Source organism: Peribacillus sp. B2I2 (assembly GCF_041261685.1).
In the GTDB taxonomy this organism is placed as follows: Bacteria; Bacillota; Bacilli; order Bacillales; family DSM-1321; genus Peribacillus.
Map to the genome: position 1 here is coordinate 1,789,419 of NZ_JBGCCB010000001.1, position 57,671 is coordinate 1,847,089.

Here is a 57,671-nt window from a genome sequence, read left to right on the forward strand (position 1 = left end):
ATGATTCCTAAAATATATACTCCTAAAATATCATACTCTTCTTCCATGGCTATGATGGTCCCGCTAATGGCGAATGCAATCGTACCTATGAAGCTTAATACTTCCCATGTCATATGAATGTCCCTCGATGTCTTTTCGATTTTGATGGTAAAGCCAATATGATTTTAGCATGTTATCGGAATTTTTAAAACGGGTAAAAGCTTTGTTTTCAGGAAATTTTTATATATTCACTTTTTTTGTTATGATTAACAAAAATCTTCGAGAAGGTGGTGCATGTGATTTGGAACAAACAATAAAGGAAAAGGCCGTGTTAATTGGATGTCAAACAACAGAGGCTAACGAACGTTTTGAATATTCACTCGATGAGCTGGCTTCATTGGCGAAGACGGCCAATGGTGAGGTGTTAATGACCATTACCCAGAAAAGGGAAAGCGTCGATCCGGCTACATATATAGGAAAGGGAAAAGTGGAGGAGCTTCGGAATCTGGAAGAGGAGCTTGAGCCGGATTTATTTATCTTTAATGATGAACTTTCCCCGAGCCAGATTCGGAACCTCTCGAAACAATTGGAGGCAAGGATCATTGACCGGACACAGCTTATTTTGGATATATTTGCTCAGCGGGCGCGTTCCAGAGAAGGGAAGCTGCAGGTTGAACTTGCTCAGCTCCAATATTTATTACCGCGTTTGGTCGGACAGGGGACGGAAATGTCCAGGCTTGGAGGCGGAATAGGCACCAGGGGACCAGGAGAAACGAAGCTGGAAAGCGACCGTCGACACATTCGTGGGAAAATAGATGAAATCAAGCAACAATTAAGCGGCATAGTGAAGCATCGAGAACGCTATCGTGATAGAAGGAAACGTAATAAGACCTTTCAAATTGCCCTTGTGGGATACACGAATGCAGGTAAATCAACGCTGTTCAACCGTTTGACGGAGGCGGATTCATTCGAAGAGAACCAGTTATTCGCTACACTGGATCCCATGACGCGAAAAGCCATTCTTCCTAGCGGATTTACCGTGCTGCTGACGGATACGGTTGGATTCATTCAAGATTTGCCGACATCATTAATCGCCGCATTCCGCTCCACCCTGGAAGAAGTGAAAGAAGCGGATCTATTGCTCCATGTGGTGGATTCATCAAGCACGGATTACTTTAATCATCAGAAAACGGTGCATGATTTGCTAAATGACTTAGAAGTCCCTTCCATTCCACAGCTAACATTGTATAATAAGAAAGATAGGATTCACGCTGATTTCGTAAGGTCAGGCAGTCGTGCTTCATTAATGATCAGTGCCTATGAACAATCGGACCTGAATCAAATCATGGAAGAAATTGAAAAGTACGTGATTGAAGAAATGGTCCCGTATTATGTTTTCCTGCCGTCGAGTGAGGGTAAACTATTATCACAGCTGAAAAATGAAACCATATTGCGCACTCTCTCCTTTAATGAAGAATCGGAAAGATATGAATGCAAAGGTTTTTGTCTAGCTGATCATCCATTAACCGGACAGCTGGAGAAATATTCATTATAAAGGGGAATTTTGATGTATCAGCAGTTAACAAATGGAGAAGTGTTGAAAAACATTGCCCAGGAAGTGGAAGCAATGATTTCTCCGTTACATAAGCAAGTGGACGAACGTATTGAAGAAAATCAATTTCGTGTATTACAAAGTTATCAAGCACATAGAGTGAGTGATTCCCATTTCATCCCGACTACAGGGTATGGATACGATGATATGGGCCGCGATACGCTTGAATTGATATATGCAGATGTTTTTGGTGCAGAAGCTGGATTGGTGCGCCCGCAAATTATTTCAGGCACACACGCCATCTCCACTGCCCTGTTCGGGATATTGCGCCCAGGTGATGAATTGTTATACATAACAGGAAAGCCGTATGATACTTTGGAAGAGATTGTCGGTATAAGGGGATCGGGTATCGGATCTTTGCGCGATTTTCAAATTAGCTATCAGGCCGTTCCGTTAGCGGAAACTGGATCAGTTGATTTCGAAGCCGTCAAACAAGCCATTCAGCCAAATACGAAGATGATCGGCATACAACGTTCAAAAGGGTATGCTACACGTCCTTCCTTTACGATTGATGAAATTAAGGAAATGATTTCTTTTGTTAAAAACATTAACCCGGAAATCGTCGTGTTCGTGGACAATTGTTATGGAGAGTTTGTTGAGACGCAAGAACCATGTCATGTCGGAGCGGATTTGATGGCTGGTTCACTCATTAAAAACCCAGGTGGCGGGATAGTGAAAACAGGTGGATACATTGTTGGTAAAAAGGACCTGGTTGAAGCTTGCTCTTATCGATTAACATCACCCGGAATAGGTGCGGAAGCGGGTGCGTCGCTTTATAGTCTGCAGGAAATGTACCAAGGATTCTTCCTTGCACCACATGTCGTGGGCCAAGCTGTTAAAGGAGCCATGTTCACAGCAGCCTTTTTAGAAAAAATCGGTATGAATACCTATCCTAAATGGGATGCTAAGCGCACTGATTTGATTCAATCCGTCCAATTTGATGACCGGGATAAAATGGTTGCCTTCTGTCAGGCCATCCAATATGCATCACCGATCAATTCCCATGTGACACCATATCCAGCCTATATGCCAGGATATGAAGACGATGTAATCATGGCTGCGGGCACTTTTATACAGGGAGCCAGCATTGAACTGACGGCAGATGGTCCGACAAGGGCTCCATATGTAGCCTACGTTCAGGGTGGCTTGACTTACGCCCATGTTAAAATTGCAGTATTGACTGCCGTGAATGCGCTAATGGATAAAAAACTGATTCAATTATAAATGTTGCATAATGGGAATCCAAATCAATTGGGTTCCTGCAAAAAAAACAATAGTCATAATATTTGAGTAGTTACAAATCATTTAACTTTTCTGAAAAAAACACGTTATAAAATGTAACATCATATTGACAAGTTTAATAACATGATATATGATTATTTTAAGATAAACAAAAGGAGGATGCTAAGAATGAGCGGCAACAACATTCGGCGTTCGATGCCTCTTTTTTCCATCGGAATCGTCATGCAGCTAACTGAGTTGTCTGCACGCCAAATTCGGTATTACGAAGAGCATCAACTTATTACTCCTATGAGAACAGATGGAAATCGTCGGGTTTTTTCTTTAAACGATATCGATCGACTGCTTGAGATTAAAGATTTAATCGAACAAGGAGTCAATCTGGCCGGCATAAAAAAGATTTTCACTGTAAAGGAACAGAATTTACCTAAAACTCAAGATTTAGAACAAGCGGAAAAAATAAGACAGGACCTTAGTGACGAGGAGCTTCGCAAGCTTCTGCGTGCCGAGCTTTTACAAGGAAGCAAGCATCGAACATCTCTTCGACAAGGGGATATGTCTCGTTTTTTCCAATAAAAAATATGATTTATGAATGATTATTAGGGGGAATAGAAATTGGCAAAGTTCACACGTGAAGACATCACTCGTTTAGCGAAAGAAGAAAATGTTAAGTACATCCGTTTACAGTTTACTGACATTTTAGGGACGATAAAAAACGTTGAAATCCCAGTCAGTCAATTAGAAAAAGCACTTGATAATAAAATGATGTTTGACGGATCTTCCATTGAAGGATTCGTCCGTATCGAAGAGTCTGATATGTACCTATATCCTGATTTAAATACATGGGTTATCTTCCCTTGGACTTCGGAAAAAGGTAAAGTTGCACGTTTGATCTGTGATATCTACAATACGGATGGAACACCATTTGATGGGGATCCCCGTGCTAACCTAAAACGCGTTCTTGCAGAAGCAAGAGAAATGGGCTTCACAGATTTCAATCTTGGACCTGAGCCTGAATTCTTCTTATTCAAACTGGACGCAGCAGGCGAACCTACTCTAGAATTGAACGATAAAGGCGGATACTTTGACCTTGCACCTACTGACCTAGGAGAAAACTGCCGTCGTGATATCGTGCTTGAGCTTGAAGAAATGGGATTTGAAATCGAAGCTTCCCACCATGAAGTAGCTCCAGGACAACATGAAATTGACTTTAAATACGCAGATGCAATCTCAGCTTGTGATAACATCCAAACATTTAAATTGGTTGTTAAGACGATTGCCCGTAAACATGGTTTACACGCAACATTCATGCCAAAACCATTGTTCGGTGTTAATGGATCTGGTATGCACTGTAACGTTTCTCTATTCAAAGGAAACCAAAATGCATTTTATGATAAAGAAGGAAAATTGGAATTAAGTAAAACAGCTGAGCAATTCATCGCTGGTATCATTAAGCATGCCCCAAGCTTCACAGCGGTAACAAACCCAACTGTTAACTCATACAAACGTCTAGTTCCTGGTTACGAAGCTCCTTGTTATGTTGCATGGTCCGCTAAAAACCGCAGCCCATTAATTCGTATCCCAGCTTCACGTGGAGTGAGTACTCGCGTAGAGGTACGTAGTGTCGATCCAGCAGCAAACCCATACTTGGCTCTTGCTGTTCTGCTAAAAGCTGGTCTTGACGGAATCAAAAACGACTTGACTCCTCCAGCTCCAGTAGACCGCAACATCTATGTTATGAATAAAGAAGAACGTGAAGAAGTAGGCATCGTCGATCTACCAGCTACTTTATATGCTGCATTGGAAACATTAAAATCTGATGAAGTAATCAAAGAAGCGTTAGGCGAACACTTACTTGAACACTTCATCGAAGCAAAAGAAATCGAGTGGGATATGTTTAGAACACAAGTTCACCCATGGGAACGCGAACAATATATGTCCATGTATTAATAGCTTTAAAGCCTTGGTATTACTGAGTTTCTCAGTTGCCAAGGCTTTTTTTATTTTTATAAAATGAAAGGGAACTGGCTGGTTGACCACATTTCAAACTATTTCATTTTCAACTGGGCATAATGTATAGCATTCCGGGACCTAAGACTAGAGCAGCCATTGTCACTGTCAAAAAAGGTGCAAAAGGCAATCTTACATGGATTCTCCAGGGTGCACTTTTTACTGAAGGATATAGCCCTGAATCACTCGATTCTATCTTTGGAAAAGGTACTGAAACTGCATTAGCTAACCAGAAAGCGCGTGATATTTCAGTTGATAGGAAGGCAGGTAAAGCTACTTTCACTGAGAATTGGTTGCTAGATAAGGCAAATTTTAACTTTTAAGTAGTCTTTCTGGACGATTCTTTTCTTTAAATAAATTCTGATATTTCATATTGCTTAAAAAAAGCATTAGGATAAAAATATAAAGGTAAAAACCTATATATTTTTATTAACCTAATGCTTTTTTACAGTAGAAATTTACTTAATTTTAGAGAAGTTTGAGGAAATTGTATTATAGTAATACATCCATTGTCCCAATGCCCAAGCATTAGCTACAACAGCAACAGGACCTGCAACGTTTTTAATAACTGTCTTAAGGGTTTGTAAAGAAATTATTTTGCCTGCAGTTAAACCACCACCTGTGAAAGCAGCGATTAACCAACCAGCTAAAGTTCCATTTTCTACACCTCTTATAGAATCAATCGCTCTTGCATGGGTATCAAATGTTTTAGAACTAAGTTTAGCTGTTTTAGTGCCGGATTTCGCATAGGTTGCAGTACCTTTGTTTGTAGAATAGTTCTTTTTATAGCTCATGTTTAAAACAGAAACTAATGATTTGTTACTTGCTGTAGAAGCAAAGGGTACAAAAACTGGGCCTGTATTCTCAATATTAGGCTCAGGCATTTCTTCATTTTTATAGATTTCTTGATCAGTTATTTTTTCATCTTTAATAATTGTTTCAAAATCTTGTAATAATTCATTTGTCTCTTCGTTATAAGATTTTGTATGGATAACTTTAGATCCATCATCCATAACCTTCGTTATTTCAATATACCGGATTTGGTTGCCATCGATTGATAAAATATAATCGAACTTCTCATCGGTTTCTTTAATTATTGTTAAAGATTCATCTAATACAGGTATTTCAGAATTGGCTGAAGTTTTACTTGGTAGGGCGACTAATACTGTACCAAGTAATAATATAAAACTCATGAAAAATGCAGTACCTTTTTTAAAATTCATCGCCTTCATTCCTTCCTTTTAAATATATGTACATATATAAACCTACCATAAAAAAGGAAAATAGGAATAAATATTCAGAATATTACTACTTTTTTCCATTATCATATTACTATTTACTTATATATGAATAAATAGAAAAACATAAAATCATGATGAAAGCTAAAAAAAGTATTATGCCTATAAGAAAATTAACAGTTAAATAAATTGCCGAGATATTTAAAAGCGCAATTAAAATAAATATATTTATCTTATCTTTAATTTTTAAGAAACATATAAAAATTAAAGATAAAATGAATAAGGAACTTGCTAAATAAAATATTGAATCATATTCTAAGTTATCGCTATACGTTAATAAAACAATCCTGTATAAAACTATAAGTGTTACTATACTAATTATTTTTTTCATAGATTCACCCTCCTTTTTATATGTAAACATATCAAGGTTAAAATATCATATATTATCCTAAAATGTTAGTTTTTGTGGTTATTTAATTAGTAATAAGTCCCACATCAAAATATAACTTGTCCAATAACTTTTTCACAATTCCCAATTCCATTGAAGTATGCAAATGGTGCTTTATCATATTTACTCCGCTCTTCACCTTCATGTCAAATTTCTTAAACGCGTGTCTTCAACATAAACTGCCTGTGTAGTAGTCGCTTTATTGGTTTTGTGGTTTTGCGCTTTTATCACCCATCTTGCTAAAACTATTTACAGACTAGGTATAAAAAGTCTGTTTTTTTATACTGTAGTAGATGATGAAGTATGCTCTTTATAACGTGTGATTTTTAAAACACATAAGCGGTCTTTGAGACAGCCGTAATACTGACCTTTATCATTAGTGAAGCCCTTACTCATTGAGTAGGGGCTTTTTTTATTTTTAGATAATTAATTTAGCTTTCTTTCCTAACTCCGTAATATCAATGTTATAAAACACCTAATCAATTCGAAAATCCTTACTAGCAGCAAAATTAGATTTAATCTGCTGAATCCATTCATATGCTTTAACTGCAGCTGTCTAATCTGGATCTTTTCTATAGTCAGAGGGTACTATAGGGAAGCTTCCACTCTTTAAAAATTTGTTTCTTTTGCATGCAAGTAAACCTTTATATTAATGTTCATTCATTTTGCTCTTTTCGGTTTAGTTTAGTAATTTATACATATATTTTAAATCAGTTGCTCAAAACATATGCGTTTATTTTGCCCACCATTTGCCCACCACTTCATGATATTTTACTCTTGCTCATTGTGAATCCATTTATGAAAAAGCTATTAAACAGGCATTTGTGATGTTTTATGATGCTTGATTATGCTAAGAAGTTTGTTCCGTACTCAAGTTCACCCATGGGAACGCGAACAATATATGTCAATGTATTAATATCTCAAACCCTTGGCACCTTTGGTGTCAGGGGTTTTTTATTTGTAAGGTAATAATTAATATGAATTAGAGATAGGAAGTTCACCCCTTTTTTACCCCACTTTCTAATTCTATTGAGTAATCCTCAAAATTACTAATTGTTGTATCCTTTTCGGTTTTTTTAAAAAAATTCAAACGGTTGATACCATTTCATTATTTGTGAGTGGATCATATAAAGAGAAAAAGCAGCTTCAAAATTTTTCGGTTATTAAAGCTGGAAAAATTAGTTTGGGTTCCAGTTGCAGGATAACAGTCAGCGCTGCAGTTAAAATAAAAGCAGCGATATGCGTTAGATACTTTGGTTCATTTAATGGTTAGCTTATCGTTGCCATAGCATCCGTTATAATAACTGGTGCAGGATTATTGGTAATGTTAAATCAAAAAAAACTTGGAAATCACCTGATGATGCAAGCAAGTATAGGCAATGTATTGGTTCAAGTGATTCCCTTGTTTCGTAAATTGGTTAGCTGGAATCGGGAATGTTGCTTAATAAGGGGAACCATCTTTTTTTATTTAGGCTCTGTAATGAATCTTTTGTTCTTCTTGAACTACCATGAAAATTAAAGACTAATAATAAGGGAAAAGATCAAATTAAATAAAAAACAAGCGTCAAATTTCCGAAAAAAGAGCAGCGCTCTATTAAAGATCTCCTAATATATCGGATTGAGCACTGGGGCCAAGAGTACTTATGATTCATAATGAAATCTTCGCTAATGAAAAGATTGATAAAACTGAAGGAGTGGCTCCTAATGAACAACAATCAACGTGAAATAGTGGGACAAAAAAAGTACAGTAAAATTACATAAATGCCTATATTATAATTATTAAGAGGCATTTTTTATTATGAATATACCTAATCTAATAGGTGGAATCGTTAAGTATAACGTAGTAAATAATATTGGTTGAATATGTAAATTCTATAAGATATACTTCTGTCGTGTGTAACTGCGAGTGTGCATACATATAAGGAGGGGATATAATGACCTTACATCATTACTTAGCTGCAGAAAAAAACTTCCTATGGGTAGCTTTGGATTAAACGCAACAGAAATAGCGTTAGAGAAAGTAAGACAACCCGGAAAGAAAAACAAAAACAAAAATAGAGTGTACAATAAAGAGACAGTAAGTGTTTATCAAACTGAAGATGTTTCTCTCGGTATTGAAGTCATTGAAGTGGGTAACGGCTATAAAGAAGTAAAAGAGCATTTTAATCATTCGTACGTTTACGAAATAGTAGGATATCTAGAAAATCCAGGAAAAAGCATAAAAGAACTTTTTAAATATGTAGATCAAAACATACCTGAAGGGGAATCGATTGAAGTTTATTCCTGCTTAGATGGTGAGGAACAAAAACCAAGGGACAACAAATTAGATGTTGTTATAAACTTAAAAACATATCAGTTAGGTAAGCATATTAAATTGGATAAAAAGAAATATCTACAACAACTTGGAGAATCTTTCAAGTTAGAAGACAAACAATATATTCAAGTAATTAAAAAGTGAATATAATCATTATTCTTTAATAGGGTAAATATTACATAAAAAAACTCGCAATCCATAGGGTAGCGAGTTTTTTTATAGATTTTTTTGTGCCGAATTGTTATTTAGTGGAAATTATTAATGTATTTTGTCTATACAGGCTTCGATGGACATGCATACTTTATCTATTAAGAATTTTACAGTTACTTTGTTTCCTGGGGCGCTAACTAGGCCAGATTTATCCCAGCTTAGCCTAACAGGCTCGTTAATTCACACATAGATGCATAGAATGGAGTATCGTCATCTAAAGAAGCAATATTGTCCTTTTTTATAGCAGAACCTCCAATGTGCTATATGCGTGGATATCAAAATAAAGTTCCTGATGTAGAAAAGCCCTTCTCTTATTATCGGAAGGGCTTCGAGATTTTTGCAATATATATTCCATTTTTCTTATTTGATAAAATACTGATAAGCCCGCTGTACTAACGACTCAATTATTTCTTGACGATCGATTAAGTCATCTTGATTTAACTTTAATGTATAAAGTGCGTTCTTATGTTCATAATCTAAACTTGCTGCATCCATCTGCTCTTCAAATTCAGGGTCACTTTCCATTTTAAACATAGCGTTTATAAGCCTTTTTTTTGGCTTAAAGAAGATGAAATTGTTTGAAATGCCACTCTTCTCTAAACCAATGTAATACTTATTATATTTTAGGTTATATCCATTATCGCATTTTTTAATCAAATTAAGGATTGAATCAGCTAAAGAAACAGTTTCTTTAGAAGCAGTAGCTTCCCAAAAGCCTCTATCAGTTGGTTGGTGAACAGTCTCTATTTCATCATCAATCTCTTTCATTAAACTTTCATCTAATACTTTAACAAAATGAAGACCTATTTTGTTTTCTATTTGAATTGCACTCATCTGCAAAGCAATAATTGGAATGTTGCCATTAAATAGGCTAATAACATTTAAAAATCGACTAGTTATGTTTTCAGCAATGATTACTGCAACATGTTCATACTGAGGATATCTTTTTCTTTCTATATCCCAATACTCTATTGTTCTAATAATGTGACTTTCATCTGTTTTACCAAGTTGTAATTCTATTTCATAAATTCTGTTCCCATTTAATTCCCTGAATAAAAAATCCAATCGTCCAGCCCTTGGTTGTTTTCGCTCTAGTTGTAATAATTCAACGTCACCTAACCCCAATAGATTTGGATTTTCTGCGATTATATTCTGTACCCAAGCTTCATTAATTTCATTATGGTTTTTTAAGTTAACTATATTCATATTCATATACTCCAATTTTATTATCTCCCTTATTGTTTAGAGTTTAATTCAAAACCTTGTTGTAATTAAACAGAGTTAACTGTTGGAACTGATAATTGAGTATTAATAAGGAAAATCCTCCTAAACTATAGATCTAACATTCTTAACTAACTCCGTAATATCAATATCATCGTTATAAACCACTTGATCTATACGAAAATCCTTACTGTCTGCAAAGTTAGCTTTAATCTGCTGGATCCATTCGTATGTGGCAACTGCAGCTGTCCAATCTGGATCTTTCTTAAAATCTGAGCTTAAAACAGGGAAGTTCCCACTCTGCAAAAAATTAGTTTCCTTTGCATGTAAGTAGACTTTGACATTAATGTTCACCTTTCAACACCTCAATGATATATTAAACGAAATTATATTATTCCTTTAAAAAAGTATAATCTAGGTTATCGACACCTTTATTCTCTTTTTTTACCTCATCAGCTATTCTAAATCAGTAGCTTCAGTAGGAATGTGAAGGTTGCACTATCTGCCTTTTCATTTGTTTCAACGATGACATAATCATTAGAAGTCTAACATCATTATTAAGCAAACTACAATAACAAGGATGAGAAATATTCCTTATAGCATTCTTATATTTTGTTTTAAAATTCATCCTCTCAGACCCCATGAAAAATAACTCTTGTAGTCCATAAGATCTCGAAAAATAATTTATAAAAATTAACCTTTTAATTTAATAGAAATAATGGCAATATTTCCTATTGTGTAATAATTTAACCATGGGGGGATTTATATGTATAAAAACATTAAGAAATTTGGCGCTTTACTTTTGTCTCTGCTCCTAGTAATTGGGGTGTCCTCACAAATACCATCAAAAGCTTTTGCAGAAGAAAAAGCTGAGGTCGTCGATGGGTCAGTTGATACTAAAGTCGAAGAAGGTCCATCATTTGAACCAATTGAACAATCTGAAATTCAACATGAAGTTAACAAAAATTTATCAGAGGAACAAATTAGAGAGAGATTTGAAAAAATTAATTCTTCATATGAGATACAAGAACCGTTTTCTGAAGAGGATACTGAATTTGTAAGGGCTTATGCTCAAAGTACCGAGTCAGTTGATGATACTGAAGCAGACAATGGTATCCAAACTATGTCTATGAAATTTGGTAATTCAAATAGTGAGTCTTTTAGTAAAACTAAAACAGCATATGGTGTTACAGTTAAATTCACAGGAACAGTTTATGTTAACATAGGATTAGTAAATAATAGTTACAGAGGGAAAACTAAAGCAGTAATTACTGCGGGCGGATCAAAAGTTAATAGCATCAAACTTGGAGTTACTAATTCTGCTTATGGGGCTGTAGGAGGAGGCGGAATCTATTTCGGCTTGGTCTACGATAGTGGAACTAGTAGCGCTACAAAAACACAAACTACATGGAATATGGATAAGACAGTTAAATATACTGGAGTAGCTGTTGTTTACACTTATACTGATGCGTATGTGCAAGTTGCTACTAAAAGTGGTACATTTAATAAATACGCATTTTAAGGAGTAGAAGACATTGCATAGTATTAATATAGTAAATGGTTTAATTAATATAATTATTCTTGTTATAGTGGTATTTATTATTGTTAAGATCTTAAAAACAGTTAGTAGAAAATTAAAGAAGAAAAAGTAGATTGTAAAGGTGAACTGAAAAGTTCGCCTTTTTCTTTAGTTTGTTTCCGTTTAGATTTGTTGTTTATAGAGAATTGAAGGGATCAGCAACGCCCAAATTCATGAAATGAATGCCAAAGATATCTCACGAAAACGCTAGTCATGTTGACCACATTCTGACCACTAAATAAAAATAAAAAGCTGAAATAACTTAAAATAAATTTGTATACAGGTTTTAGAAACCTTGATAAATAAGCTTATCAGTATCTTTTTGAAAAATTACGAAAGGCGAAGATATGTTCCGCACACAAGTTCACCCATGGGAACGCGAACAATATATGTCAATGTATTAATATCTCAAACCCTTGGCACCTCTGGTGTCAGGGGTTTTTTATTTGTGAGGTAATAATTAATATGAATTAGAGATAGGGGGTTCACCCCTTTTTTACCCCTCTGACTCAATTTAAATAATCCTCAAACTTACTCATGGTATCTTTCTCGATTTTTTTAGAGATATGAGCATATACATCAGCTGTAATTTGAGCGCTTCCGTGGCCTAAACGTTCCTGAATATACTTCATTGTGGCTCCAGATTCAAGTAGTAAGACAGCGTGGGTATGACGTAAACAATGTATTGAATTTCCGGAATAACGGCGCGTTTTAGTATCCGAGAAAAGGCTTTGGCATTTGCCTAACTTAGAGTGAATAAACAAATAGGAATCCTTGCCTTTTAGTTGAATATAAATAGTGTGAAACTAAGGGGGAGAAAAGGTGGATATATTTGATGAACATGCGAAAGTGCTAAAAAAGATGTTTGATAATAAAAAAGCCCAAAAAGAAATTATAGAGAAAATGGGAAACGGCATAAATTCAGAGTTGGAGAATCAGTTGCAAACATTAAAAAAGGAATACTACGTTTTGAGCAAATTAGAAAGAACATTTGATAATCGCTATGAATTTAATTAAATTTGGGCACCCATACATTTGGGTGCTTTTTATATGCAGGAAAACGCCTCCTTTTGTCGTATTGGTTAAACGAAGGGGATGACAAAATGAATGATGATTATGAGAAAATCGGTATTTTATTGTCCAATATGACAAACGAATTAGTGTCGAGTAGAGTGAGGGTTAAAGCTATAGTAGAACTACTAACTGAAAAAGGTCAAATAACCTACGAAGAGTATGAAAAAAGGTTTGAAAAAGTTTTTGAAAGAGATGCAAAGTCATTTAGAGATGATTTAATAAAAGACTTCAAGAGTAGTGAATAAAAGGAGAAGGCATCCATTAATCCGGGTGCTTTTTATTTGCAGAAAAGTCCTTTTTGTCGAATTAGGTAGGCAAAGGGAGATGATATTATCAGTTGGAATCAAGAGGACTTTGCAAATTATCACAACGCACCTTCTGCTTTTTACAAAGTGGAAATGAATGGAAGAGTGGATATTAGCATGAAACAAGGCCGAGATAAAAAGATAAGTTTACAACCTCACGGAATGTTTAAATTAGTTAAGGAATGGTTAGAAAGTGGGCATTAACTTTCGGCAGAGAAAAAACAGAACTAATTGATTTATTAAACCAATAGGCTATGTTATAGGTAAAGGTTGAAATGGGAATTTATGTTAGATTAAATAGGAAATATGAGGATTTCTACTACAACTAACTGTTCAGGATTGTTAAATAAGTTGTGTATAGCAAAAAAATACGGGGGGATGAAATGAAAGGCTTTTTTAGATTATTTATAGGAATGTTCTTAATATTTATATTAACAGGATGCATAGGAGAAGATTATGATGTTGGTGTTCCAACTGCTCATTTATATTCAGAAGACCTTGCTACAACTTTGCAATTAACAGAAGGAAATATCAGTTGGAGTTCATCAAGTGGAGATGTAGATCAAAAAATAGATGATATTCAAGAATTAGGATTATCACAAGAAAAAATGAAGGTTACTGCCAACGAAAAAGTTTCCTTGGATTTTCAAGAGAACGTAAGAAATGGTGGAGACATTTGGACTGACCAAAAAATAACAGTTGCCCTACTGAAAGATGAACAACGAATTGAACTCGAATTGCATAAAGATAGGGAATTTCAAATCCCCAATAACAAAGGGAGTTATGTTTTAGAAGTTGTATTCACAAGTTCAAGAGGTACTGCCCAATATGTAGGAAATATCTTAATTCAGTGATGTAGCCCTAAGGGGCAAAGAGAATTATAGGCGTAAAATCAACCAAGAACTTTAACATAGCCAACAAATAAAACGGCAAGTTCTTGTAGATAAAGAGAAGTAAAAAGAGATAGTTGGTCCTGAAGGATTGAAATTTGAAAAGGATAAGCTGCTAAATTCAAGTTCATTCGATCCATTAGCAAAAGTTAAAGAAACATTGAAAAAAAATCAACAAATTTTACAAGATAACATTAATAAGATTAAAAAGTAGGCATCCATTAATTTGGGTGCTTTTTTTATTGGGGTGAGAATGATGAGCCGTGATGAGAAGAATAAACCTGTTAAGAAGCCAGAGAAACTAACAAACTTAGTTGGAACAAACTGTAGGGGGTTAGAACTTCTATTATTCAAAGTTATTTTTCCTAATTTGATATTAGGATATAATAGTAATAAATGAATAATAAAAGGTGTGATTTTTCTGACGGAAGTTTTAGCACTAAAAAAGCAGCATAGAAAGTTATCTAGTTTGATAATTATCCAACGGACGATTCTTATTACAATTGGTGCTTTGCTAATGGCCACTGGATTGGAAATCTTTTTAATTCCCAATCATGTAATTGATGGAGGCATTACAGGTATTTCAATTATGCTTTCTCACATTACTGGGATAAAACTAGGAATCTTTCTTTTTCTATTGAATCTACCATTTGTATATCTGGGATATAAACAGTTTGGAAAAACCTTTGCTATATCTACTATATATGGGATTATAATGCTTTCCATTTTTGCAACATATTTTCATCCTATTCCACCCTTCACTGAAGATATCCTTCTTGCTACAATTTTTGGCGGCATTTTTTTAGGTGTAGGTGTAGGACTAGTAATTCGTAACGGTGGTGCACTTGATGGTACAGAAATACTTTCGATTGTAATAAGTAAAAAAATGCCTTTTTCTGTTGGCGAAATTGTTATGTTCATCAATCTATTTATACTTGGTTCTGCCGGATTCGTTTACACTTGGGATAGAGCTATGTATTCAATTTTAGCTTATGTAATAGCTGCTAAAGCCATTGACATTGTTATTACTGGAATGGAAGAAACAAAGTCAGTATGGATAATTAGCGATGAAGCAAGAGAGATAGGTGATGCAATCAATAGTCGCTTAGGACGGGGTGTGACATACTTACATGGTGAAGGTGCCTTTTCTGGAGAGGACAAGAAGGTTATTTTCTGTATAATTACCAGACTTGAAGAATCTAAGTTAACTACTATTGTTGAAGATATTGACCCTTCATCTTTCTTAGCAATAGCAAATATTGCAGAAGTACGTGGAGGACGGTTCAAAAAGAGAGATATTCATTAATTTATAAAATAATACTTATTAACAGAGCCAACATTTTGATGTTGGCTTTTTGTTTATGTTTTTTAATCTGTAGTAAGACTATTCACATGGGGATCCTCTGTAGTTCCTAAACATATATTCACAGAACTTGGTCAAATGCATAATGTAAATTGATTTATTTTTAATGAGGAGAATGTTCCCAATGTATGATAATTACTACAATAATCAAACGCCTTTATAAGACAAATATTATCCATCCAACAGGCACAAGAAATCGCGCTTCAGAGAGTGCATGGCCAAGTACTACATGTCGATATGGATATGGAGCATGGTGTTCTAGTATGCGAATTCTTTATTTTGACCAACCAAAACAGAATTTATAAGGTTGAGATAAATGCAAAGACAGGAAGGATTATGAAAGTAGAAGAAGAAGATCTGGATTAAGGAAGTAATGCATTGAAAATTTGCTTATAAAATTTGCGATAAATTAACAAAATACAAGCCGCCTCTTAATGAGGAATGGCTTTTTATTATGTATAAATAACCTAGGCATACAGAGATAGAGAGAGAATCTTATGGTAAGGGGGGAGGTTAGTTGAAAAAGTATACTTGATGATAAGAGAATAAAACTAATGCCCTTATGTCAATAATAAAAATTGACATGACACCAATTGGTGTCTTATAATAAGGACACCAATTGGTGTCTGATTTATAAAGGGGGGGTGGTTTTGAGCGAGAAAAATCAAGAGCGTGATGTTTATGTAGCCATTGCTGATCCAACAAGACGTAAATTGCTACGTTTGTTGGCAGATGCAGGAGAGTTACCTCTTCACGAATTAACCGCACAATTTCAAATGGGGCGTACCGCTGTTTCTAAACATTTGGCTATCCTTAAAGAAGCTGGTCTAGTTGCTGACCGGAAAGTTGGTAGAGAAACAAGGTATCGGCTAATTGCAGCTCCCCTACAGGAAATTAAAGATTGGGTATCCTTTTACGAGGAATTTTGGATGGGAAAAGTGGCATTTTTAAAAAAATTATTATCGGAGGAATGAATAATGGCAGATTTATCATTAGATTTTCAGTTTACAAGTTCAATCAATACAGTGTGGAACGCATTAACAGATTCGGATACTCTTGCAAAATGGATAATGGAAAATAACTTTAAACCAATCGTAGGACATAAATGTCAATTCCGAAATGAGCAGTGGAATTTAATTGTAGATTGTGAAGTATTGGTAGTGGATGAGCCTCATAAATTATCTTACACTTGGGTAGGTGGTCCGATAAACACTACAGTCACATGGACATTGAAGCAAGAGGATGGAATAACCTCCTTACACCTTGAACAAACTGGATTCGAAAAAGAAGATCAAGCATTCAATGGTGCAAAATATGGTTGGGCGAATATGACTGAAGAACTTAAAAAAGTATTAGGGGAAATGTAAGAACCTCGGAACCTGTTTTTTTTAGTTTAGCTTAGCTACAAATATGCCCGACCCAAGTGGTCAATATACGCATTTTTTAGCCTGATTTTAGAGGATTAATATAAAAAAGCCCTGTTTAACAGGGCAATTCTTAACCACAATCATCATTATGTTTGCTTTTTTATGCAACCTAATAATACGAAAAATAGCGGAATGACAAGTCACTATGCGATTCATTCAACTTTTTCTCTGAAATTATTATAACTTGTTATATTCCTCATCTGTTACTGGTTCCATCCATTCAGCAGGACCTGCTGATACATCCCCTTCAATTGCAAGATGAACAAACCAACTGTCGGCTGCAGCACCATGCCAGTGTTTTACGTTTGGAGAAATTTCCACTACATCTCCTGGATGTAATTCTTGTGCAGGTTTTCCTTCTTCTTGATACCATCCTCTTCCGCCAGTAACCAAAAGAATTTGCCCTCCTGGATGTGAATGCCAGTTATTGCGGCATCCTGGTTCGAACGTTACATTTCCAATCAGTTGTTTTAGATTGTCGGACGGTACAACAAGCAAATTGAGATAACTAGTACCAATAAAATACTTTGCAAAAGCCTCTGGAGCTTTCTCACCTATTGGGAAAATAACACTTTTACTTAAATCTTTTTCGTTTGCCATAATTCCGCTCTCCTTTTCGGTATGAACTGACAAGGTAATATTAGCCCCTTGTTATGTCATTTGATGATTTAATTGTTTCTTTCTTTTTTAACCTACTTGAACAGTTGGACGAATAATCATCTCATTTATACCTACATCCGAAGGTTGCTCAATTGCAAATGAAATTGCACTAGCAATTTTTTCAGCATCAATTGCCACTTTGTAAAATTCATCTAAGCCGGCTTTCATCTCAGGATCTGAAGTAGTTTCTATTAATTCGCTGCTGACAGCCCCTGGAGAAACATTGGTTACACGAATATTAGTACCACTCATTGCTTCTTCTTGACGCAAACCTTCAGAGATTGCTCTTACCGCATGTTTTGTACCACAATATACTGTTCCGCCTGGATAAATGTTATGTCCGGCTACTGAAGAAATATTAATAATATGACCTGATTTACGTTCTCTCATGGATGGAAGAACAGCCGCAATTGCATACAATACACCTTTGATGTTTACATCAATCATCTGATCCCATTCATCAACTTTTTTCTTAAACATAAAAGCTTGAGGCATAATACCAGCATTATTAACTAAAACATCAATTTTTCCAAACTGTTCAAGAGCATACGCAGCTAAATCTTCCATTTGTTCACGTGAAGTAACATCAGCTACTCTATAAACAACTTGACCACCATTATTTTGAATTTCTTCCTGTAATTCTTTTAAACGGTCTTCACGACGAGCAGCTAAAACCAACTTTGCACCTTTAGAGGCTAGATCTTTCGCGGTAGCTCCTCCAATCCCACTAGAGGCACCTGTAATAATGACAACTTTATTTTGAATATTAGACATATAATACATCCTTTCGTTCTTTTTATTTTTCTTTTAAAAACACTTGTTTAGCCACCAAAATGGCTGACATCGCTTTTGGCCAACCAGCATAGAAAGCAAGGTGTGTAATAACTTCGACCAATTCTTCTTCAGTAAGGCCGTTTTCTTTGGATTTGTTTAAATGAAATCCTAGTTGTTCTGTATTTCCACCAGTGATTAATGAAGATACAGTGATTAAACTTCGTTCACGAGGAGATAACTCTTTACGCTCCCACACGTCTGCAAATAGTACATCATCGTTTAATTGCACTAGTTTGGGTGCAAAATCTCCAATTAACTTCTGTGCAGGAGTAAGTTCTTTTTGATTTGACATATTTTATCCCTTCATTTTTTACTCTTCTATTTTGCCGAAGGTAGCTAAAATTGATGTGTTAGGAAAATACATATGGATGCGGTATTGCACATCTGTGTATAATTTATAATGAAAGTAGGTTGTCTGCAATAACCAATTTACTTCGGTTCGTGCGGTATTGCACAAATTGATTGAAAGTGTGCCTTATTTATCAAGAAAGATTGGTGACTCTAAAAATGTCTGTAGTGGATAGAAGAATACTCAAAACCCAAGAAGCAATAAAAAACGCTTTTATTGAGCTAATGTCTGAAAAAGGTTTCGATCAAATTACGATACAGGATATTTCCGACAGGGCCAATGTTGGTCGAAGAACCATTTATCATCATTACATGGATAAATTTGATTTACTGGATAAGCTCATTGAAGAACATATTGATGAACTTAGAAAACTCTGCGAATCATCAGCAGATTTGGACTTTGTTACCGCAAATCTAATCTGGTTCGAATACTTTGATAGCAATCATTCATTCTTTTCTACGATGTTAACAAGTAAGGGAGCACCACATTTTCGTAGTCGTTTCTTGGAGTTTGTTATCGAAGAGTTAAAGGGCGAAGTAAATATCATTGAAGGGAAAAATAAAGGATTAACAGAAGATGTTATTCTTAAATTCTTTGGGGCTGCAATTGTAGGGATAACGGAATCTTATTTTAGAAATGAGATTCGTGTCTCACCTCAAGCAGTGGCAGAACAAGTGGGGATTTTGCTAGAGAGAAACTTATAGTTGGGAAATAGAATGAGATTGTTAAGGATTGTACTTAAACTAAGAAGTGCTTTACTTTAATAAGGGAGTTGCTGGGCAGCGGTTAAGTGGAAATGATTGATGAACTTGAGTTTAGTTAAATAAAGTGTTCTTAAACTAACGAGTGCGTAAGCTTAAGATCGGAGCTGTCTTTTAAGGCAGCTTTTTCTTTATGCAACTATCCGGGCAGGATAGTTGAATAAGAAAATATTCACAAGTTGTAATGGTGTTATAAAATAGAGTGAATAAACGGTGAAAAATGTTTAAGTTATGGAGGCAATAAAATGCTTGGATTACCAAAAGGTGAGGTGTCTTTAGTTCCATGGACAAATAATTGGGAAAAGGAATTTTTATTAGAGAAAGAAAGGATTCAAGAGGTAATTGGTCAGAATATTTTAGCTGTTCACCATATTGGGAGTACAGCAATAAAACATTTAAGTGCAAAGCCAATTATTGATATTGCAATTGAAGTTAAGGAATTTCAAGATGGTGAAAAGTGTGTTAGGGCATTAGAAACACTTGGATACTCATATAAAGGGACAAATGTATTGCCAGATAGATACTACTTTAATAAAGGTGAACCAAGAACACACCAAATCCATATGTATCAAAGTGGAAATAAATATTTACTTGAACAGTTGGATTTTAGAGATTATTTGAGAAATAACGAAACAGCAAGAATACAATATAAAAAGCTTAAACAGATATTATCAACGGTTAATAAAAATAATAAACATAAATATGCAGATGATAAAACCAATTTTGTTAAGTCCATCTTAGAAAGTATAAAAAAATAATAGTATTTTGGTAACTCAACTAACGGGTACGTTAGCTGAAGATTAGAGCTGTCTTTTAGGCAGCTCTTTTTCTTTATGCAACTATCGGGGCAGGTTAGTTTATGTTCATTTTCCAAACTATATTTTAAGCCCTGAATACCTCTGAGTAAAAGACAAATGTTGATCCCTCTTATTGACTCTTTTTGGTTATTTAAAAGAAATTTTAACTGATCCGCTTTTTTTTGTTCTTACATAAAAAGGAAATGCCGATTCCGATTTAGTTAGAAACATAAGAGGATTAGGCACTGATTTAAGAGAAATAGGACAGCGGTCGCTTTGTCATCTGTAGCATAATGAGGATACCTCTACATTTATACATTACTTTTTATTCGGTATGAATAATACAACTCCGTTTTTTCCCTCGTTAACAAAATAGTGTTTATGTGGCTAATGCCATATTTAATTCAAATTACAAGTTCACTGTAAGCTGGAGTTTTGGTAATTATTCTGATTCTGGCTATTCTCCCTCGAAGAAACAAGCATATATACAACAAAGTACTGGGGATTGAACTTGATAGGGATAGTCAGGGAGGACGATTCCGAGTTTTGTATAGTAATAATTTGGAACGAATCTAGGAGGAAAAAGATGAAAAAACGATTATTAATATCCCTGGCTTTGGTCATGACCATCACTCTTTCAGCTTGCAACGGCAATAATGACAGAAATGGTATTTCCCAACAGGAACAACAATCAGAATCCAATCGTGAACTGGTTGAATTCCCTGAGAACTACGATAAGGGTGTAAACTATACGACTGTGCATCGTGGAAATGTCAGAGAGGAACTCTACACGAGCCGGGAAGCGATAGAAGCGGTGCAGAATGGGCAGCCAATCCCTGACGGCACCATAATCACTCTCGAAATCTATAGGGATGAAGAGCTTGGTGAAATTTTCGTGATGGAAAAGCGAGCTGGCTGGGCTGATGAGAACCCAGCTGAGATGCGTAATGGAGATTGGCTGTACCAGGAATTCAATGGAGACAAGTCGGTGGATTACAAGGAAGAAATCGGTCGATGCTTTACTTGTCACGCGAACCAGGAACGGGATGACTTCGTGAACACGATGGATGAAATGAAAAGTTTTGACCTTGGGGAATTTACAGGATCAAAGGATGGCAGTACAGCATCACGGACTGCAGGTATTCCCACCGAATACTGGGAGGTAAAAGCGGTAGACGATAAATTGGAGGACTTTCAGGATATATTGCATGGAAACAGCTTAATGGAAGAAGAAAAAGCGGGAATCATCCAGAAGGTTCTTTTGATGGTTCATTTTAAATAATAAGACATAGGGATTTAGCATCGACGGAAAACCGACCCAGGTATAAATAAATTAGAAAGAGGAGAACTTCTTGAATCCAAATATGTTAATCAGGCTGGTCATTGATCTTTCTATGACAGTTCTGATGTTAGTTGCAATGGCTTACCAGATTACCGGAAATACAATACATGAACTGGTAGGAGCATTATTGTGTTTATTGTTTATTACCCACAATATTTTAAATCGACGATGGTATAAGACGATTTTTAAGGGAAAGCACAATGTACGACGCATTCTAAGCATAGTGGTCAATCTACTTTTTCTTGTATCTATGGCTGTAGTAATGATAAGTGCTGTGCCCATATCTCCTGACATAATGCCTTTTATTCCTATAAACAATGACATGATTCTATTGCAGATACATGTTATGACTTCTTATTGGGGATTTATCTTCATGGCTGTGCATATTGGAATGTCCTGGGCAACAATTATCAATTCAGTACGTAAGATGACGGGAATTAAAAGCACCAGCCGTATCCGCGCCACTGCATTTCGTGTCATAGCGGTGTTGATTGTCGTTTATGGGGTTCAGGCTTCTTTCGAGAGAGATATGCTTTACAAGTTAACCATATATAATCCATTTGGTTGGAACCTTGATGATTCCTCCATGGGATTTTTAGTAGATCATCTAGCTATCATGGGAATATATATCAGTGGGACTCATTATGTTCTGAAATTTGTTCAGAAGCAGGATACAGGTTTAAAAGAGAGGAATATCAAATAGAATATTGGAAAAAGTTTAATAAACGCAAATCTTAATAATAAAAAAGTGCAATAATCCATAAGCGGATTAATGCACTTTTTTATGCATATTTTCCCTTCAGGCGGTTAATATCTTCTTTTGGTGGTAATCCGAACAAGCGGGAATATTCACGGCTGAATTGGGATGGGCTTTCGTAGCCTACGCGGAATGCTGCTTCAGTAGCATCTGTTGACTCGGATAATAATAGGCGACGGGCTTCCTGTAGCCTCAGTTGTTTTTGGAACTGAATGGGACTCATCGCTGTTACCTCTTTAAAGTGTCTATGAAGCGATGAAACGCTCATATTTGCAATTTCCGCAAGGTCTTCAATCCGAAAAGACTGGTCATAGTTATTCATGATATGGTCGACAACGCCGCCGATTTGATAGGTGGAACTTCCTTCTAACGCAATTTGCCCCAGAGTAAAACCATGCTGCCCTTGTAAAACCCTATAGATGATTTCCTTCGTGATAAGAGGTGCGAGTACGGGTATATCATTAGGATTGTTTAGCAAATGAGATAATCTGGTTACCGCGTCCAACAGAGCTATTTCTATTTGACTTACATACATGCCTCTTTTAGCATGTTCTTTCTGGTTAACAGCAAGTTGAGAATCCTGTAAAACCTCCAAGATTTGATTTGGTGTAAATTCGAGTTTCAGTGCCAAATATGGATTTTCTGAAGAAGCTTCTGTGACTATTCCGGTAATTGGCAAGTTAACAGAGGCAACAAGGTAATCGGCTGGACCGTATACATAGCGCTCCTGTGCCAGTAATACCTCCTTCTTACCTTGAACGATAATGCATAAGGAAGGCTTGTAAACTCCGTAATTTGGACCGGTAAAATTAGAGAAACGAGAGAAAAATAAAGAAGGAATAGCAGTCGGATGAGACCCATCCTTGCCTGTGTGACTCTCAATGAGTTGGGTGAGATCAGCCCGCTGTTTATAGATTTGTTCAGACATATAAACCTCCTTGTTTCCTTATTCTTTCTAGCTTCATTTTAATACATATTCCTCTGGAGTGTAAGTGACGTGAGAGGATTAGGCAATGATTTGGTAGGAATGCTATAAGGCTTTCTTATTTATTTATTGCATAATAAGGGAGTCAAAGTTCTTTTTAATATTTATATTTCCGCAATATAGATAAAGGAGTTGAAGCGCACCCTGAATACCTGAAAATATATATGTTAACTCTTTTCAGTTTTTTAGTTGGTACATCTCAATTTGCCATTTCAGGTATTTTAGACAAAGTAGCTGCTTCTGTGGGCGGCTCGTCAATACTGAAAATCTGTTGGTGCTGCTGCGGTCTCAGCATGATTGATCTTTTCTAGCTTTATGGATAACCCAATGAGATTTTCTTAATGCCACCAATGTGAACTTAACTCCGCATCGGTTGCGGATAAAATATAACAGCAAAGTGACAATTATAAAAGAGGGGGAAATATAAGTAATGCAAAAACGTAAATTAGGAAAAAGTGACTTAGAAGTTTCTACTATAGGACTTGGATGCATGGGCATGAGCCATGGTTACGGTCCTGCTTCGGACAAGAAAGATATGATTTCCCTGATTCATGATGCAGTTGACCGAGGTGTTACTTTTTTCGATACTGCCGAAGTATATGGTCCATATGTAAATGAGGAGTTGGTAGGAGAAGCGCTTGCTCCTTTCAAGGGAAGATTGAATATCGCGACTAAATTTGGTATCCAAATGGTAAATGGCAAGCAGGTGCTTGACAGTAAGCCGGAGCGTATTAGGAAATCAATCGAAGGCTCGCTTAAACGGCTTAAGGTTGACACTATTGATCTTTACTATCAGCATCGGGTGGACCCAAGTGTTCCGATTGAGGAGGTAGCCGGAGTAATGCAAGACCTAATCAAGGAAGGTAAGATAAAGCATTGGGGGCTTTCTGAAGCAGGGGTTGAAACGATTCGTCGTGCACACTCGGTTTATCCACTCACTGCCATTCAAAGTGAATACTCAATGATGTGGAGAAGTCCTGAAGATGAACTACTGCCTACCCTTGAAGAGCTTGGAATCGGCTTTGTTCCTTTCAGTCCGTTGGGTAAGGGATTCCTTACTGGGAAAATTAATAAGGATGCAACGTTCGGTAGTTCCGATTTCCGCAGCATTGTTCCTCGCTTCAAACCTGAGAATATCGAAGCAAATCAGGTATTGGTCGAACTGATAAAGAAGATTGCTGTAGGAAAAGATGCAACGCCCGCTCAAATCGCATTAGCATGGGTACTTGCTCAGAAGCAATGGATTGTTCCGATTCCCGGTACGCGGAAATTGGAGCGTCTCGAAGAAAATCTTGGGGCAGCTGATGTTGAGCTGACCCATGAGGAATTGAATGATTTGAACAATGCGCTATCGAAGATCGAGATTTCGGGAGACCGCTATCCGGCAGTATACGCAAACAGAGTAGGTAAATAAAGATATTCAATATGAAAACAGGAGGATTTAATATGCAAAACGTAATTTTGAACAATGGTGTTGAGATGCCTATACTAGGTTTTGGGGTTTTTCAAATACAAGATGAAAAAGAATGTGAACAAAGCGTTTATGACGCTATTATGGCAGGCTATCGTCTTATCGATACTGCTGCCTCTTATCTGAATGAAGAAGCAGTCGGCAGAGCAATCAAGCGGAGTGGTGTGCCGCGAGAGGAATTGTTTATTACTACAAAACTATGGGTTCAGGATGCAGGTTATGAGAGTACAAAGAACGCATTCACAAAATCACTGAAAAGACTACAATTGGATTATTTGGATTTGTATTTAATCCATCAGCCATTTGGGGACGTATTTGGTTCTTGGCGTGCAATGGAGGAATTGTACAGTGAAGGAAAAATTAGGGCAATTGGAGTTAGTAACTTCCAAATGGACCGTCTAGTGGATTTGATTGTCCACAATGAAGTAATTCCTGCCGTAAACCAAGTTGAAACTCATGTTTTTAATCAACAAATAGAAAGTGCGAAACATATGAAAGAGAACAATGTTCAGATAGAGTCGTGGGGTCCATTTGCTGAAGGGAAAAATAACATGTTCCAGAACGAAATATTAGTGTCCATAGCCGAAAAATATAATAAAACTGTTGCACAGGTGATTTTACGTTGGTTGACACAAAGAGGAGTCGTTGCGATTCCAAAGTCTGTTCGTAAGGAAAGAATCATCGAAAACTTCAAAATCTTTGACTTCGAATTAGGCCAAGAAGATGTGGAGAAGATTGCTAGGTTAGATACGAAAAAGAGCTTGTTCTTTTCTCATAACGATCCTGAAATCGTGAAATGGATTGGTACTCGTAAACTTGATATTTAACGCTCTCTTCCAAAGTGAAGTGAAGAAATAGTCGATTCCTTTTAGGAACTTCGGCATTTCTTCGTTAAAACATTAGGATAGGGGTTGTAGTTTGTAAATGACTGTACTTAAACTATCAGGTGCTTGGTTTATAGGGCATAAAGGAAGACCACAATAAGTGGTCTCTTTTGTTGGTTTAAAGTCAATAATGATTAACAAAACCTTGTTTTAAAAAATAATCTTAACCTTCTTAACTACTCTGTAATATCAATATCTTCGTTATAAATCAGATGATCAATACGAAAATCCTTACTAGCATAGTTACTTTTAATCTGCTTATTCCATTCGTAAGCTGCAACTGTCACATTTGGGTCTTTCTTAAAATCTGAACTTCCACTTTGCAAAAATTAGTTTCTTTGGCATGCAAGTACACCTTTATATTAATGTTCATTTTTTTTCCTCTTTTCCGTTTTCATTTAAATTAAAGTTATAATTTGTTCATTCGCACACCAGTAGTCCAATCGCGGCATTTACCCCATGATACTTTTTTTAATTATGCCGGATACCCCAATAACCCCATATTCATTAAGTGCAAATTACATTGAATGAGGGTAATAAAAGAAGATTCATACATATGTAACGAATGGAACTTTTCTTGGTAAAATTACTAGTGTGCCACTTTGTTAACGGCGAACTTGTAATATATTGTATATAATGGTAGATTAATGTAGTTGCTTCGTAGGAAGGGAGCAAGTTAAAAAGATTTTACGTTTATTGTATGTTGTTTTACTTATATCTGTATTTGGTTTTGGTTCAGAAACGGAATAGCAGAGGAAGTAAACGTAAAACAGATGATGAAGGGTCTTCATTAAAAAGAATCCTTTCTATATAAAGGATCGTTTCAATCGTAGCATCAAGTAGAAAAATACTTACACCATCTATTAGTTTTTCAGGCGAAGGGAAAACTACTAAACCTTCAAAAGGTTCTGGAGGACAGGTTAAGACCAAATATAAGAAGTCCACTATCGTGGAACCATTTTTCTAAAAAAACTTTTGTAAAAAATGAGATGATAAGATGAAGAAACACATATTATTATTATTTATTGTTTTATTAATGGTTTCCTATTTCTTTTTAGACTTCACTTTTGTTATATCATACTTTTGTTGTATATCCTTATCGTTCTTGTAGTCCTATAATCTCATTTAATTGAGTATAAAGAAACCTATTTAGTAGGTAAGGATGGGAAAGTCTCATAGGCTCATATTTCCATAAGTTTAAGTTTTTTGCACCAAAACCACACATTCTGCAATTAAATTTCGCTCTAATTTAATATAGATTATAAAATGAACGTTAATAGATGAATTTTTGTAAATAAATTATAAAATAATCATCAAACAATACATATATTATTAGAATTTTCAGTATAAAATGAATGTTAAATAACGAGGGGGTCTATAAAATGAAAGCGAATACAAAATTAAAATAGTTCTTGGATGAAGGCGTTACATGGGTATCAGTCCATCACGGCGGCGGAGTCGGATTGGGTTACTCTTTTTACATGCAGGAGTGGTTATTGTGGCAGACGGTACGAAAGAAGCAGAGTCACGCATTGAACCTTGTATTGACCACAGCTTCGTATAGGGTGTAGTGCGTCGCTGATGCCGAATATGAGCTGGCAAATTAAAACAACGTGAAAAAGGAATTAATATTCCAATGCTTGATACATGAACTGATCAGGTATGATCGAAGAAACGGCAATCCACGGGGCTTTGCCCGTTTGAGCGCCAAGAATTTACCCAGCATGAATTATATAATAGGGGGAATAATTATGGGATCACCAAATGTGGCGACAAATACGAAACAAGAGAAGCTACAAATTCAATCAACTACGAATATATTGAAGTTTATTATATATAGTTTAATAGGAAGTTTTATGTTTTTTATTCCTATTACCATAAATGATGTTTCAAGCATACCAATTGATCATATAGTAACATGGATCAAAGTAACCTTGCCGTCAGCCGTTCCTGTTTATGCGCTTATTGTCATTCTATTGGGAGCTGTTTATCCGTTTATTTCAAAAAGCTGGAATAAAGATAAGGTATCAATAGTTTTTTCTTTCTTAAAAGTAATAGGCGCTGTTGTTGCGATCTTAATATATTTCAAGATTGGACCTGAATGGTTAATGGTCCCAAGTATGGGTCCTTTCCTTTTCGAAAAACTTGTCATACCTGTTGGACTTGTCGTTCCCTTTGGTGCTATATTTTTGGCGCTACTCATTGGATACGGGCTTCTCGAATTTTTGGGTGTACTGATGCAGCCAATCATGAGGCCGATATTTAAAACGCCAGGGCGCTCAGCAGTTGATATGGTTGCTGATTTAGCAGGAAGCTACTCGATTGGTATGCTCATTACGAATCGACTATATAAAGAAGGTAAATACACCCTTAAAGAAGCTGCCATTATTGCAACCGGTTTTTCAACCGTTTCAGCAACGTTCATGATCGTTGTAGCAAAAACTCTTGGGCTTATGGACTTATGGTCCCTTTTCTTTTGGGTTTCTTTAGGGATAACGTATCTTGTCACTGCTATTACCGTACGTATTTGGCCATTAAATAAAATGAGCGACGATTATTATTCGGATAATGCGGATCCAGAAGAAGTAATCAAAGAAGGACTTTTCCGAAATGCCTGGAACAGTGCGATGATAGGAGCAAACAATTCCGTAAGTCTTGGCAGGAATTTATGGGAAAACTTAAAGGACGGTTTTCTTATGACAATGAGCATTCTACCGTCCATTTTATCCGTTGGTCTCATCAGCCTTGTATTAGCGGAGTATACTCCGCTATTTAATTTACTTGCCTATCTTTTTTACCCATTTACCTGGGCATTACAAATACCTGAACCATTTTTGGCTGCAAAAGCTTCAGCTATAGGAATTGCAGAAATGTTCCTGCCGGCGCTTCTTGTAGTTAAAGCACCCCTAGTAACTAAGTTCATTATTGCCGTGGTATCTGTATCATCCATATTGTTCTTTTCAGCGACGATACCTTGTATCCTATCAACTGAAATCCCAATCAGCATTACGAAGTTGGTTGTAATCTGGTTTGAACGGACGCTCATCACGCTAATTATTACTGCACCTATCGCAATATTGTTGCTTTAGTAAAAATCAACGAATTAAATATATGGGAACTTATTCGATCACAAGTCGAACATATGCAATTGTATTATAAGGTCGACCAGTAAAAGATAGTTTTTACTCGAAAGGGAAATCAACCTGTAGGATATACATGGCATCACCACGAAAAAAACTGCTCATACTGGCGGAAAGTCAAATGAATGAAGCACGCTTAAAAAGTGTGCTTTATTTACTAATCACATACATGAAGAAACCATTTCGGATCAGTACTATTTTCGCGCATCTTTTAAATTTCTGATCTAGTATTAATTCTTCACCCATATACGTCACATAATAAAACTGGAATGGCTTTTTCAAATATTCATGCATATGGAGAACGGGGAAACAAATTGAAAGGAGTTAGGAGAAAACGGCTAACTAAAAAACCCTCACAAAAACGGAATGTGAGGATTTAAAGGTTATCGAACTGTTAAAAAACATGAAACTAAAAGGAAAATCACCCTCACTGATAACTGAATTTTCTGATTTCTAACCCAATAACAACAGAGACTACTCGTAACTATTAAAATAAATCAATAGAATATGCATCTATTTTTCTGGGGTCTTTTTCTTTTAATAATCTCATTTCCTCTGTTTTCATTCCAAGTTCTTTACATGCTCTAGGGACCAATTCAAGAATTTCATCATTGGCGATTTCATAATTATAGGTTGATTTTAATGAATGTCCTAGTTCTATAGTGCTGATTTTGTTGAATTTTTCACCAACTATAATCATATCGTATTTTTTGGTGATCTTTTTCCAAGATTCTTTTGAATCTATTGTTAAAGCAGATTCTCTTACCTCAATTAATACTTCGGTAATTTTTTTAAGTTTAACCATGTTTTAACACCTCCTATAAAATATCATAGGTCTATTATACCGTAAATGTAGGTGAGTAAGTTGAAAAACACTTCTATTGTATGATGGTAACTTATCGTACGTAAGTAGGGGTCAAAGATATTCGAAGAGCGGTTGAAGCAGGTTAGTAAGCTTTGCGGATAAAAGTAAAAAGGATGCCATGTATTTGAAAAAGGATAATTACTGCGGTAGTTGTGGAAAGTCTCCCCTAATAGCCTTTCTCGTTGATTCGTGAACAACATCAATTAGTAAAGTAAACTTCTCATACCATCTTTGACGAAACAACCAGTAAATCAGGCAAAGCGTTTTTATTTAACTCCTTGACCTTCTTGAAGTTCTTCGTTAAGTGAAACTCGGTCGATTGCATTTGCAAAGGTTGTATTAGTCCAAGGAAAAGCATTTCCACAGACAATAAAGGTTTTTGCAATTGGGGAAATTAACTATATCCCTTGTTTCGTAAACTCCTCGGATTGGTGTAGAACAATCAGAGGAGTTGGATTGTATTACCCCATAATAGATTGGCAATAACAAAGTATATGACAACCTCTCTTTGTCATACCATTTAGAAAAAGATAAGGGTGTGACAATGCTGAGTAGGGAAAAAAACAATCAAATCGTTATTTATATAATAAAAGGCTCAACAATTAAAAAATTTTTAATCCTAGATCTAATTATTGGATCAGGAATTTTTTATGTAGTCAAATTTATTTCTTCAAGCGTAATAATAGCGAGTGTGAGTAGTTTTATTGGAACAGAAGGAATTAAAAAGGCTCCGAAAGTTCTAAAAAATGCAATTGAATTAATAACAATGGACTAGATGTTAGGAATAAATATAGACCTTGCCTGTTGCAAAGTCCAAAAAATTTCGAGTAGAAGGTGAGATAGGGGGATTTCCAAATTCGATAAAAAGCAGAATAAGGAATCTGAATTCATGTTTGATTTAAAATTAAACAAAGAAACATCAACGAAAATTCAATTTAAGAAATTGCCAATCAACTACATGTATCAATTGGATCGGATGCACGATCAGCCAATCTGAATTAATGTTATTGTACCGAATGATTCTGTAAAATAAACTGCTTCTCAAAAAAAAATTCCGACATCTCATGTATTGCCACATACACACAGCACATGTGGAGTAGCAGTATTCACTACTTGTAAGGAAAAATTAATGCGAAAGATGTATTTATGAAACAATAAAGTGGTAACTAGCTCAAAGCTTATATTTAATTACGTATGTGCCAAGTTTGAGTTATACTAGTAAAAAACATCCGTCTAGGATAGATGACAGTAAGCTTCTTGAGTGAAATACATAAAAAGGATTGGTGAATAAGAATGGCAATAGTTGATGTAACGGTTATTCCAGTTGGTACACAAACTCCAAGTGTTAGCAGCTATGTGGCAGATATTCAAAGAGTATTAAAGGAATATGAAAAAAAGGGAGAAATTCGTTTTCAACTGACACCCATGAATACAATCATTGAAGGCGACCTGCCTAAATTGTTTGAAGTGATCCAAGCGATGCACGAAGTACCTTTTGAAAAAGGTCTTGCTAGAGTTTGTACGAATATCCGAATCGATGACCGTCGTGATAAAGAACGCAAGATGGAAGACAAAGTAAAGCGAGTGAAGGGCATGCTTCAGGAATAACAGCTTCTATAAGGGTCTCCAGTAAATGGTTAAAAAACAGGAGAACTGAGCATTAGATAAAATAATACTTCATAGGATAGTTAGTCCATTATGAGAGCTGAATTTTGACTAGGGGGACTGTGGGAACCATGGGAATCCTTAAGAGACATGGAATTCGAGCCTTGTGGACTTGACCGTCAATTGGGAGCTGATTATGCTATGAAGTATGTTCCGGACACAGGTTTTACCCATGATAACGCGAACAATAAATGTCCATGTATTAATAGCTTTAAAGCCTTGGTATTACTGAGTGTCTCAGTTACCAAGGCTTTTTATATAATGAAAGGGAACCGACAGGCTGCCCACATGCATGCTATTTCGTATTTTTATTGGCATACCCATGTATTTTGAATATCCATCCACATTTTTTCTTCGAGTTCCATAGGCACCTGCTGTTGTTCGCATCCTGCCGTGCCCAAGCGTATATATTTCATGCTATGAGAATAGGTAGTGATAATGACAAATGAGGCTCAAAAAAAGATGAAAAAGAACAGTAGTGTAGATAAGAATCTATAAAGGACAATTGTTTGAAAAGTGGTTCCAGTATTTATTCTATATTCACTGAAAATTATAAACGTTCTCCATAAAGTTCTTTTTCTTCATTTGGATGAAAAAGAGTGAATCCTTTTGAGCAAATCACAAACCTTCTATCTATCTCGAATCCAGCCATATTCAAAATTTTAACTGTCCCATGTGAACCAGTTCCAGCATACCCGCAACTACAACCAGATAGGTGTAGCTCATTTCCTTTTTTGTCTATAAGGATGAGGTCGCTATCGACCAAAATATTGTCGTCATTAATTTCTTTAACAATTTTTGCAATTTTAAAACGGTCAAATTGGTCTTTAACTGCTTCGAATAACACAATACTTTTATTGGTAACACCACGGTCTTCACCGTAATCTTTTATGACCAATACTTCCCGCTCATATGATTTCTTATATAGATGGTACTTTTGGTAAGTGACGTCATTTATTTTACAAATAGTTGGAGTATTACTATTCAGATTTCTATTCGTAGATTTATTAAACATTGGACCCCTCCTAAATAGTTTTTTTATTAAGTTTATTAGGAGAAAAAGAGATTAGTACAAAGAACCTGCTAAGGAGCAAAAATATTTTTTATTTCTGATTCTCGTTTAAATATTTGAAAAGAATAATTAAAAGATAATGAAGAATTAATGGGATTGGATCGTGAGCTGTGAGGAGGATATATGATTGAGTCAAAATTAAAAAGCACCAAAAAAGGTGCTTCCTAGTTATAAATCTTTTTAAAGTAATTAACAAACATTATGTTCATGACAATTTCGACTATCGCAAACATAATAATATCGATCAAATTAGTTTCATCCAGGGAATGATAAGGTGCGAAAAGTTCAATATATGTATAACCTATGATAAATAAAGGTATTGACCATAAAATGCTCCTTAAAAATAGTGGAATCGTTAAGCTAAAAAGGGGTAAGAAAAAATCTAAATCTTTTCTACTTCTATTTTTATAAATAATGATTAACAGATAGAGTGCAATCACATTGATAATTGTAGTCAAAATAAGATCAATAACATCATACGTATTCATAGATGAAGGATTATAAACTCCAGGCAGTGAAAACACTGTAAGCGCAACTAGTACCCAAAAAGTTATCCGGTACCTTTTCCTTTGTTGATCAGTTATTGTTCCTTCCTGTAAAGCCATGACGAGTTTATTAATATTCCAGATATACATTGTTGTCTCCTTATGTAGTAGATTATCAGACTAATTATAGGTTAGGGTTCAATGAAAAGCCATCTTTATCAAGATAGTAGGAGAAGGTCTTCGGATAATCGAAGCTCCAAATAAATGATTACGAATAAAGGAATTTTAATCAAATAGCCTAATTGGACTCTACTGAACGTATACATCTATTATGATTCAATCTAAATAGGAGGGAATTATGACAAAACATCATAAAGTGAAACCCTATTTAACGACACGTAGTTTGCTACCGGAAAATCAGGAGATACCCATTCAATTCATCAATGATGATAGTATGGAAAATCAATTATTTTATAGAAGGAACCACTTTTCATATCCGACTCTTTCCTATTCAAACTATTGGCTCCCCATAACTGGGCTAGTTTCAGCTCCATTACTTCTGTCTATACAAGACATTCTTCAATACCCCTCAAAAACGGTGGAAGTTGTCCTTGAATGTTCGGGAGACAAGCGTAATCTCTTCGAACCTAAAATTTTTGGAGAACAATGGGGAAAGGGAGCAATTAGCCAAGGCAGTTGGAGGGGTGTCCCCTTACGGACCTTACTTGAACTATCTGGAATTGGAGAAGGGGCAAAAGAAGTTGTCGTGGAGGGTTATGATTATGGAAGCAGAACCGATCTAGATGAGGTTTACACCTACACTAGGAGTTTGCCTATCGAGAAAGCACTGCACCCGGATACCATTATTGCATATGAGTATAATAACCAGCCAATTCCTTTTAAACATGGTTATCCATTGAGGTTAATAGTTCCGCAGTGGTATGCAATGGCATCCGTTAAATGGATAAAACAAATAAGTGTTATTAATTCTAATTTCACTGGCCCTTTTCAAACAATTGATTACATGTATTATCCAAATAAAGACAATGACCTAGATGCATTTCCAGTCACTACGATAAATATAAATTCGACTATACAAAAACCGCTGGATATGGAAATTTTAAATACTGGTAAGCATTCAATAAAAGGGATTGCATGGACAGGAAAAGGAGTTATTACAAAGCTGGAAATAAGTATTGATGGTGGAAATACATGGAGAAACGCCGATGTTTCACCTGGTAAGAATGTAGGTTATGGATGGGTTACTTGGTCATTTGGATGGAATATATTAGAAAAAGGTGAATATACGATAATATCTAGAGCAACAGATTCATTTGGTCAAATTCAACCTTTATTATCTTTTTGGAATGAAAAGGGTTATGGGTATAATGCGATTGATAAAATTCAGGTTAAGGTAGAATAAATAGAAATTCATTTTAAAGAAATCTGGTAAAGCAACTATCATGTTTGCTTCATAACAAAATAGATGAATATATTCAGGAATTGAATCGATATAATTTGTTTGTGCAACTCCCGGAAATTATTGCACACCCTGATAAGCCCTCTTATATAGGGGATCCAGTTTGTCAACAAAAGGGGAGGGCGAAATGGCCTCATCTGAACCAGCAGGGAGCGTAGGAGAAAGGGCCCTGAAAACGCATCATTCATTACGGTCTTATATTTTATGTCTAACCTTTTAACTAACGCCGTTCTTGAATCATGTGGGTTATTGTTATCTGATTGAAAAGTGTTGGCAAACTATTAGCTGTTTAACTCAATAAGAGAATTAATCCATCTCCCGTAATTTTTAAGCAGTTTGTTTTGAGGTGAATATTTATTAAAATTTTGTTGGCAAAGTAAGAAAAATATCATTTTTCTCCTTTTGGGAAAAATAACCTCGTTGTTAAGTTATGGTTATTCCTTTATAATTTTCTAGAAACATAGAAATGTTATGAATAGGAGAAAAGTATGAAAAAACTGTTGACCATTTTACTTTCAATTACGATGTTAATTAGCTTATTCCCACAATTAACATTGGCAGCACAAAGCAATAATTTTGAGCAAGAACTTACAAAGTATTTAAAAGAGGTAAGCCATGTAAGGGGCTTTGAAGTGACAAAGGATGATATTGAAAATTCACTTTCTTATTACGATGAGGGTATTGAAAACTTTCAATCTATTGATGATCTTAAAGATGCTTTAGGCGAAGTTATTAAAGCGGATTTAAGTAATTTAGATGCCATTTATGAGGATAATAACCTAACCCATGAAGGCCTAATTAAACTATTACACGAAAATGGCGAAGAACTTGACGATTATATCTTTATCTGGAACCTTGATGAAGCTGTATATTTCTATGCAGAAGAGGGAGATTTTGAACGCGATCCAAATTTTGACCAGGAATTAGTCAAATATTTAGCCAGGGTTAGCAAGGAAAGAGGTTTCGAAGTAACAAAAGAAGACATTGAAGCGTCATTAGACTTATATGATTTTAGCACGGAAGAATTTGAGTCTGTCGAAGAGCTTAGCGAATTCTTAGGTGACGTCATAAAGGCAGACCTAAGCAACTTAGATTATTTTAATGAGGCTTATGGACTGGATAAACAATCCCTGCTTCAAATGTTAGAAGAAAATGGTGAAGATATTAACGATTATATTTACATAGATAATCTTGAAGAAACTGTTTGGACCCTTACTGGTGGGGAGTTGGAAGGTGAAGTTGTCGAGGATCTGCTTCCTATTTTCGAAGAAGAACTCGGTCTTACGGAAGAGGAACTATTGCGACTTGAAGACCATTTAATGTCTTTGGAAGAGCATCTTTCCGATCCGGCAACAGTCGAGCGACTTGAAGAATTGGGCAACCGCATGATGGATTTTGAGGAATTTGAAGTAGCAACGGAGCTTACAGCTGAGCAGATAGCTGAAATGGCATCTATCTATGAAGAATTACTTTCTATCTTTAAGCTAAAAGTATCCTATTCCCTTGTGAAAAGTGGCACGGAATCACCTGTATCCCTTTTGGATTTAATGAAATTGGAAGAGTTGAAGGGTGCTAACCTGAAAATAGCGATATACACAATTGACGGGAAGTTCTTAGCCGATCTTTTAATTACGGGTGATATGGTCGATTCTAACACTGTTACTAATGCAGGCCAACAAATAAAGGAATCTGCTAAAGAAGTGACAAAGACGATTGAAAAGGCACCAGTTGCTAAACCAGTTAAACAAAAGATCATCAGCACTCATAAGAATTCGGAACATCAAACGGTAAAAGGGGCTAAACTTCCAAACACCGCTTCCGATTATATCCCTAATGCCCTTTTAGGACTGTTCATTGTCTTGTTCGGAAGTTTGATGTATCGAAAAATCAGGAAAGCTTAATATGAAACAATTTAAAAAAAAGCGGTTGCTTCTGCTTGCTTGTTCTATTGTTATCATTTTATTTGGGGTTTGGTTCTCCACAACTAATATGTATAAGTTTGCAAAAGGATACTTTCTTTACAAGACTCACGCTCCAAGTAGCCAAGTAAAAGAAGCAGAAACAGAAACAGAAACAGAAACAGTGCAGAAACCACCAAGTAAGAAAGCAACAACGAAGGAGCTTTATCCTGTCCGGCCTAAAACAGGTGAAGAAATTGGGGAACTCTATATCCCAAAATTAAAAGCGAAACTACCTATTTTTCATGGAACAAATGAGGATGAATTGGAGAAAGGCGTTGGTCACTTTGCAGAAAGTGTGCTACCAGGTGAAAATGACAATTCCGTTCTTTCCGGTCATAGAGATACGGTATTCCGTAAACTCGGGCAAGTAGGCGAGGGAGATTTGTTGATTGTAAGAACATCTGCAGGAGAGTTCACATACAAAGTCAACAAAGTTCGAATTGTGGATGAGGATGATCGAACCGTAATCGTACCAAAACCACGAGCAACGCTTACCGTCAGTACCTGCTATCCCTTTGATTTTATCGGATCAGCACCTGAACGCTATATACTTGTCGCTTATTTATCTTCAAAAACAGGTAGTTAAGATTTTTAATAACACCTAATGGTCTGAAAGATAAGCAAGAGTCCCAATAATGTAAATCTTATTGGGACTCTTTTAGTATCCAATTCTCCTTAAATGTGTAGGAGGTTGCCAATTTATTATACTGTTACGCTATTCTTATTACTTAATGAAGCGGATTTTACTTTTTTGTGATGGAAAATATAAGAGCCGGCAATCAAAATATATCCAATAATGAATAGAAGCCATTCACTGGCAGGGTCGCCCACTGATATGCTTGAATACATAGCACCAGTCAAATCAAATACAAAACCGGCATAGGCCCATTCCTTAATTCTCGGAAAACCAGGAATAAGTATCGCCACGACACCTAATAATTTGGCAATACCAAGAAAGGGTAGAAGGTAGGTAGGATAACCTAAATGATTAAATAAAGCGACTGCATCGGGAACAGACATTATATCCGGAATGGAACCTAAAACCATTAATGCCGCCAAAAGCCCTGTGAAAATCCAGTATATAATATTTATTTTTTTCATTTATTATTCATTCCCTCCCTGAGATTGACATGTTAATCATATTCCACTTCCCTTTTATTAATGCAGTTTATAAAAAAATAATTGACTTCAACAGTCGTGACGCGATTCTTTAAGAATCGCTTGACTGTAGGCTAACTCGAAGAAAAACGAGTTTGCCTGCATTTTTTTTCATTAAAAACGTTTCAGTTGATTTCAGAAACGTGCGAAATCATGGGTGCAGCACGAATTCACGAGTAAATAGCTCAAACTCACGAGTAAATATGCTGAATTCACGAGTAAAACAGCAAAATTCACGAGTAAACGGCGCGAAATCACTGGTGTAGCATGAATTCACGAGTAAATAGCTCAAACTCACGAGTAAAATAGCAAAACTCACGAGTAAAACAGCAAAATTCACGAGTAAACGGCACGAAATCACGAGTAAACGTGCGCGAAATCACGAGTAAACGTGCGAAATCACTAGTGCAGCATGAATTCACGAGTAAAATAGCCAAACTCACGAGTAAACGGCGCGAGATCACGAGTAAACGTGCGAAATCATGGGTACAGCACGAATACACGAGTAAATAGCTCAAACTCACGAGTAAATATGCTGAATACACGAGTAAATAGCTCAAACTCACGAGTAAAATAGCAAAACTCACGAGTAAAACAGCAAAATTCACGAGTAAACGGCACGAAATCACGAGTAAACGTGCTTGAAATCACGAGTAAACGTGCGAAATCACTAGTGCAGCATGAATTCACGAGTAAAATAGCCAAACTCACGAGTAAACGGCGCGAGATCACGAGTAAACGTGCGAAATCATGGGTACAGCACGAATACACGAGTAAATAGCTCAAACTCACGAGTAAATATGCTGAATTCACGAGTAAATAGCTCAAACTCACGAGTAAAACAGCAAAATTCACGAGTAAACGGCGCGAAATCACGAGTAAACGTGCGAAATCATGGGTACAGCACGAATACACGAGTAAATAGCTCAAACTCACGAGTAAATATGCTGAATTCACGAGTAAGAAGCTCAAACTCACGAGTAAAACAGCAAAATTCACGAGTAAACGGCGCGAAATCACGAGTAAACGTGCGAAATCATGGGTACAGCACGAATACACGAGTAAATAGCTCAAACTCACGAGTAAATATGCTGAATTCACGAGTAATTGTAAAAGGCAGTGGATAATTTAACCACTGCCTTTTTGATGTGATTTTAAGAATGTTGCATGATTAGCTTTGCTGCTTTTATCCCTGAAGTGTTGGCAGAAATGAATAGTGTAACATTGCGAACACTGTATTTGACCTGTTGCAGCCCTGTAGGCATTGCTTTATCTTATAAAAAAATTTATTGACTTAAAAGAATTGATTAAAATGACGCATATCCCGACACAGGAAATCGTGAGGATGGAATACATTAACTTTAAGTCGTTCAATATAATAATTCCCGCAATTACTATTAGTGTATCAATAATGAAAATAACTATTCCAGGATTAGTTGCTGTGGATTTTGAGATTAATAGTGCTAGCAAATCCACTCCACCGGGGCTAATATGTTGTCTCAGCATAAAGCCAACACCAATCCCAATCGTCATTCCACCGATAATGGCACTCGTAATGATCGGTAGATGAACCAAACCGTTTAGTGGTGTTAGCAAATCAATAATGGTTGAAGTAAAAGCTAACCCCAATATGGCATTAAAGAAATAAGACTTATCGTATAGAAGAGATAGAAGGTATATGGGAATGTTGATCATGATCATGGTATGCCCAACCTGGATACCCCAAACATATTTGATTAACAAACTTATTCCAAATATCCCGCCATTTATTATATGAAAGGGGATTATAAACAGGTTAAGACCAATTCCAATGCAAAAACTTGAAAAAAGCAGAGTAACAAACTTTTTCATAAAAATATTCCCCTTGTCCAAATCATTATCTTAAAATATATGAGAGGAATTTAAATATATACTTAGCTGACTGGAAATTACGATTGCTATTTGTATATTGTTGGCTTTGTTTTTCAGATGATTTTCTGAAATTTTGCTGAGTTCAGCAGGATTAAAATAAAGGCCGTCTCCTTGAGACCATGTAATCAGGGCAAAAATAAGAGACACTCATAAAAAGGTGTCCCTTATTCAGTAATTATATGTCTTAATGGGCAAGTCCGTAAATAAGAGGATGTATTTAACCTTGGAAACTAGGTTAGGTTTAACTTTGCTTATTCAAGCTGATTTTTTTTGATAGACGATTTGTGATGGTATCTTCTTGTGGTGAAGTTCGCCGTATGAAAAAGGCCAGTATGAACGCAACTATGGTTAACCATGTAGCTATCATGAATGCATCATCTACTCCCATTACGCTTCCTTGTTTAATGGCCATGGTCATTTGAGATGTATTTTCTGGTGATATGTTTCTTTGAGTTAAAATTTCCTGTACATGTTTCGTTCCCTGATTTGTCATGACAGACACAAAGAATGCCATGCCAACGGCACCTGCCACCATTCTCAACGTATTGACCATGGCTGTTCCATATTTATTCAGGCTAAGTGCCAATTCATTTAATCCAGCTGTGAAGATAGGCATCATCAGTATCGACATGCCGAACATTCTAATGGTATATACCCACACCACATAAGAATAAGACGTATCTGTTTCAAGCCGTGTTAAAAGATAGGTTGTAATAATAGTGATGGCAAGTCCGCTTACCGCAAGCCATCTCGCACCAAATCGATCAAAAAGCTTACCTGTGATAGGAGACATGATTCCCATTAAAATACCGCCAGGCAATAGCATGAGACCGGATTCCATCGGAGTGAACCCACGGATATTCTGCATATAGATTGGCATGATGATCATTCCAGAGAACATACCCATAGTCGCGATGATGTTGATGATTGTCGTTAATGTGAACATTCGGTAACGAAAAATTCTAAATTCCAGAATAGGATGCTTTACAGTAAATTGCCTCCAGACAAATAAAGCTAAACTGATTCCTCCAACAAGGAACATGGTCAGGACTTCGAAACTGCCCCAGCCCTTGGTACCGCCTGTAGCAAATCCGTATAGAACTCCGCCAAATCCGATAGTGGATAGAATTACACCCGTTTTATCGAGTTTGGGTCTGCTAGTATTCCCTACTTTTTTAATGATGAAAATTGCAAATATAAAGTCAAGAAGGGCAAATGGGAAAATGATGAAAAACAGAACCCGCCAGGAATAGTTTTGTATGATCCATCCTGATAACGTCGGTCCCACGGCTGGTGCAAAATTCATGGCGATACCAAATATACCCATTGCGAAACCGCGTCTGTTAGGAGGGAATAAAGTGAAAATTACATTTGTAATCAAAGGGAATAAAATCCCTGCACCTGCAGCTTGAACCACACGTCCGATCAATAAGACGGAGAAGCTAGGGGCAACTCCACATAGAAAAGTTCCTAAAGCAAATAGTCCCATCGAAGCAAGATATAATTGCCTTGTGTTGAATCGTTCCATTAAGAAAGCTGTAATCGGTATGACAATCCCATTGACCAGTAAAAAGATAGTTGTAAGCCAATTAGCTGTTGCAGCTGATATTTCAAAATGATTCATTAATTGTGGCAATGCGATATTGATTAGAGTCTGATTTAAGAAAGCGACCAGAGCACCAGCCAGCATCACTGCAAACATGGGGCCTGTACGAACTTTAGTGATTGCTGTTTTATCGTGATTCATTATTATGGCACGTCCTTTTTGTTGAGTTAGTACATATTGTATTTCCTGCTATATTTTCAAGTATTAGACGCTAATGCGACTTCACTAAGTTTTCAAGTAATACAACCTATCTTTTCCAATAATATACACCATCTTAAGATGTATAACCTCTATTACGGCTTTTGAAGGTGTTTTTTCTTTTTTTTCACAACTCACAGGGACAATATTTAAAGGTGTATTCTTTTGGATGTTGTTAAGAAAATATCAGGAAATAAAGGTGATAAATGAGAGGAGTGATACGATTTTTATTTCGCTGCAGTAACGGTTCGAAAGCTCATTTAAAAGTCCGTTCAATTCGGGCAAAGTCATGGTAAACGAATCAAAAGAATTATTTCAATCAATCTAAACACATTCTAACATATTTAGTGAAAAATAATTAATTGGTATGAAGGCGTGATTAAAATCATGCCTTTTAACGCATTTTGAGAATCAATTTATTTTATTTAAATATTCATAATATTAATTGCAATCTTTGTATTGGTTAATTATAATACAAAGCATAACAAATAAAAATATATTTATTAAAGAGGAGGTGAAAGAATTGAATATTGCAGGGATGAATATCACTTTTAGGCATTTCCCTTTTCACTATTTTTTGGATTGTATGGACAGCCTTGAGATTAATAGTATTGAATTATGGGGTGGGGAGCCACATCTGTATGCTTATCGCAACATTCTGGGAAATATAAGAAGTTTGAGAAGGGAAATCAAATCAAGGAATATGAAAATCATCTGCTATACTCCAGAACAATGTATCTATCCTTATAACATTGCATCCTCAGATGCTCATTGGCGAAAAAAAAGCATTGAATATTTTATGGAAAATCTATACGCTGCCCTGGAGTTAGATACAAACATGATGCTCATTACTTCTGGAATAGGAGACTTTTCTGTCACTAAGGAGGAATCATGGAAGTATGCAAGTGACTCAATCTATCAATTATCCAAAGTAGCTGAGATGGAAGGCTTGATTCTTGCTTTAGAGCCATTAACTAGGTATGAAACCAATCTAGTTATCGACTCTATAGGGCAAAAGAAAATGTTAGAGGAAATCCAATCTTCTTCATTAACAGGAATGATCGATACAGTTGCAATGCAGCTTGCAGGTGAAACACCTGATGACTACTTTTCCATCCTTCCAGAATTAAGCCATTTTCACCTATTAGACGGAGACGGTCAATCAGATGCTCATTTGGCACTGGATGATGGGGTTTTAAATTGGAGAGAATACTTAACAAGCCTTCAGAGCCACAGTTACAAAGGGACATGTACTCTAGAGAGCATGGGATCAAATTATTATCATAATCCAAATGATGCAATCATGAAATCTATTAAAAAAGTAAGGGAATTGGGAATTTAATCATCTGATTTGGAGGAACTCTTTATGAGTAATGGCTCACTTACAAGAAAACTGGGTTTTTGGTCTGCTCTGGCGATCGCTGTTGGAACTACTATAGGATCAGGTATTTTTGTCTCATCTGGTGATGTTGCAAAAGCTGCGGGTACCCCTTCCATTTCCATTCTAGCTTGGATAATAGGCGGGGTAATTGCCATTCCGCAAGTAATGGTATTGGCAGAGTTATCGACAGCATACCCCCAAAATGGAAGCGGTTACGTTTACTTGAATAAAGCTGGGTGGAGACCTCTAGCCTTTCTATATGGATGGGCTACGTTCTGGGCGTTGGATCCTCCATCCATATCGATTATGGCTTTAGCGATTGTTTCATACTTAGCAACCTTTTTTCCATTCTTCTCTGGAATGGCCGGGAAATTATTGGGTATTGCGATCATCCTGATCATCACATCTATTCATTATCGAAGTGTGAAAGAAGGCGGCCTTTTCCAAGTCATTATCACGGCTATTAAAATCATTCCTTTCCTGATTGTCATTGTCCTAGGGTTAATGTATATGAACTTCGATAATTTTGCTTACACTCCCGGACCTGGTGCTGAAAAGACAAGTTTAATAGGTGGTGTATCCGCAACCACTTGGGCATATACGGGGATGGCAGCGATTTGTTTCATGGCTGGAGAGTTCAAAAACCCAGGGAAAATACTTCCACGAGCACTTATTAGTTCGGTTTTCATTGTGTTGGCTTTGTATACGTTGCTAGCGGTTTGTGTCATCGGCTTGATGCCATTTGATAAATTAATGAACTCAAATGCTGCTATTTCTGAAGCTGTTAAGTACATTCCAGGACTATCTGATATTGCATCATCATTTGTGGCTGTTACGGCTATTATTGTTATCTTGGGTTCACTGAGCTCTTGCATAATGTTTCAGCCTCGCCTTGAGTATGCAATGGCAAAGGACGGACTATTCTTTCAACGCTTTGCAAAAGTCCATCCTAAATATGAAACTCCAAGTTTCTCCATCATCATTCAGATTACGTATGCATGCATTATTGTATGCTTTAGTAATTTAACGGTATTACTTGGATATTTCACACTCATTCAATTGGTTATTAACATCATGGATTTTGCGGCAGTATATAAATGTCGAAAAAGGGAGGATTATAACCCAATCTATCGTATGCCAATGTGGAGATTAACGACGATTTTAGCCATTCTTGGAGCGTCATGGCTGGCCTGGGGAACATTTACTTGGGCACCTATCCAAGGAGTGATTGCAGCATTGATTGTTATCGCAACAGGGCTACCAGTTTACTATTATTGGGAAAGGAAATATGGAACAAAGAATAAAAACGACAGCGATATAGTGGCTTAGCAGAATGATTGAAAGAAGTTTGACCTATATGACAAACTTCCTTGAAATATCGATTAATAAAAAATGTACATTTTATTATGTTTGGATATAATACAAGACATAACAATTAAACGAGGGATAAAGGGAGGAAGATGTTGATGTTGAAATTTGATGAGGGATTATTTCTAAATCTGGTAGAAAAAGAGGGGCTTGCTTTTAGAGGCCAGATTGAGGAAATGGTAGATGGAATCACAAAAAGGGGATACAGTAATATTTTTTTGATCGGGGCTGGAGGAACCATAGCCATGATGTATCCTTATGAATACATTTTAAAATCTAATTCCACCATTGATGTCCATGCAGAAATTGCTGCTGAATTTATGGTTATGAATCATAAGCATTTTAGCAAAGATTCAGTCTGTATTTTTACATCCGTATCCGGGACTACTCAAGAAACAGTTGCAGCGGCAGAGTATTGCAAAGAAAGGGGAGCTACTACAATCGCATTAGTTGCAGAGCCAAATACTCCGTTAACACAAATTGCGGATTTCTGTATCACGACAGGTTCTGAAACGCACTCTTTTGATACTTTCTTTATGCTTCTATACATGGTCGTCTTCCGTTTCATGTATAACAAAGATGAATTCCCACAATATGAGCAATTCACGAAGGAAGTTTCGCTGCTTCCACGTGCAATTCTAAGTGCTGTTAAATCTTTTGACAAAAGAGCAGAGGAATTTGCCATTACACATAAAGACACGGATTACCACATGATGGTGGGTTCGGGTAACCTATGGGGAAACACCTATTCTTATGCAATGTGTATTTTAGAGGAAATGCAATGGATCCAAGCGAAATCCATCCACGCGGCAGAGTTTTTCCATGGAACGCTTGAACTTGTTGTTGAAGATACAAGTGTTATTTTACTAAAAGGAGAAGATGAAACAAGACCGCTGATGGACCGTGTAGAGAGATTTGTAGAAAAAATCACAAAAAATGTAACGGTCATTGATACCAAATGCTTCGAAATGGAAGGCATTAGCGAAGAATTCAGAAAGCACTTTTCAGTTAGTATTAACTGGTCACTATTAAGTAGGATTAGCGTTTACCTAGAGCGTGAAAGAAATCATCCATTAACACTTAGAAGATACTATCGACAAATGGAATATTAAGATATGTGGAGCGCTACTTAGTAGTGCTCATTTCTTAAGTTCAAAGAAAGCGGGGGGAAATGATGAGAACGATTTCAGTCGGAGATAACTGTATGGATGTCTATCAAACAAGCGGGGAGGTCTATCCTGGTGGTAATCCTTTAAATGTAGCAGTCTATTTGAAAGGGTTAGGTGCGGAATCTGCTTATATTGGCTGGGTGGGTTCCGATCGATACAGTGACAAAATGGTTAAAGCGATTCAGGGAAAAGGGGTTGATATTTCTCATCTTTCGAGGAAAGAAGGAAAAACTGCTGTTACTTTGGTTGAAATGGTAGGAAATGATCGCAGGTTCGGAGAATACGACGAAGGTGTCATGAAACATTTCAGCTTAACGACAGAAGAGCTCCATTTCATTCAAACCTATCAGCTCATACATTCAGGGATTTGGGGACATGCGGATAAGTACTATCCCTTTTTTAAAGAAAAAGGAATGCTCACGTCTTTTGATTTCTCAGATCAGCTAGATCACGATCTTGTGAAAATTTTACCTCCGTTTGTTGATTATCCTTTCTTTTCTTATACGAAGGATGATGCTTTTATCCGCGAATTTTTAAAGGATGTAAAAAATCAAGGATCTAAAATTGCGGTAGCCACTTTAGGTGAAAATGGTTCACTTGCCTACGATGGCGTTCAATTTTATCAATCCGGTGTCGTTGAAGTGAATGTGGTGGATACGATGGGGGCAGGGGATTCCTTCATTTCCGGTTTTATCTATGGGATATTGAAAGGCCATTCTATCTGCAATTGTTTAGAATTGGGTACAGAGTCTGCTGCGAAAACAATTGGATATTTCGGTGCGTGGTGACTGGGGCTGGAAATAATGTATAATGGATATTATATAATAAATTTTGACGGATAAGGATGAAACTAATATGAATTTAAATCCTTCAACCCCCCAGCCATTATATATGCAAATAAGGCAAATGTTGAAGAATGATATTCAGAACGGGAAATATAAACCAGATGATCAGATTCCAACCGAAGCAGAGCTTTGTGAAGCTTATAACGTTAGTCGCATTACCATACGCAAAGCAATAGAGGAATTGGTGAAGGAAGGAACTCTGACACGAATTCCACGTAGAGGTACCTTTGTTGCATCAAATAAGTTCCATAATGAGTTGTTATCTATAAGTGGTTTCTCGGAGTTTAGTCATCAGCTCGGGATGATACCCAATTCGCGAATTTTAAGAAGTGAGGTGATGCCAGCACCAAAAGATGTGGCAGGTCATCTCCTCATTGAAGAAGGAACTCCCGTTTTAGAACTTGAGCGGCTCATGTATGTAAATGATCGTCCGCTTTTCTACGATACCGCTCATTATTCGTTAATTCGTTTTCCGGATTTAGAAAAGAAAATTGCTAGGGATGAATCAACTTATAAAATCCTTTTGGAAGATTACCACACGGAAATAGTAAGTAACGATAAAATTATAGACGTGATTGGTGCTACAAAAAACTATGCTAAATTTTTAGAATGTGATATTGGCGCTAATCTATTTAGAATATTAAAGATTGCTTTCGATGCAAACGACCAACCAGTCCATCTCTCAACCTTTATGTGTGAAACCAACAAGGTCAATTTGACCGTTCATCGGGCAAAATAGGTCATGCCAAATCATTGGCATGACCTATTTGTAGCCTTATAAAAAAGGTGGGATTCAACGCAAAACGGGTATCCAATAATCAACAATTTTAAACAATGCTCAATTATATAAAAGAATTTTCTCTGGTTTACTAAAAAGCGTGATTACACATTTCCCACATCCTATTCACTTAGTAAAACTTCTAATATTATTTGGGTCCTGCAAATCCGAAAATGGATTATTCAAAGTTGCTCCCCTGACCCTTCTCCTTCAATGACTGGATTTAAAATTTCCTTACAATTAAAACATAAGATTTTCTTGTTATCTAACAGAATACCGTTCAGAAAACCAGCCGTGCAATATACATCGTGACCACAGTGCACACAAGAGCCAACTAGTTCATCCATCGATACATCCCCCTATAGGATAATGGTTTATAGTTTGGTGTGCTATTTTGAATAAAGATAAAGCCCAAAATCTTGCATTACGGAAGTGTGCCCCATTTGCCGCAACATGGTAGCAATATTGCCTCGATGATATGATCCGTGAGTGACAACGTGTAATACCGATTCGGAAATGGAAGTTTCAAGCAAACCAGCATACGGGTTATCCACCACAATTACCTTATCCATATCTTCTTGACTGTTCAGAAGTGCTTTGTTTCTTTCAGATAAGTCTAGAAATATTTTTTTCATTTCCTCAATACTTTTCTTTTCCACCACTTCTCTTAATTGGTCAGAAGACGCCATTGCTTCATTCATACTATTACCGGAGATAATGTCAAACCAAGCGTAATCTGTGAGATAAATGTGAGACAACACTTTTGATACCGAAGAAAAACCACTCTGAATATCCTTATGATAAATGTGCTGTGGAAGTTCTTTTAAACGATCAATGATAACGCCATTTGCCCACACGTGGTAGTTGTACATTTTTAATACTGGTTCGGGGTGTGTCATATAAAAAACCTCCACTTCTCTTTTTTTTCGTATTGAACAATTTATGCCTGAATAACAAAAAAAATTCAGGTGAAAGTATATTAATCTGGTTTTTCTATTTTATATACAACAACCCTTAGGTAAAGGGATGAAGTTACTTCATACTTCCCCCCTGCTGAAATCGCGAATATACATGTTTAGACAAGAGATAATACGAGCTACGAGCATTCTGATCATAAACGAATAGTTTTGGCCATATATAGGTATTCTTTCTTGCAGGAAATTAGCTCCCTATATCGAAATGATAGTAAAGGAGATGGTAATATGAATCTGCGAATTAAATATAGGCTTTATATTCATGCTGACGGAAAACTTATTCCAGAGAAGTATGACCGATACGAGATACTGAACGTCAGAGAAGGTATAGATCCTAATGATACTAAGGATTACCAGGAGCTTATTAAAAAATTGGGAAAGTCGATTAATCGGCCTGAGAATGAATTTGAAATTAAAAACTATGAATCAATGTAAGGTTACCCTTTCGAGGATGTTTTAGTTTGTTGACAAAAAGGGGGGGGGAGGAATGATTTCATCCGGAACCATGATTTTAAAACATGACTAGGCTATACTTTAAGGTTTTTTACTGGTTTATGAAACCTTCACTGGATTGAAGAAATTTGCGACACTCCTGCAGAAAACTGGCTAGCCAAGACCCCGCAATACTGTAGGCAAACCCGTTTTTCGAATTTGTCTACAGTCTGGAGCATCCTTTCGAGGATGCTTTTTATTTTGGAAAATGAGAGGGATTCTGGAAATTTTGAACTTTCAGCGTTATTTAATTAAACAAGAAAACACCATTGTCAATTTAGAGGGAATATTTTATATTGTAGATTTACATTCAGTTTTTCTTTGAAAATTGGAATAAGAATTGGTCAATAATTACGTCCAGAATAAGATAAAGCCCTTCTCTTAATTGAGAGTGGCTAGTTTAAAGCTAAAATTTTATATGTGTCTTCTTGAAATACGTATCCGTTACTTGAAGACATGCGACCTAAAGAATTGTTCCGTATCTTGAATTAAAGTATGGACTTATAATGTTTCGTCCTGCCTTGAATTTTTTTGTAAAAGGTCACGGATTTCCTTTAAATACTGCTCGGTTGCCGGTACCACTTCTATTACCTCCTCCTCTTTGGCTTGTTTTTTTCTAATAATAGAATTCGCTATCTTCATAAACATGAAAATCGCAAACGAAATAATCAAGAAATCAATCACAGCTTGAACAAATATACCGTATTTAAGAACTGCGTTTCCAACTTTAATGGTTAACGAAGAAACATTGATCCCCCCTAATATAATTCCAACTAGCGGTGTGATAATATTTTCGACTAGTGATGAAACGATTTTCCCAAACGCAGCACCCATCACTACAGCTATAGCAAGATCGAGAACGTTTCCTTTAGTTATAAACTCCCTGAATTCCTTTATCATCGTAACTACACCTTTCTTTTTTTAATTGATAAAAGCATATCAGAAACATGGTGAAAATTGAATAGAGTAAGAGGTATCTATTATTTCCAAAGATAGGAACAAGCATCCGTTTAATCTTTTGAATCCTTTAATATGTAGCAATGCAATGACAGCAGTCCAATCAAAGGGGAAGAACTCCAGTTATCATCAAAAAACGTAACAAGCCCTAATTAAAGCAGAGTACGGATGGATTTAATGGTCCTAGAAATCAAGCACTAATTAAAGCTTTACAAATAGAACAAAAAGTGAATTCAATGAAAAATGTTATGGAAGGCAGATGGGGAAAGAGTAAGGCAGCAATCATCACAGTCTGGAATGCAGGTGGACCAACTTGCTCCTTTTGATTTTTATCGCATCTCAACAAAATATTTAACAAAGCCCAAAACAAAAAAAGCCCTCTCGATTAAGAGGAGGGCTTTTAACAATGGAGGAGTACCACTTAGGGGGTAGTACAATAATATAATTATCGCCAATTAAATCCATTTATATTCATCTTCTTTGTTTTGAGGTAGCCTTTTTGACTGCATTTAAATTGATTTGAATTTTTTATATTTCAGGCCAACCAAAAATATTAGAGGAGAACCTATTATGGTTGGAAGAAACCAAAAAATTAATGGATTCCATTCATTCAAGATAGTTATATTCGATACATTAACTACAAGAATTGCTGTACAAATAGCAATATAGGAACCGAGCATCCCGCTTATATGAGATGCAATCCAGTTTTTCCATTTCTTCTTGGCAGATACATAGCCTATAAATGCGAAAGAATATGAAAATATCCCAATGAAAAATAAATAGGCACTGCTTTCCCAATTCAAAATTGCCATTGTCAGGGATGTGACAAAAACAACAACGTACGCACTATGATAAATTTCACCAAAGGTTGTATGCTTACCTCTTTTTTTCTTTGAAGACATAGCACCTATTCCACTAATAAGACAGATTGCTCCAGCAAAAATATGAATGAACAGAATGATTTTAAAGATAAGCAACTTTCCCCTCGTGAATATTGATTATTAATTTATATGTTATCACAATTCAAATATTCACCATGAATTTAATCTGCAAAAATTAAACCACTCATACAGCGCCTGGATCCTTTGAAATTTCCGGAAAGAAGGATACTCGATTGTATAGAAACTCAACTTCTTCATTGTGACTGAAAGTCTCAGTAATCTGGTTTTTTATTTATAATCATTGAGAATAAAGAAGAGGGAGGCATCAGAATATCGTTCTTTTTATGGATAAAGGAGGAAATTACGGTGCGTTTGAAGAATGTTTTTTACAAATGGGGGTGGAATAATTGCGACAAAATATTGAACAGGATTTATCTAAAGAGGATATTTTAAGAATGATTGTTAAACACCTTGAAGTATTCCCGTTGACTAGTCTAGAGGCTATCCGAGAAGTGATTGGAAGTTCATTAAAACAACGGGGTTTAATAGGAGGGATAACTCAAACAGGAGCCGCTACGATAACATATAACCGGAAAATATCAGACGAAGATATCCAGTTAATGAATGATTGTATTTATGACCTTTTATATAGCCGCGTTATCCAACCTGGTATTAATGATGATAATCTAGATTTACCATGGATTCATGTTTCTGATAAAGAGAAACTTAAAAAATACCTAAAATGAAAAGTATAGTCCGACATAACAGGGAATTATTACAACCATGAGAAATTGCCCCCTATAATGTGGATTACAGAAATACCAAAAAGAGTGTGAATGGGTGGAGGCAGTTAGTGGCTGCCTAAGATGTTATCTGCTAAACATTGTAAAAGCCCTTCTCATATTCGAGAGGGGCCTAATTGGTTTGGAATATCTAAATTCGATAATTGCAATTTTATAAAAAACAATTCTCCATACTATATTAATTGTATGTTTCACCAGTAAGATGGGATTCAAACATATCGATAATTGCAAGAAAACGTTCGGCTTCACGGAAAACGTGATCTGCCAATAGTGGATGGATAATGCTCTTGATTTTGCATTCTTCGATTAAATCTCTGGCGGTTTTCTTAAAGTCTCGAAGTGATACTACTGAAACACGATTCTGATCTAGAAATTGATCCAAAAGAGGGACGGTTTGAGATTGCGGTTTCATGGACTCTAAGTCAACAGCCTGAAAGACTAATTGGTCAAAATCATTGCTGAAGTTTCGTGCCATATCTACAAGCTTTCTTTCCGATGGATCAAGGAGATGTCCGATAAATTTTGCATGATCAGCCATTATCCTTAAAAAGAATACATTTTCTTTGATGATAGCATCTTCAAGTGGTTTCAATTTACCCTCATTTAATTCTTTTAATCGCTTTCTAAAATAATTGGCTTCCCGGCTTGTATGGTCGACCAAAAGTGGGAAATTGTTTGCACCAGGCAATTTACAAGTAAGTATTAATCCCAATACCTTCCTTTTGAAAAAAAATATGCCTGTAGCAGCTTGTTGCACTTCCGCATTAAATCTTCTAATCTGTTCTGGGTCAGTTTGATTTGTAAATGAATGGGATTGCTGTTCTATCCGTTCAAATAAATGATAAAACTGATTGGCTTCCTCAATTAGCTGTGTATCTTCACATCTAAAACCAAGTCTTAGAAATAACGAGTGTTCCTTCATTATTCTTGACCAAAAACGAATCTCATCTAAGGAACGTTCTACAAACATCGCAGAGTTATTTCGCATATTAGCTTCCTGTGTGTTCTCACTCATAACTAAAGCCTCCTTTATTAAACCATCCTTAAAATCTTATTAACAAGTGGACCATTGTATACTCGATTACATATAAAGTTACAAATAAATCTATTTTGTTTTATTAAATCATTACCTTATATTAGTTAAGTAAAAAAGAAAGAGCTCAATAAGTATCCTTAAAGGACTTGTAGCAGGTCTACCAGTTATTGAACTAGCAAGTGCAGTATATAGAATAGAAAATGAAAAAAATTTCAGAGTATTGGATTCATATTGATAGGTAAGGAATTCTGAAACAACTGGAGAGAAATAAATATATTTAAGATTTATCTTATTCGAAAAAAGCTTGATAAATAATTAGGTATGACAAGAGTTGAATAATTGAACAAGAGCCAAAACCAAGACAGAGACGAGCTTCTTGGTTTTTTTCTTTGATTTGCTTGAATACAGGGTTTGTACTTTTTATAAACATTAGAAAGAAAGGGTAATTAAAAACACCAGGCAGTAAGGAGCGGAAATATGATTCTCTCTAAATTTATAGATGAACTCCCAATTCTCCCTATTTTAAAACCTCGATGGAAAGATCAAATTCATACTTATTATGAAGTGAATATGACTGAATTTAAGCAATCACTTCATAGTGAGTTAAATGATACAACTGTTTGGGGCTATGAAGGCAGCTATCCAGGACCTACAATTGAAGTGGAGAGCGGGGAGAAAGTATTTATTAAATGGATCAACAATCTACCGGATAAACATCTTTTCCCGGTAGATCATACGGTTCATGGTGCCCAAGTGGATGTACCGGAAGTACGGACGGTGGTACATGTACATGGAGCTAGTGTTGAATCGGAAAGTGATGGTTACCCGGAGGCTTGGTTTACAAAAGGTTTCGAACGAGTGGGACCTTATTTTAAAAAGGAAGTATATCAATATGATAATAACCAGAATTCTGTTACTCAATGGTATCATGACCATGCACTTGGGATTACCAGACTCAATGTATATGCGGGATTGGCAGGTTTTTATCTCATAAGGGATAAACGGGAATGTTCATTGAATTTACCTTGCGGTGACTATGAGGTCCCTCTTATTATCCAAGATAGGTCTTTTCATATTAATGGTTCCCTTTATTATCCAAATCAGCCGGATAACCCAATCAAGGAATTAGGAACATCAATCGTTCCTGAATTTTTTGGGGACACCATCCTGGTTAATGGCAAAGTATGGCCCCATTTAAAAGTGGAACCACGAAAATACCGATTCCGGTTGTTAAATGGATCTAACACCCGATTTTATAGGATCAAGCTTGATTCAGGGCAACTCATTTATCAAATCGGGACGGATAGCGGATTAATGGAATATCCGATAGGGGTGAAAGAAATCATACTTGCTCCAGCAGAAAGAGCAGATGTCATCATTGACTTTACCAATCTTGGCGGAAAGAACATTATCGTGACAAATGATGCCCCTGCTCCTTTTCCAGAAGGGGATCCCGCAAATGCTGTAGATACTGTGATGGAATTCAGAATCTCTCTTCCTCTTACAAGTGTTGATACCAGTGTGATTCCCGCTTTTATGATGCTTCTTCCAAAGATTAATGAGCAGTTAGCATCTAAAGTCCGTTACCTTACATTAAATGATAATATGGATAAGTATGGTCGTGAATTCATGTTATTGGATAATAAACAGTGGGATGCCCCCATAACGGAAAATCCAAAATTGGGATCAACCGAAATATGGTATCTAATTAATTTAACTACGGATACACACCCAATTCACGTTCACTTAATTGATTTCCAAGTGATGGATCGAAGGCCTTTTGATGTAGATATATATAATAAGGAGGGGGTCATCCATTATACTGGCCCGGCAATTCCAGCTGAACCACAAGAGCGAGGAATGAAAGATACTGTAAGAGCTAATCCGAAACAGGTAACGCGAATTATTATGAATTTTGGTCCATATTCAGGGCAGTATGTATGGCATTGTCACATCTTGGAGCATGAGGATTATGAAATGATGAGACCGTATATAGTTATTCCATAATGGTTGGTAACTGTTCCTTAATATAATGAAAAAACACTAAAACCCCTGAAAATAAATTTTTCAGGGGTTTTTTATTTTAGTTCGGCTGTGGCCGATTTAAGGAAGATGCCACAGCCGAACTAAGTTACTGTTTGCACTAAAACGCAACTACGGAAAATAACTCGAGCACCGGCAGGGGGGACGTTAACATCGGTAGTCATTTGTCAAAAAGTTCATTTATTTGTTTCGTAAGCTCATTAAACTTCTTGTCGAGTTCTGTGTACGCTTTATCGTTTGAAGTCATAAAGCTGAGCTTTCCCAAAACTTCTTGTCTTTCTGTTTCAAGTTTTAATCGTAGTTCCTCCAGATCATCTCTTTTTGAGGATGATTCAAACAATTGCTTTTGTATACGATTATCCGAAATGACGAGTTTGCTGCTTGTCGATTTCTCGAGAAAATATCGATCATGCGAAACGACGATCAGTGTTCCAGTATACTTTGCTAAGGTACCTTCAAGTTGTTCCCGTGAAGCTAAGTCTAGGTGATTTGTCGGCTCATCCAAAATAAGCACATCTTTTTCTTTTAATATATATTCCATTAACTTACATTTCACACGCTCACCCATACTCATATTCCTAATGGGTTCTGTCCAATGAGATGTCATGAATCCTAAATGCTTCATTAAAGTTTGAACTTTCCCTCTTGCCTCGAATGTTTCTTTATGAAATAGCTGTGCTGGTGTTTGATCAAGAGGTAAATCAAACACTTCTTGCGTCAAATAGCCAATTTTTGAAGATGGTGAAATCCATACATCGCCCGAAAAAGTTTCATGTCCAAGAATTATTTTTAATAATGTCGTCTTTCCACTGCCATTTGGACCTATTATTGAAACCTTCTCACCATGCTGAATCGTAAAATTGACGTTATTAAATAGTGATCGTCCGATAAAAGACTTAGATAAATTCTTAACTTCCAAAAAACGTTTGCCGGATTTGTTGTTTGCTTTAATTGAAAAGCGGACAGTATAATCTGACTCAACAGGCTCAGCTTTTGCTTTTTCAAGCTCTTTTTCAAGGCGCTTTTGTTTAGATTTTACTTGTGCATCCATTCGCTTTGCTTTTACGCGATAGTATTCTTTAACTCCTTCCTTTTTCGTCGATTGGGCATGGGCTTTTTTCGACCAAGAAGTGATTTCATTCATTTGTCCTTCGATCCGTTCAACCATTTTTTGTTGTTTTTCATATTCACGTTGTTGCGTAAGTCTTTTCTGTTTGCGAACTTCCATATAACTTGAATAATTCCCTCTGTGTTCAATTATCTTTTTACCTTCGATCGACCAAATTTTCGTTGCAACAGCATCCAAAAAATAACGATCGTGAGAAACAAAAATAATAGTACCTCTATAATTATTAATTTGTCCATTGAGGAATTCTAAACTTTCCGCATCAAGATGGTTTGTCGGTTCATCCAATAGTAAAAGGTCTGCATCTTTTGAAAGACCTTTTGCAAGTCGGGCTTTCAGTTTTTCTCCCCCGCTTAATTGCGCGAAGTCATGGCTTGGTACATGCATTTTATCTAGTAATTTGACTTCAAAAGGGGTCTTATCTTCGAAAGAATGCGATTCAGTTTCTTGTTCGACCATAAAAACTTTCAAGTCTTGCTGAAGCCATTGAATTTGTCCTTGTGCAGGCACTAAGTCATTAATAATCAATTGCAACAACGTAGATTTACCGGCACCATTTTTGCCAATGACACCGATGATATCCCCTTGTTGAACACTGGCGTTTACATTTTCAAAAATGTTAAAGTCCAATACTTCATAGCTAATATTGGCTAGTTTTAATAGTTCTTTCATATAATCCATCCCTCTCCGTAAAGGGAGAATGAAAAAAATCCTCCCAGTTCATATGGAAGGATTAGTCTTACCTGTGCATGATCAAATAAGAGCTATTTTCAATATAGCTCGACAATTTATAGAAAATGGGCAGACTAATCCTATTTCGTTTGATTTGAAATATGTGATTTCAAATTTTGAAAAATAAGATTAGTTAATCATCGGCCACCCATCATCCCTTCTAATATTAATAAAATCAGTATAGCATAAAATAATCTTTGAAAACAAAAGTAAGTAGAAATACTAACTTTACTTCAATCTAATTTTTTGTTTTTAATGATATGTGCAGGTTATCTTCTATAAGTAGTGGGGCCTTCTTTTATATCATTATCTACTAAAATTAAAACTTTTCCGGCTTTTATATCCGTTTCATAACTTTCTGCCTCTTTTTCCGAAATACCCAATCCAATCAGAGTACCAGCCAATCCCCCGGTTCCTGCACCAACAGCAACTCCTGCCAGCGCTGAAACGATAGGTCCAGCAGCGAGCAGCGGTCCTATTCCTGGAATAGCCAATGCACCCGCACCGGCAAGAAGGCCAGCCGTCCCGCCAATAACTCCACCTGTAGCAGCTCCGGTAGCTAATCCTTCTTCAGCTTTCGTACCAGTTTTTCTCTCGACCACTTTTGTTTCCTTGCGATCTTTTGCAACAACAGAAATTTCATCACGTTTATACCCTTGTATCAAAAGTTCTTCAACAACTTTTACCGCACCTTCGCCGTTTTCGTATATCCCTACCACTTGCTTACTCATTAAAGTCATCCTCCTTTAATTTCCACCTATTGTTCACCTCATCATATGAGTCATAAAAGGTTTATATTCGTTACGTTGAAATAACAATGATAATAAGGATTTTAGGCTGGGTGACTCGATAGATTCATCACTTTTTGCCTTAATAAAAGGTTCAAATGATGCAGTTATAATTTCTCCAGGTAGGGTAAGAAGGGAGACATAAATTTTACTAGTTAGATTGCTCTAATTTTTTAGGGAACGAAGCTCTTTCAGCAACATCATCGATGCTTGAGCTTAAAATGTAATTAGGGCTATGTCATTTTGTCTAGATGTTGGGGAATGGGGTATTGATATTGGAGAGAATAAAATAGACAACTTCTCGTTACAAGCCAGATCGAAGAATTTAAAAAGAAGGTAAAGGATTGTCATGTTTTCATTTGTATCATAACCGCAATAATATCCTGCAATAGCGTGTATGTTTCAAATGAGGTATTTAAAAGAATTATTACATAATAAAATTAGAATAACGATTAAAACCATGCACAACCATAGGGTTATTCCCTTGAGGAGGATATTAATATGGAAGAAAATATAAAGGGAATCGATGTTTCACATTGGCAAGGTACTATAAATTGGGATGAAGTCGCAAAGGCCGGCGTGAAGTTTGTATTTATTAAAGCAACCGAGGGCACGAGTTATTCTAAACTCTCTTATTTTAAAGAAAATGCCCCTCAAGCTTTGACAGCGGGCTTGAAAGTCGGGGCCTATCATTATGCAAAGTTTGCTACTGTTGCAGAAGCAAAAGCTGAGGCTGCTTATTTTCTGGATTCGATAAGCTCTATTGCTCTAAACTATCCTGTTGTTCTTGACCTTGAAGAAAATAAAAAAGCGGCAAAGAAAAAAACGCTAACCGATGCAGCACTAGTTTTTTTAGAAGCAATTGAAGAAGCTGGATACTCTGCCATGCTTTATACCGGTAAATACTTTCTTGAAAATACGTTAGATGAATCAAGATTGGCGAACTACGCATTGTGGATTGCCCGATACAACAGCACGTTGGGGCGTAGCGCAGATATTTGGCAGCAT

Annotated in this window: 60 protein-coding genes and 2 pseudogenes (2 of these 62 cut by a window edge); 37 read left to right on the plus strand and 25 right to left on the minus strand. The window is 36.2% G+C overall.

The genetic code is table 11. The annotated features are described in order from the left end of the window. A protein-coding gene (locus tag ABIE66_RS09055) for a trimeric intracellular cation channel family protein (RefSeq protein WP_289324461.1) crosses the window boundary here: on the minus strand, positions 1-113 show its 5' portion. Its footprint begins 496 nt before the window's first position; only the first 113 of its 609 coding nucleotides appear in the window; the start codon lies at positions 111-113; its stop codon lies beyond the left edge, outside the window. 128 nt (positions 114-241) lie between these two features. Here ABIE66_RS09055 and hflX point away from each other — a divergent pair, with 128 nt between their 5' ends. From hflX to ABIE66_RS09080, 5 genes are all read left to right on the plus strand, one after another. Continuing rightward, positions 242-1,534: a GTPase HflX gene (gene hflX, locus ABIE66_RS09060; protein WP_289324462.1), complete on the plus strand. Its 1,293-nt coding sequence runs from the start codon at positions 242-244 to the stop codon at positions 1,532-1,534. A gap of 12 nt (positions 1,535-1,546) precedes the next feature. Continuing rightward, positions 1,547-2,815, plus strand: coding sequence for a methionine gamma-lyase family protein (locus ABIE66_RS09065; RefSeq protein WP_370014450.1), 1,269 nt, complete (start codon positions 1,547-1,549; stop codon positions 2,813-2,815). A gap of 186 nt (positions 2,816-3,001) precedes the next feature. Further along, complete coding sequence (locus ABIE66_RS09070; RefSeq protein ID WP_053345434.1) at positions 3,002-3,406, plus strand: MerR family transcriptional regulator; 405 nt, start codon at positions 3,002-3,004, stop codon at positions 3,404-3,406. Positions 3,407-3,445: 39 nt separating this feature from the next. Then, a complete protein-coding gene (glnA, locus tag ABIE66_RS09075) occupies positions 3,446-4,780 on the plus strand; it encodes a type I glutamate--ammonia ligase (RefSeq protein WP_289324464.1) in 1,335 nt (444 codons plus the stop codon). Positions 4,781-4,902: 122 nt separating this feature from the next. Next, positions 4,903-5,163 carry a peptidoglycan-binding domain-containing protein gene (locus ABIE66_RS09080; protein ID WP_370014451.1) on the plus strand — a complete coding sequence of 87 codons (261 nt, stop codon included), beginning with the start codon at positions 4,903-4,905 and terminating at the stop codon, positions 5,161-5,163. A gap of 135 nt (positions 5,164-5,298) precedes the next feature. Here ABIE66_RS09080 and ABIE66_RS09085 read toward each other — a convergent pair whose 3' ends face one another. After that, positions 5,299-6,063 (minus strand): hypothetical protein, encoded by a 765-nt coding sequence (locus ABIE66_RS09085; RefSeq protein WP_370014452.1) that lies wholly within the window; start codon positions 6,061-6,063, stop codon positions 5,299-5,301. Between the two features lie 2,438 nt (positions 6,064-8,501). On the opposite strand from ABIE66_RS09085, the gene ABIE66_RS09090 reads away from it, so the two are divergent. After that, on the plus strand, positions 8,502-8,984 hold the full coding sequence (locus tag ABIE66_RS09090) for a hypothetical protein (protein ID WP_370014453.1): 483 nt from the start codon (positions 8,502-8,504) through the stop codon (positions 8,982-8,984). Positions 8,985-9,410: 426 nt separating this feature from the next. On the opposite strand, the gene ABIE66_RS09095 is transcribed toward ABIE66_RS09090, so the two are convergent. Both ABIE66_RS09095 and ABIE66_RS09100 read right to left on the minus strand, forming a co-directional pair. Continuing rightward, positions 9,411-10,256 carry a hypothetical protein gene (locus ABIE66_RS09095; protein WP_370014454.1) on the minus strand — a complete coding sequence of 282 codons (846 nt, stop codon included), beginning with the start codon at positions 10,254-10,256 and terminating at the stop codon, positions 9,411-9,413. Positions 10,257-10,376: 120 nt separating this feature from the next. Continuing rightward, entirely contained in the window at positions 10,377-10,625 is a 249-nt protein-coding gene (locus ABIE66_RS09100) for a hypothetical protein (RefSeq protein ID WP_370014455.1), read from the minus strand. Positions 10,626-11,037: 412 nt separating this feature from the next. On the opposite strand from ABIE66_RS09100, the gene ABIE66_RS09105 reads away from it, so the two are divergent. After that, positions 11,038-11,793 (plus strand): hypothetical protein, encoded by a 756-nt coding sequence (locus ABIE66_RS09105; RefSeq protein WP_370014456.1) that lies wholly within the window; start codon positions 11,038-11,040, stop codon positions 11,791-11,793. A 566-nt stretch (positions 11,794-12,359) separates the two neighbouring features. On the opposite strand, the pseudogene ABIE66_RS09110 reads toward ABIE66_RS09105, so the two are convergent. After that, positions 12,360-12,580 (minus strand): annotated as a pseudogene (locus ABIE66_RS09110) (tyrosine-type recombinase/integrase); the annotation flags it as partial. 92 nt (positions 12,581-12,672) lie between these two features. On the opposite strand from ABIE66_RS09110, the gene ABIE66_RS09115 reads away from it, so the two are divergent. The 7 genes from ABIE66_RS09115 to ABIE66_RS09145 all read left to right on the plus strand — a co-directional run bounded on the left by ABIE66_RS09115 (position 12,673) and on the right by ABIE66_RS09145 (position 16,849). Then, the gene (locus ABIE66_RS09115; protein ID WP_289324470.1) at positions 12,673-12,867 is read left to right on the plus strand and encodes a hypothetical protein; all 195 of its coding nucleotides are present in this window, start codon (positions 12,673-12,675) and stop codon (positions 12,865-12,867) included. Between the two features lie 86 nt (positions 12,868-12,953). Continuing rightward, entirely contained in the window at positions 12,954-13,169 is a 216-nt protein-coding gene (locus ABIE66_RS09120) for a hypothetical protein (protein WP_370014457.1), read from the plus strand. Between the two features lie 443 nt (positions 13,170-13,612). Then, positions 13,613-14,083, plus strand: a complete 471-nt coding sequence (locus ABIE66_RS09125) for a hypothetical protein (protein ID WP_370014458.1) — start codon at positions 13,613-13,615, stop codon at positions 14,081-14,083. Positions 14,084-14,540: 457 nt separating this feature from the next. Continuing rightward, positions 14,541-15,425, plus strand: a complete 885-nt coding sequence (locus ABIE66_RS09130; RefSeq protein ID WP_370017008.1) for a YitT family protein — start codon at positions 14,541-14,543, stop codon at positions 15,423-15,425. Between the two features lie 267 nt (positions 15,426-15,692). After that, positions 15,693-15,848 (plus strand): PepSY domain-containing protein, encoded by a 156-nt coding sequence (locus ABIE66_RS09135; protein ID WP_370014459.1) that lies wholly within the window; start codon positions 15,693-15,695, stop codon positions 15,846-15,848. A gap of 284 nt (positions 15,849-16,132) precedes the next feature. Then, positions 16,133-16,456: an ArsR/SmtB family transcription factor gene (locus ABIE66_RS09140; RefSeq protein ID WP_370014460.1), complete on the plus strand. Its 324-nt coding sequence runs from the start codon at positions 16,133-16,135 to the stop codon at positions 16,454-16,456. A 3-nt stretch (positions 16,457-16,459) separates the two neighbouring features. Continuing rightward, complete coding sequence (locus ABIE66_RS09145; RefSeq protein WP_370014461.1) at positions 16,460-16,849, plus strand: SRPBCC family protein; 390 nt, start codon at positions 16,460-16,462, stop codon at positions 16,847-16,849. A 237-nt stretch (positions 16,850-17,086) separates the two neighbouring features. Here ABIE66_RS09145 and ABIE66_RS09150 read toward each other — a convergent pair whose 3' ends face one another. From ABIE66_RS09150 to ABIE66_RS09160, 3 genes are all read right to left on the minus strand, one after another. After that, entirely contained in the window at positions 17,087-17,509 is a 423-nt protein-coding gene (locus ABIE66_RS09150) for a cupin domain-containing protein (RefSeq protein WP_370014462.1), read from the minus strand. Positions 17,510-17,596: 87 nt separating this feature from the next. Further along, positions 17,597-18,343 (minus strand): SDR family oxidoreductase, encoded by a 747-nt coding sequence (locus ABIE66_RS09155; protein ID WP_370014463.1) that lies wholly within the window; start codon positions 18,341-18,343, stop codon positions 17,597-17,599. 22 nt (positions 18,344-18,365) lie between these two features. Beyond that, positions 18,366-18,695, minus strand: coding sequence for a carboxymuconolactone decarboxylase family protein (locus tag ABIE66_RS09160; protein ID WP_370014464.1), 330 nt, complete (start codon positions 18,693-18,695; stop codon positions 18,366-18,368). A 215-nt stretch (positions 18,696-18,910) separates the two neighbouring features. Between ABIE66_RS09160 and ABIE66_RS09165 the strand changes: the two genes are divergently transcribed. The 4 genes from ABIE66_RS09165 (at position 18,911) to ABIE66_RS09180 (ending at position 22,355) form a co-directional block, all read left to right on the plus strand. Next, positions 18,911-19,456 carry a TetR/AcrR family transcriptional regulator gene (locus tag ABIE66_RS09165; protein ID WP_370014465.1) on the plus strand — a complete coding sequence of 182 codons (546 nt, stop codon included), beginning with the start codon at positions 18,911-18,913 and terminating at the stop codon, positions 19,454-19,456. 302 nt (positions 19,457-19,758) lie between these two features. Beyond that, complete coding sequence (locus ABIE66_RS09170) at positions 19,759-20,271, plus strand: GrpB family protein (protein WP_370014466.1); 513 nt, start codon at positions 19,759-19,761, stop codon at positions 20,269-20,271. A gap of 625 nt (positions 20,272-20,896) precedes the next feature. Beyond that, positions 20,897-21,592 carry a cytochrome P460 family protein gene (locus tag ABIE66_RS09175; protein WP_370014467.1) on the plus strand — a complete coding sequence of 232 codons (696 nt, stop codon included), beginning with the start codon at positions 20,897-20,899 and terminating at the stop codon, positions 21,590-21,592. 70 nt (positions 21,593-21,662) lie between these two features. After that, a complete protein-coding gene (locus ABIE66_RS09180) occupies positions 21,663-22,355 on the plus strand; it encodes a DUF4405 domain-containing protein (protein ID WP_370014468.1) in 693 nt (230 codons plus the stop codon). 79 nt (positions 22,356-22,434) lie between these two features. On the opposite strand, the gene ABIE66_RS09185 is transcribed toward ABIE66_RS09180, so the two are convergent. Then, positions 22,435-23,337 (minus strand): AraC family transcriptional regulator, encoded by a 903-nt coding sequence (locus ABIE66_RS09185; protein WP_370014469.1) that lies wholly within the window; start codon positions 23,335-23,337, stop codon positions 22,435-22,437. A 487-nt stretch (positions 23,338-23,824) separates the two neighbouring features. On the opposite strand from ABIE66_RS09185, the gene ABIE66_RS09190 reads away from it, so the two are divergent. From ABIE66_RS09190 to ABIE66_RS09205, 4 genes and pseudogenes are all read left to right on the plus strand, one after another. Further along, positions 23,825-24,808, plus strand: coding sequence for an aldo/keto reductase (locus ABIE66_RS09190; RefSeq protein WP_370014470.1), 984 nt, complete (start codon positions 23,825-23,827; stop codon positions 24,806-24,808). 32 nt (positions 24,809-24,840) lie between these two features. Then, complete coding sequence (locus ABIE66_RS09195) at positions 24,841-25,692, plus strand: aldo/keto reductase (RefSeq protein WP_370014471.1); 852 nt, start codon at positions 24,841-24,843, stop codon at positions 25,690-25,692. Between the two features lie 1,478 nt (positions 25,693-27,170). Then, positions 27,171-27,400: pseudogene (locus ABIE66_RS09200) on the plus strand (urocanate hydratase); the annotation flags it as partial. Between the two features lie 100 nt (positions 27,401-27,500). Continuing rightward, complete coding sequence (locus tag ABIE66_RS09205) at positions 27,501-28,838, plus strand: YjiH family protein (RefSeq protein ID WP_370014472.1); 1,338 nt, start codon at positions 27,501-27,503, stop codon at positions 28,836-28,838. A gap of 538 nt (positions 28,839-29,376) precedes the next feature. Here ABIE66_RS09205 and ABIE66_RS09210 read toward each other — a convergent pair. Next, positions 29,377-29,694 carry a hypothetical protein gene (locus ABIE66_RS09210; protein ID WP_289324474.1) on the minus strand — a complete coding sequence of 106 codons (318 nt, stop codon included), beginning with the start codon at positions 29,692-29,694 and terminating at the stop codon, positions 29,377-29,379. Between the two features lie 604 nt (positions 29,695-30,298). Here ABIE66_RS09210 and ABIE66_RS09215 point away from each other — a divergent pair. Both ABIE66_RS09215 and ABIE66_RS09220 read left to right on the plus strand, forming a co-directional pair. Next, positions 30,299-30,529 carry a hypothetical protein gene (locus ABIE66_RS09215; protein ID WP_370014473.1) on the plus strand — a complete coding sequence of 77 codons (231 nt, stop codon included), beginning with the start codon at positions 30,299-30,301 and terminating at the stop codon, positions 30,527-30,529. Between the two features lie 518 nt (positions 30,530-31,047). Further along, positions 31,048-31,362, plus strand: coding sequence for an MTH1187 family thiamine-binding protein (locus tag ABIE66_RS09220; RefSeq protein WP_370014474.1), 315 nt, complete (start codon positions 31,048-31,050; stop codon positions 31,360-31,362). 607 nt (positions 31,363-31,969) lie between these two features. Here ABIE66_RS09220 and ABIE66_RS09225 read toward each other — a convergent pair. Next, positions 31,970-32,434, minus strand: a complete 465-nt coding sequence (locus ABIE66_RS09225) for a hypothetical protein (RefSeq protein WP_370014475.1) — start codon at positions 32,432-32,434, stop codon at positions 31,970-31,972. A 221-nt stretch (positions 32,435-32,655) separates the two neighbouring features. Beyond that, complete coding sequence (locus tag ABIE66_RS09230; RefSeq protein ID WP_370014476.1) at positions 32,656-33,126, minus strand: hypothetical protein; 471 nt, start codon at positions 33,124-33,126, stop codon at positions 32,656-32,658. Positions 33,127-33,430: 304 nt separating this feature from the next. Between ABIE66_RS09230 and ABIE66_RS09235 the strand changes: the two genes are divergently transcribed. The 3 genes from ABIE66_RS09235 to ABIE66_RS09245 all read left to right on the plus strand — a co-directional run bounded on the left by ABIE66_RS09235 (position 33,431) and on the right by ABIE66_RS09245 (position 37,003). Next, positions 33,431-34,399, plus strand: coding sequence for a sulfite oxidase (locus ABIE66_RS09235; RefSeq protein WP_370014477.1), 969 nt, complete (start codon positions 33,431-33,433; stop codon positions 34,397-34,399). Between the two features lie 545 nt (positions 34,400-34,944). After that, positions 34,945-36,357 carry a processed acidic surface protein gene (locus tag ABIE66_RS09240; RefSeq protein ID WP_370014478.1) on the plus strand — a complete coding sequence of 471 codons (1,413 nt, stop codon included), beginning with the start codon at positions 34,945-34,947 and terminating at the stop codon, positions 36,355-36,357. 1 nt (position 36,358) lies between these two features. Then, a complete protein-coding gene (locus tag ABIE66_RS09245; RefSeq protein WP_370014479.1) occupies positions 36,359-37,003 on the plus strand; it encodes a class D sortase in 645 nt (214 codons plus the stop codon). A 116-nt stretch (positions 37,004-37,119) separates the two neighbouring features. Here ABIE66_RS09245 and ABIE66_RS09250 read toward each other — a convergent pair whose 3' ends face one another. The 6 genes from ABIE66_RS09250 to ABIE66_RS09275 all read right to left on the minus strand — a co-directional run bounded on the left by ABIE66_RS09250 (position 37,120) and on the right by ABIE66_RS09275 (position 41,233). Beyond that, positions 37,120-37,518, minus strand: a complete 399-nt coding sequence (locus ABIE66_RS09250; protein ID WP_370014480.1) for a DoxX family protein — start codon at positions 37,516-37,518, stop codon at positions 37,120-37,122. Between the two features lie 192 nt (positions 37,519-37,710). After that, the gene (locus ABIE66_RS09255) at positions 37,711-37,833 is read right to left on the minus strand and encodes a hypothetical protein (RefSeq protein WP_370014481.1); all 123 of its coding nucleotides are present in this window, start codon (positions 37,831-37,833) and stop codon (positions 37,711-37,713) included. After that, positions 37,830-38,120 carry a hypothetical protein gene (locus tag ABIE66_RS09260; protein ID WP_370014482.1) on the minus strand — a complete coding sequence of 97 codons (291 nt, stop codon included), beginning with the start codon at positions 38,118-38,120 and terminating at the stop codon, positions 37,830-37,832. The genes ABIE66_RS09255 and ABIE66_RS09260 overlap by 4 nt, the downstream gene beginning before the upstream one ends. Next, positions 38,056-38,676 (minus strand): hypothetical protein, encoded by a 621-nt coding sequence (locus ABIE66_RS09265; RefSeq protein WP_370014483.1) that lies wholly within the window; start codon positions 38,674-38,676, stop codon positions 38,056-38,058. The genes ABIE66_RS09260 and ABIE66_RS09265 overlap by 65 nt, the downstream gene beginning before the upstream one ends. 168 nt (positions 38,677-38,844) lie before the next feature. Then, a complete protein-coding gene (locus ABIE66_RS09270) occupies positions 38,845-39,426 on the minus strand; it encodes a YitT family protein (protein ID WP_370014484.1) in 582 nt (193 codons plus the stop codon). 301 nt (positions 39,427-39,727) lie between these two features. After that, positions 39,728-41,233 carry a DHA2 family efflux MFS transporter permease subunit gene (locus tag ABIE66_RS09275; RefSeq protein WP_289316997.1) on the minus strand — a complete coding sequence of 502 codons (1,506 nt, stop codon included), beginning with the start codon at positions 41,231-41,233 and terminating at the stop codon, positions 39,728-39,730. 580 nt (positions 41,234-41,813) lie between these two features. On the opposite strand from ABIE66_RS09275, the gene ABIE66_RS09280 reads away from it, so the two are divergent. The 5 genes from ABIE66_RS09280 (at position 41,814) to ABIE66_RS09300 (ending at position 46,792) form a co-directional block, all read left to right on the plus strand. Beyond that, entirely contained in the window at positions 41,814-42,632 is an 819-nt protein-coding gene (locus tag ABIE66_RS09280; protein WP_370014485.1) for a TIM barrel protein, read from the plus strand. Positions 42,633-42,656: 24 nt separating this feature from the next. Then, a complete protein-coding gene (locus ABIE66_RS09285) occupies positions 42,657-44,000 on the plus strand; it encodes an amino acid permease (RefSeq protein ID WP_370014486.1) in 1,344 nt (447 codons plus the stop codon). A gap of 137 nt (positions 44,001-44,137) precedes the next feature. After that, positions 44,138-45,151, plus strand: coding sequence for an SIS domain-containing protein (locus tag ABIE66_RS09290; RefSeq protein WP_370014487.1), 1,014 nt, complete (start codon positions 44,138-44,140; stop codon positions 45,149-45,151). 62 nt (positions 45,152-45,213) lie between these two features. Then, positions 45,214-45,996, plus strand: a complete 783-nt coding sequence (frlD, locus tag ABIE66_RS09295) for a fructoselysine 6-kinase (RefSeq protein ID WP_370014488.1) — start codon at positions 45,214-45,216, stop codon at positions 45,994-45,996. A gap of 67 nt (positions 45,997-46,063) precedes the next feature. Continuing rightward, on the plus strand, positions 46,064-46,792 hold the full coding sequence (locus ABIE66_RS09300; RefSeq protein ID WP_370014489.1) for a GntR family transcriptional regulator: 729 nt from the start codon (positions 46,064-46,066) through the stop codon (positions 46,790-46,792). A gap of 221 nt (positions 46,793-47,013) precedes the next feature. Here ABIE66_RS09300 and ABIE66_RS09305 read toward each other — a convergent pair whose 3' ends face one another. Continuing rightward, positions 47,014-47,178, minus strand: a complete 165-nt coding sequence (locus ABIE66_RS09305) for a hypothetical protein (protein ID WP_370014490.1) — start codon at positions 47,176-47,178, stop codon at positions 47,014-47,016. A 42-nt stretch (positions 47,179-47,220) separates the two neighbouring features. Beyond that, on the minus strand, positions 47,221-47,730 hold the full coding sequence (locus tag ABIE66_RS09310) for a DinB family protein (protein ID WP_370014491.1): 510 nt from the start codon (positions 47,728-47,730) through the stop codon (positions 47,221-47,223). 303 nt (positions 47,731-48,033) lie between these two features. Here ABIE66_RS09310 and ABIE66_RS09315 point away from each other — a divergent pair, with 303 nt between their 5' ends. Further along, complete coding sequence (locus ABIE66_RS09315; RefSeq protein ID WP_289316994.1) at positions 48,034-48,240, plus strand: hypothetical protein; 207 nt, start codon at positions 48,034-48,036, stop codon at positions 48,238-48,240. A gap of 558 nt (positions 48,241-48,798) precedes the next feature. Here ABIE66_RS09315 and mscL read toward each other — a convergent pair. Continuing rightward, positions 48,799-49,197, minus strand: a complete 399-nt coding sequence (mscL, locus tag ABIE66_RS09320) for a large conductance mechanosensitive channel protein MscL (protein ID WP_289324493.1) — start codon at positions 49,195-49,197, stop codon at positions 48,799-48,801. Between the two features lie 566 nt (positions 49,198-49,763). Beyond that, entirely contained in the window at positions 49,764-50,231 is a 468-nt protein-coding gene (locus ABIE66_RS09325; protein WP_370014492.1) for a DUF2306 domain-containing protein, read from the minus strand. Positions 50,232-50,542: 311 nt separating this feature from the next. Here ABIE66_RS09325 and ABIE66_RS09330 point away from each other — a divergent pair, with 311 nt between their 5' ends. Beyond that, a complete protein-coding gene (locus ABIE66_RS09330; protein WP_289324495.1) occupies positions 50,543-50,881 on the plus strand; it encodes a hypothetical protein in 339 nt (112 codons plus the stop codon). A gap of 235 nt (positions 50,882-51,116) precedes the next feature. On the opposite strand, the gene ABIE66_RS09335 is transcribed toward ABIE66_RS09330, so the two are convergent. Continuing rightward, positions 51,117-51,953 carry a DUF2935 domain-containing protein gene (locus ABIE66_RS09335; RefSeq protein ID WP_289316973.1) on the minus strand — a complete coding sequence of 279 codons (837 nt, stop codon included), beginning with the start codon at positions 51,951-51,953 and terminating at the stop codon, positions 51,117-51,119. A 498-nt stretch (positions 51,954-52,451) separates the two neighbouring features. On the opposite strand from ABIE66_RS09335, the gene ABIE66_RS09340 reads away from it, so the two are divergent. Continuing rightward, a complete protein-coding gene (locus tag ABIE66_RS09340; protein ID WP_370014493.1) occupies positions 52,452-53,981 on the plus strand; it encodes a multicopper oxidase family protein in 1,530 nt (509 codons plus the stop codon). A 196-nt stretch (positions 53,982-54,177) separates the two neighbouring features. Here the strand turns inward: ABIE66_RS09340 and abc-f are convergent, their stop codons facing one another. Next, positions 54,178-55,815: a ribosomal protection-like ABC-F family protein gene (gene abc-f, locus ABIE66_RS09345; protein WP_370014494.1), complete on the minus strand. Its 1,638-nt coding sequence runs from the start codon at positions 55,813-55,815 to the stop codon at positions 54,178-54,180. A gap of 28 nt (positions 55,816-55,843) precedes the next feature. Between abc-f and ABIE66_RS09350 the strand changes: the two genes are divergently transcribed. After that, on the plus strand, positions 55,844-56,002 hold the full coding sequence (locus tag ABIE66_RS09350; protein WP_370014495.1) for a hypothetical protein: 159 nt from the start codon (positions 55,844-55,846) through the stop codon (positions 56,000-56,002). A 142-nt stretch (positions 56,003-56,144) separates the two neighbouring features. Here the strand turns inward: ABIE66_RS09350 and ABIE66_RS09355 are convergent, their stop codons facing one another. Continuing rightward, positions 56,145-56,606, minus strand: coding sequence for a general stress protein (locus ABIE66_RS09355; RefSeq protein ID WP_289324497.1), 462 nt, complete (start codon positions 56,604-56,606; stop codon positions 56,145-56,147). Between the two features lie 558 nt (positions 56,607-57,164). Between ABIE66_RS09355 and ABIE66_RS09360 the strand changes: the two genes are divergently transcribed. Beyond that, positions 57,165-57,671: the 5' portion of a GH25 family lysozyme gene (locus ABIE66_RS09360; protein ID WP_370014496.1), read on the plus strand. The gene runs 264 nt beyond the window's last position; 507 of the gene's 771 nt are visible here — the first part of the coding sequence; its start codon is at positions 57,165-57,167; its stop codon lies off the right edge, out of view.

Excerpts from the sequence above, each read along its gene's own strand:
- ABIE66_RS09185 (WP_370014469.1), bottom strand. The coding sequence starts at position 23,337 with ATGTCTGAACAAATCTATAAACAGCGGGCTGATCTCACCCAACTCATT.
- ABIE66_RS09230 (WP_370014476.1), bottom strand. The coding sequence starts at position 33,126 with ATGTATATCTGGAATATTAATAAACTCGTCATGGCTTTACAGGAAGGA.
- ABIE66_RS09310 (WP_370014491.1), bottom strand. The coding sequence starts at position 47,730 with ATGACACACCCCGAACCAGTATTAAAAATGTACAACTACCACGTGTGG.
- abc-f (WP_370014494.1), bottom strand. The coding sequence starts at position 55,815 with ATGAAAGAACTATTAAAACTAGCCAATATTAGCTATGAAGTATTGGAC.
- ABIE66_RS09350 (WP_370014495.1), top strand. The coding sequence starts at position 55,844 with ATGAAAAAAATCCTCCCAGTTCATATGGAAGGATTAGTCTTACCTGTG.
- ABIE66_RS09125 (WP_370014458.1), top strand. The coding sequence starts at position 13,613 with ATGAAAGGCTTTTTTAGATTATTTATAGGAATGTTCTTAATATTTATA.
- ABIE66_RS09210 (WP_289324474.1), bottom strand. The coding sequence starts at position 29,694 with ATGGTTAAACTTAAAAAAATTACCGAAGTATTAATTGAGGTAAGAGAA.
- ABIE66_RS09335 (WP_289316973.1), bottom strand. The coding sequence starts at position 51,953 with ATGAGTGAGAACACACAGGAAGCTAATATGCGAAATAACTCTGCGATG.
- ABIE66_RS09220 (WP_370014474.1), top strand. The coding sequence starts at position 31,048 with ATGGCAATAGTTGATGTAACGGTTATTCCAGTTGGTACACAAACTCCA.
- ABIE66_RS09065 (WP_370014450.1), top strand. The coding sequence starts at position 1,547 with ATGTATCAGCAGTTAACAAATGGAGAAGTGTTGAAAAACATTGCCCAG.
- ABIE66_RS09095 (WP_370014454.1), bottom strand. The coding sequence starts at position 10,256 with ATGAATATAGTTAACTTAAAAAACCATAATGAAATTAATGAAGCTTGG.
- ABIE66_RS09070 (WP_053345434.1), top strand. The coding sequence starts at position 3,002 with ATGAGCGGCAACAACATTCGGCGTTCGATGCCTCTTTTTTCCATCGGA.
- ABIE66_RS09240 (WP_370014478.1), top strand. The coding sequence starts at position 34,945 with ATGAAAAAACTGTTGACCATTTTACTTTCAATTACGATGTTAATTAGC.
- hflX (WP_289324462.1), top strand. The coding sequence starts at position 242 with ATGATTAACAAAAATCTTCGAGAAGGTGGTGCATGTGATTTGGAACAA.
- ABIE66_RS09080 (WP_370014451.1), top strand. The coding sequence starts at position 4,903 with ATGTATAGCATTCCGGGACCTAAGACTAGAGCAGCCATTGTCACTGTC.
- ABIE66_RS09250 (WP_370014480.1), bottom strand. The coding sequence starts at position 37,518 with ATGAAAAAAATAAATATTATATACTGGATTTTCACAGGGCTTTTGGCG.
- ABIE66_RS09190 (WP_370014470.1), top strand. The coding sequence starts at position 23,825 with ATGCAAAAACGTAAATTAGGAAAAAGTGACTTAGAAGTTTCTACTATA.
- ABIE66_RS09235 (WP_370014477.1), top strand. The coding sequence starts at position 33,431 with ATGGAAAATCAATTATTTTATAGAAGGAACCACTTTTCATATCCGACT.
- ABIE66_RS09270 (WP_370014484.1), bottom strand. The coding sequence starts at position 39,426 with ATGAAAAAGTTTGTTACTCTGCTTTTTTCAAGTTTTTGCATTGGAATT.
- frlD (WP_370014488.1), top strand. The coding sequence starts at position 45,214 with ATGAGAACGATTTCAGTCGGAGATAACTGTATGGATGTCTATCAAACA.
- ABIE66_RS09290 (WP_370014487.1), top strand. The coding sequence starts at position 44,138 with ATGTTGAAATTTGATGAGGGATTATTTCTAAATCTGGTAGAAAAAGAG.
- mscL (WP_289324493.1), bottom strand. The coding sequence starts at position 49,197 with ATGATAAAGGAATTCAGGGAGTTTATAACTAAAGGAAACGTTCTCGAT.
- ABIE66_RS09215 (WP_370014473.1), top strand. The coding sequence starts at position 30,299 with ATGCTGAGTAGGGAAAAAAACAATCAAATCGTTATTTATATAATAAAA.
- ABIE66_RS09205 (WP_370014472.1), top strand. The coding sequence starts at position 27,501 with ATGGGATCACCAAATGTGGCGACAAATACGAAACAAGAGAAGCTACAA.
- ABIE66_RS09160 (WP_370014464.1), bottom strand. The coding sequence starts at position 18,695 with ATGTCAAATCAAAAAGAACTTACTCCTGCACAGAAGTTAATTGGAGAT.
- ABIE66_RS09155 (WP_370014463.1), bottom strand. The coding sequence starts at position 18,343 with ATGTCTAATATTCAAAATAAAGTTGTCATTATTACAGGTGCCTCTAGT.
- ABIE66_RS09340 (WP_370014493.1), top strand. The coding sequence starts at position 52,452 with ATGATTCTCTCTAAATTTATAGATGAACTCCCAATTCTCCCTATTTTA.
- ABIE66_RS09170 (WP_370014466.1), top strand. The coding sequence starts at position 19,759 with ATGCTTGGATTACCAAAAGGTGAGGTGTCTTTAGTTCCATGGACAAAT.
- ABIE66_RS09245 (WP_370014479.1), top strand. The coding sequence starts at position 36,359 with ATGAAACAATTTAAAAAAAAGCGGTTGCTTCTGCTTGCTTGTTCTATT.
- ABIE66_RS09355 (WP_289324497.1), bottom strand. The coding sequence starts at position 56,606 with ATGAGTAAGCAAGTGGTAGGGATATACGAAAACGGCGAAGGTGCGGTA.
- ABIE66_RS09315 (WP_289316994.1), top strand. The coding sequence starts at position 48,034 with ATGAATCTGCGAATTAAATATAGGCTTTATATTCATGCTGACGGAAAA.
- ABIE66_RS09285 (WP_370014486.1), top strand. The coding sequence starts at position 42,657 with ATGAGTAATGGCTCACTTACAAGAAAACTGGGTTTTTGGTCTGCTCTG.
- ABIE66_RS09090 (WP_370014453.1), top strand. The coding sequence starts at position 8,502 with ATGGGTAGCTTTGGATTAAACGCAACAGAAATAGCGTTAGAGAAAGTA.
- ABIE66_RS09175 (WP_370014467.1), top strand. The coding sequence starts at position 20,897 with ATGAAAAAACGATTATTAATATCCCTGGCTTTGGTCATGACCATCACT.
- ABIE66_RS09225 (WP_370014475.1), bottom strand. The coding sequence starts at position 32,434 with ATGTTTAATAAATCTACGAATAGAAATCTGAATAGTAATACTCCAACT.
- ABIE66_RS09120 (WP_370014457.1), top strand. The coding sequence starts at position 12,954 with ATGAATGATGATTATGAGAAAATCGGTATTTTATTGTCCAATATGACA.
- ABIE66_RS09300 (WP_370014489.1), top strand. The coding sequence starts at position 46,064 with ATGAATTTAAATCCTTCAACCCCCCAGCCATTATATATGCAAATAAGG.
- ABIE66_RS09305 (WP_370014490.1), bottom strand. The coding sequence starts at position 47,178 with ATGGATGAACTAGTTGGCTCTTGTGTGCACTGTGGTCACGATGTATAT.
- ABIE66_RS09145 (WP_370014461.1), top strand. The coding sequence starts at position 16,460 with ATGGCAGATTTATCATTAGATTTTCAGTTTACAAGTTCAATCAATACA.
- ABIE66_RS09195 (WP_370014471.1), top strand. The coding sequence starts at position 24,841 with ATGCAAAACGTAATTTTGAACAATGGTGTTGAGATGCCTATACTAGGT.
- ABIE66_RS09165 (WP_370014465.1), top strand. The coding sequence starts at position 18,911 with ATGTCTGTAGTGGATAGAAGAATACTCAAAACCCAAGAAGCAATAAAA.
- ABIE66_RS09105 (WP_370014456.1), top strand. The coding sequence starts at position 11,038 with ATGTATAAAAACATTAAGAAATTTGGCGCTTTACTTTTGTCTCTGCTC.
- ABIE66_RS09150 (WP_370014462.1), bottom strand. The coding sequence starts at position 17,509 with ATGGCAAACGAAAAAGATTTAAGTAAAAGTGTTATTTTCCCAATAGGT.
- ABIE66_RS09085 (WP_370014452.1), bottom strand. The coding sequence starts at position 6,063 with ATGAATTTTAAAAAAGGTACTGCATTTTTCATGAGTTTTATATTATTA.
- ABIE66_RS09275 (WP_289316997.1), bottom strand. The coding sequence starts at position 41,233 with ATGAATCACGATAAAACAGCAATCACTAAAGTTCGTACAGGCCCCATG.